This is a genomic window from Micromonospora sp. KLBMP9576 (assembly GCF_050941805.1).
GTDB lineage: Bacteria > Actinomycetota > Actinomycetes > Mycobacteriales > Micromonosporaceae > Micromonospora.
In genome coordinates this window covers 2,480,001-2,537,671 of the sequence record NZ_CP194567.1, presented here as the reverse complement: position 1 = coordinate 2,537,671, position 57,671 = coordinate 2,480,001, and the positions used below count along the sequence as shown (strand labels likewise).

Genomic DNA, 57,671 nt, shown 5'->3' with positions numbered 1-57,671 from the left:
GGACTCCGCCGATGACGTGGACGAACCAGTCCACGGCGGGTCGTCCGTCGATCTGAGTCCTGCTGATCTGGTGCTCGCCGAATTTCCTGAGCAGGTCGGCGTAGATCGCTTGGCTGGTGGAGTGGCGGCCGTCCTGCCGCCCCTGCATTTGGCCGTGGTTCCAGCCGGCGACGACACCTGCGGCGATGGGGCTCAGGTCGGGGTAGTCGGTGCGGGCGGCCGCGTGGGCGCTCTCGCGGGCACGGCCGGGGGTGTTCTGAGGGCCGGTCCGGCCGATGACGGTGGCGGCTTCTGCCACCGCCCACAGGAGGTTGCGGGCGTCGGGGTCGTCGGTTCCGGTGCGAGTGAGTCGGGACATGGCGTCAAAGGCAGCGTTCTGGAAACCTTCCACGGCTCGCCGGTGGCCGGCTTCCGCGCCGCTCCGGTAGCCGGGCTTCCACGCGGCGTCGACGACGGCGCGTTCGCCGGCCGGTGACGTGGGCACCCGTCCGGTCAGCGCTTGGCTGATGGGTACGGCCAGCCGATCCATGGACATCCCGGGCATGCGGGACTGCAGGTGTAACAGCATCGTCCAGGCTTTGATCTGGTCCATTGGTCTCCAGTCACAGGAGGTGGGGGTCAGAAACGGATGCCTAGGTCAGCCATGACGGCTGCCGGGTCCTGGGCCGTCTGGTTGTTGATCGGCGGCGCGTTTCGGTGGATCTGGTAGTGCAGGTGTGGCCCGCTGGAGTGGCCGGTGGAACCGACGCGGCCAATCTCCTGGCCGACGTCGACGGCCTGCCCGGGGGCGACACTTAGGGAGACCAGGTGGCAGTAGGTGGTGCCCATCCCGCCGGCGTGCTGGATCTCGACGGTCAGCCCACAGCCGGGTAGGTCTGGGTTGCCGGGGCGGTCGCAGTAGGCGCTGGTGCATTCGGCGGAGGTGACGGTGCCGGCGGCGGCCGCCAGGACCGGTGTGCCGGTGGGGGCGATCAGGTCGATCCCGCTGTGAGCGCGGTTCCCCCGCGGGGCGCCCCATCCGTCACCGACGCTGTAGCTGCCCTCGGGCAGGGGCACCCGCCACTCGCCGGTCGCGCCCCCACTGCAGCTAATACCCAACTGCCCTCGGACGAGCTGCGCCAGGCGCTGGGCCTCGCTCTGCCACTTCGCGTACGCGTCCGGGTACCTGGAGACCTGCACCGCCTGGGCGGCCTCGGCTAGGGACATGTGCTCCCAGCCGTTGACCTTGACGAGAGCGTCGTAGAACTTCCCGGCTGCGTAGTCGGGGGTCATGCGCTGCGCGACGGTGCCCCACCCGGGCCGCTGCTGGAACAGGCCCACGGAGTCGTGGTCGCGTCCGACGCCCTCGTTGGGGATGTTCAGGGATTCCGGCACCGTCGAGTTGGCGAGGTTCCGCAGTGTCGACTCCTGCATCGCCGTCGCTACGGCAACCGTCCACCCCTTCGACGGCACGTTCTTCTCGGCGCCGACCCGCACGATGGTGGCGACGTGGCCGACCTGCGCCGGGTTCCAGGAGACGTCCGCCGCGCTTTCGGCAGGGTTAGCTGAGGGTGACGGCAGGACGACGGTGCACTGGTACGTGGGCAACGCCACCACCGCCACACCGCCGACCATGACCAGCGTGAGCGGTACGAGGAACGCGACGGCCAGGGCGGCTGCGCCCCACTTCCACGCCGTGCTGCCGTTCATTGCCGCACCGGCTGGACGTCGTAGTGCGCCACCCGCCATCCGGGCTGGCCGCTGTCTCCGGCGCGCAGGGTGCAGAACACGACACTGTGCTCGGTCCAGCCGCGCCACCCGCCGTCGCCGACCGGTGTCGCGGTGAGCCGGACGGCCCGGTGCGCCGAGATGGTGCTGTCGTGCTGCGGGTGCATATCCGGCTGTGGACGTACCTGGACATCGACTCGTACGCGGTGCGCAGCCCACGTCTCCCATCGGCCGTCGCGGTCCGCAGCGGCGCTCTGACCCGCCAGTGCCCCGGTGGCGTAGGCCGACGCGCGGGCGAAGGCGTCGCCGGGCCCGGCGTCGCGTGTGGTGTCGACCCGGTACAGGGCGGTGACGAACGCCTGGCATACGTGCGCCGGATCGGTGTAGTCGGCCCTCGGGTCACGTGGCGGCACCACGGGAGGCGCGACCGAGGGCGCGGCGGCGGTCGGCTGAGCGGCAGTGTTCTGTCGGCTGGGGGCGGCGGGGCGGGTCGCACAGCCAGCCACGGCTGCCACCAGCATCGCGGCGCCGAGCGCGCCGGCACCCGGCGGCGTGATCTTCATGGGGAACATGGCGTGACGCTGCCGCCCGGGTAGCGCCGTTACCGCTGCCACCGCAGGTCACGAGGGGTGGTAACGCTGCCGGCTACTCCAGCGGCAACGGTCCCGTCAGCGCCACAGAGCCAAGGTCATCGGCAGACGCACCACCCGGTGCGACACCCCGACGAGGCTGAGGAGACAACAGTGCTCGCTACCTTGCTCGCGTTCGCGGCCGACAACACCCAGGGGGCGGTCGACGTCCTGGCCGCGGCGCCCTCTCCGAGTGGCGCGCCCAAGCCGGTCGAGGTGCCCAATCCGGCCCCGGTCGCACCCGAGGGCCTGGACACCTTCGGCGACATGTTCCTGGGCTGGATGAAGTGGGTCCTCATGATCGGCGGGGTCGCTGGCCTGTTCGCCTCAGGGATCATGATGACCGTCGGTCGGCGCAATCGGTCCTCGCTGGCCGCCGACGGCGCGGCCGGCATCCCGTGGGTCCTCGGCGGTCTCACCCTCGGCTCCATGGGTGCCCTGGTTGTCAGCGCGGTGTTGCGGTAGTGACCTACGACGTCATCGACCGCGCCCGGCGCCGCACCCGCCGCTGGGCCGCCGCCGTCACCCTGGCGGCCGCAGCGGCGACTGCGCTCGGTGTCGCGGCCGTCGCCGTCATGCGCGACGGACCCACCGCCGCTGGACAGCAGGCGGGCGCCACTACCGCTACTCACGTTCCCGAGGCCGCCGCCCGAGCCGTGGTACTGCCTGCCGACCTCAAGTGGATGCCGGTCGCCGGAATCTCTCTGCCGGTGTCCGGGCAGGCCGGTCCGCTCGACACCAACGGCGGTGCAGCCCGCCGCTTCAGTCACGACGAGGCCGGCGCGGTTCTCGCCGCGGTGCACATCACGGTGCGCTGCGCCCCACAGCTCGGGCCGGGCGTGTTCGACCAGACCCTGCAGACGCAGGTCGTCGGCGCGGACGCGCCGGCGATGCGGTCGAAGGTCGGGCAGGACTACGTCCAGTTGCGCGCTAACGCCAACGTCCCGTACGGGCAGCCGGTCGGCCGCCTGGAGGCGGTACTGCGCGGATACCAGCTGACCAACTACAGCCAGCAGGCGGCGTCGGTGCGGCTCCTCACCGAGGCCCGTGACGCGCAGGGCAATCCCCTGCTGGCCGCCACGACCGTGCAGGTGCGGTGGACCGGCACGGACTGGGCGCTGCTCGCTCCGGCCGGCGGTGACTTCAGCACGGTGGTGTCGCGAGCGGGCAGCCCGGACGGCTTCCATCCCTTCATCCCTGGACGGTGATCATGTGTAACCCGTTTATGCCCGTGAGCTGCGCGGGCGTCTTCGCCGGTGCGGAAAGCAGCGTCAGCGAGAGGATCGGCGGCTCGGTCACCGACATGTTCCTCGGCGGGCTCGCGGGCTCGATGAACGACGCCATCAAGTGGGTCATCACCGTCATGGCGTCCTGGATCTTGGTGCCCTCCACGGATCTGTGCGCCGGTGACCCGAACCCTGCGGGCTGGCTCGCTGACTGCAACGCCGCTGGCGGCCCCGCTCAGCAGTTGCGGGGGTTTTTCCTGCCGATCACGGTCCTGGTCATGGTCGGTGGCCTGATCTGGCAGGGCATCACCATGGTCATCACCCGCAAGGGCGAGCCGATGCTGCAAGCCGTACGCGGGGTGTGGACCAGCGCGCTGTGGGGCGCCATCGGCATCGGTGGAACCCACCTCGCACTCAAGGCCTCGGATTCATACTCCCTGTGGATCTTGGACAGAGCCATCATCAACGGCTCCAACCGGCCGCCCCTCGACGCGCTCAGCGCGGCCCTGGGTTCCATGCTCCTACCGGCTGCCGGCGTGACACCCCTGGTGACGATCTTCATCGGCGGCCTGGTCTTCTTCCTCTCCGCTGTCCAGGCCATCCTGATGATCTTCCGCGAGGGCTCGGTGGTGATCCTCGCCGGCACTCTGCAGCTGGCGGCCACCGGCTCGATCATGCGCGGCACCAGCCGGTGGCTGGCGAAGGTCACCGGCTGGGGAATCGCGCTGATCGCGTTCAAGCCGGTCGCCATGACCGTGTATGCGACGGGCTACATCCTCACCGGCGGCAACGGGCGCAGCTTCCTCATGGGTCTCGCGGTGCTGGTGCTCTCCGTGGTCGCGCTCCCGACGATGATGAAGTTCTTCACCTGGACGACCGGCGCGATCGCCTCCGGCGGGGGCAGCGCCGGGATGGCCGCCGCCGGCGCTGCAGCGGGTTTGCACGCCGCGTCGTCGCTGCGCAGCGCCGGCGGGTCCAGCGCCGGCGAGCACGCCCGCTACCTCGACACGAGCCTGGGCGGTACGTCCAGCGGCGGACCGACCGGCACCGTCCCCGTCACGCCGACGGCAATGCCCCGTGCTGGGGCGTCAAGCGCCGCCGGCGCCGCTCCCGTCGGCGGCGCCGCAGGTGGCACTGCCGCCGCGGGCGGCGTTGCCGGGGGCGGCACGACGGCAGCCGCAGGAGCCGGCGCGGCCGCGACAGGGCCCGCGGCTCCCGTCGTCATGGGCGTCGTCATGGCAGCCCAAGCCGCTGGCAGCGCCGCCAAGTCCGCCGCCAACGCGGCCGCCTCCACTACCCAGGACAACAGGTGACCACCATGACCACTGACCAGCAGATCCGCACCTACGGTGGCTGGCGGCGCAGCCGCGGCATGGGCCTACTCGGCCTCGGCCCGGCACAGACCCTCACCGTGTTCGCGGCGATCACCTCGCTGCTGATCGCCGCGTCGATCAGCATGACCGCATTGGCGTGGGTAGCGGCTCCCGCCGTCGCCACCATCGCCCTGCTACTGCTGCGCTGGGACGGCGTACCGCTGGCCACCGGCATCATCCGGCGCGTCCGGTGGCTGATCGGCACCACCCGCGGCTACACCTCCTACCGGTCCGGGGTGATGGCCGTCGGTGAGAGCGCCTGGCAGCTGCCCGGTGTCCTCGCTCCGACCACCGTGCTCACGGTCGCCGACGAGGCCGGTGGCAACTACGGCGTCGTCTACAACCGACGGCTGGGCAGCATGACGGTGACGTTGCGCTGCGCCGCCACCTCCACCTGGCTCGCCGACCCGGACGCCACCGCGTCGTGGGTCGCGAACTGGGGAGGTTGGCTTGCCAACCTCGGCTACCTACCCACGGTCCAGCACATCGCGGTAACCGTCGACACCGCACCCGACCCTGGCTCCCGGTTGTCCGACTACGTCTCCGGCCGAATCATGCCGCACGGTCCCGCCGCCGCGAGGCGGATCCTGCAGCGCCTGGTGGAGGTGTCCCCCGCTGCCGCTGCCGACGTCGGAACCCGTGTCAGCATCACCTTCAATCCGGCGGCGTCTCCGACGAAACCGAAGGGCGTCGAGGAGGCACTGGCGGAGATCAGCCGCTCCCTGACCGGGCTGCAGGACTCGCTGGGCAGTTGCGGGCTGACGGTCCTTGGTCGGGCCACCGCCGACCAGGTCACCGCGATCGTGCGCACCGCCTACGATCCCGTCATCCGCGGTGACGTCGCTCGCCTGGGCGCGCGCGGCGGCGATCTGGCCCGGTGGTTGGACTGGGACTCCGCCGGCCCGGTCGCCGCCGAGGAACACGTCGACCGCTACGTCCATGACTCCGGCACATCGGTGACCTGGTCGATGCACGAGGCACCGCGGCAGTCGGTACACGCCGACGTTCTCGCGCGGCTGCTGGCGCCCGGCCCGTATCCGAAGCGGGTGAGCCTGATCTATCGGCCGCTGCCCGCTGGCGATGCGGCCCGTGTCGTGGAGGCGGAGGTCAACGCCGCGCAGTTCCGGCAGGCCTACCACCGGGCGCAGAAGCGGGACGAGTCCGCCCGCGACCTCGCCGACCGGGAACGCGCCAACCAGACCGCCCGCGAGGAGGCGGTGGGCGCCGGGGTCGGGCTGATGTCGCTGTTCTGCACCGTCACCGTCCTCAACCCCGAGGACCTCGGCAAGGCCGTCGCCGACGTCGAGTCACGCGCCGACATCGCGAAGATCAGATTCCGCCGGATGTGGGCGAGCCAGGCGGCGGGTTTCGCCACCACGCTGCCATGCGGTGTCTGTCCCCCGCAGCTGTCCCGCCACTGGCCCCGCTGACCACCGCCCCCACTGGAGGAAATCCCGATGGCACCCACCACCGCCGGTCTTGCCCCCGCATGGGGAGTACGCGCCCCGGGCGCCGGCCGCGCCAGCCACGTCGATCCCGGCATGGAATACCAGGGCACCACCGTCCAGATGGCTGGGCTGTATCCGTTCGTCGCCGGCTCCGGAGCACCGGCCCTCGGCACCCCGATCGGCCGACACATGCTGTGGGGCGAGGTCGTCTGCCTCGACCCCCTCGAATGGCTCCGCGCCGGCCTCATCACCAACCCCGGCATGTTCGTGCTCGGCCAGCCCGGCGTCGGCAAGAGCACCATCGTCAAGCGGCTGATCACCGGCATGACCGCCACCGGCACGCAGGCGCTCATCCTCGGCGACACCAAACCTGACTACACCCGCCTGGTCGAGCACCTCGGCGGGCAGGTCATTCGCATCGGCCGCGGTCTCGACCGCCTCAACCCCCTCGACTCCGGTCCCTTGGGTACGGCGATGAAGCGCATGGGCGCCGCGGAGGCCCGACAGCTGCGCCTGGAGATCCGCGGCCGCCGCATGTCGCTGCTGCTGGCCCTGTGCGCCCTCGTGCGGGGCAGGCAGATCGACAACCCGGAGGAGGTCGTCCTCGGGCGGGCGATCGACGTGCTCGCCGAACGGTCCGAAGCCGATCCGACCGTGCCTGACGTGCTTGCCCTCATCGAGGCCGGCAGTGACGAGCTGCGCACTGCGGCACGGGCCCGCAACGACGGGGAGTACCGCCGCCGCGTCGACGCGCTCGTGCCGACCCTCGCGCTGCTGTGCGAGGGCAGCCTCCGCGGCGTGTTCGACGGGCCTACCACCCGGCCCCTGGACCTGGACGCTCCGGCGGTCAGCGTCGACATCTCCCGTGTCGCCGCCGCCGGCGACCAGCTCGTCGCGGCCGCGATGCTGTGCGTGTGGGGCTACGGCTTCGGGATGGTGGATGCGGCCGCCGTGCTCGCCGAGCAGGGTCTCGCCCCGCGCCGGCAGTACCTCGGGGTGATGGACGAGCTGTGGCGGGCCCTACGCGGTGCGTCCGGGCTGGTCGAGCACGCTGACGCGCTGACCCGTCTGAACCGGCAGCGTGGGATGGCCTCGGTCATGGTCACCCACTCGCTGGCAGACCTCGACGCCCTGCCCACAGAGGAGGACCGCGCCAAGGCGCAGGGCTTCATCGAACGGTCCGCCATCAAGATCCTGGCCGGGCTGCCGCCCCGGGAACTGGCCCGGGTCAACGAGGTCATCCGCCTGTCCGGGCCGGAGCGGGATCTGGTGTCGTCGTGGGCGGCGCCGGAAGCGTGGTTCGCCGGCAGCGTGCACCCTGGCCGTGGCAAGTATCTGGTCAAGACCGGTGAACGGCCCGGCCTCCCGGTGGCGCTGTCGCTGGTCGGTGAGGAGTGGGAGCTCTACGACACCGACAGCGCGATCCGGCAGGCGCAGCCGTGAGCACCCAGCCCGTCGAACCGCGCGGCAACGCCGGAGGGCTACAGACCCCGTTCATGGTGCTCGGCCTGGCTTGGGGGGCCATCGTCTTGGTGTGGCTGTCTTGGCTCGCTGGGCGGATCGCCGCAACGGTTACCGGTAACGCGGCCGGGCCACGCTTCGGCGGTCCGTTCGTGCAGGCGCTGTTCGCAGCCGATTGGGCCACCTTGTTCCCGGGCGTGCCGCCGCCGCTGGTAGCGGTGATCTACGCCGTCATCCTGGCGGTCACGGTGGCTGCGGTAACGGCAGGTTGGCTGTGGTGGCAGGGCCGCCGGCCGCCGGCGGACGACCCGCTGCCGTCGCTGGCTACCCCGTCGGAGGTGCGCCCGATGACGTTGCCGGAGGTCGCCCAGCGGGCGCGTCGGCTGCGCCCCAGCCTCGCCCACGTGCCGGCGAAGGCGATCGAACCGGGCTCGGCGGGGCTGATGTTGGGCGGGCACCGACGTCGACGTGGCAGCGGCGCGATCCTGTATGCCTCCTGGGAGGACGTCCTGGTGGCGCTGATGGCGCCCCGGGCCGGCAAGACCACTGCGCTGGCGGTCCCGGCGGTGATCAACGCGCCAGGTCCGGTCGTCGCTACCAGCAACAAAGCGGATCTGTGGGCAGTCACCGCCGCGCACCGCGCCGAGCACGGCAGGGTCTGGGTGTTCGACCCACAGGCCATCACCCACGAACAACAGAGTTGGTGGTGGAACCCGCTGGAAGCCGTCGGCGGGGTCGAGGACGCTCAACGACTGGCCGACCACTTCGTTCAGCAGATTCGCAACGGCCGCGGCGGCGACGACTTCTGGATCCTCGGCGCCTTGGACCTGCTGACCTCCCTGATCCTGGCGGCCGCGCTCGACGGGGGCACGCTCACGTCGGTGCAACGGTGGCTGTCGGACTCCACCGCGCGGGAGCCCGGCGAGATCCTCCAGACCCACGGGTACGCCGCGTCCGCGCGGGCCCTGGCGGGCCGGCAGGCCGGCGCGCCGGAGACCCGCGAAGGCCTGTACGAGACGGCACGGACCGCAGCCGCCTGCTTGGCCAACCCGCAGATCATGGCCTGGGTCACCCCGCCACAGCATCGGGTGTTGCCGGTCCTCGACGTGCGGACGTTCCCCGGCAGCGCAGACACCATGTACCTGCTCAGCAAGGACGGCGCCGGTAACGCTGCCCCGCTCGTCGCCGGGCTGGCCGACCAGCTGCTCCGTGAGGCGGTGCGCACCGCCGAGCTGCGCGGCGGCCGACTCGACCCGCCCCTGGTCGCGGTGCTGGACGAGGCCGCGAACATCTGCAAGATCCGCGACCTCCCTGACCTGTACTCGCACCTGGGCAGCCGGGGAGTGATCCCGCTGACGATCCTGCAGTCATACCGGCAGGGCGCCCGAGTCTGGGGCGACAAGGGCATGGACACCCTCTGGTCGGCGGCCACAGCGAAACTCGTGGGCGCAGGCATCGACGACGCGAAGTTCGCCGAGGACCTGTCCCGTCTCGTCGGCGACCATGACATCACCGTGGCCTCCCGCACCCGCGACGGTCGGGGCGGCACCTCCTGGCAGACGTCGGTACGGCGCCAGCGCATCCTCGACGCCGCCCAAATTCGCGCCATGCCCAAGGGCACCGCGCTACTGCTGGCCACCGGCATCCGGGCCGTCATGCTGGACTTGCGGCCCTGGTACACCGGGCCACTGGCCGCAGAGCTCAACGCAGCGGCAACCGCCGCCGAGGCACGGATCACCGCCAACGCCAACCGGAACCACCACGGGATGACGCGTCCTGAGGAGGCGACCACGTCGTGATGGCCTCCCCTGACCCAGTCCGAGCGGGCAACACCGGCCGGGAGCACGACCTCCGGTGACTCCTTGCCGCCAACGAAGCCGCGGTGGCCTGGTTCCGCGGCCAGCTCGCCGCCACCGAGGAGCCGCGCCGCTACCTGACCAGCCGCGCCCTGGGCACCCTGGTCGACAGGGAATGGCCCTGGCGGGTTGGCTACGCGCCACGGACCTGGACGGCCTTGACCGATCACCTGAGGGGAATGGACTTCTCTCCCGAGGACCTTGTGGTCGCGGGGCTATCCAAACCCACCCGCGACAGCCCGGACCGGTTGATCGATGTGTTCCGGGATCGGATCGTCTTTCCCATCCGCGATCCCGACGGACACGTCGTGGCGTTCATCGGCCGTGCCAGCAACCGATCCCTCGCCGCCGACCCGCAGCTTCCCAAGTACCTCAACACTCATGAGTCGCCCCTCTACCGCAAGGACAAGCTGCTCTTCGGCGAGGCTGAGCAGCAGGACCGCATCTGGGCCGGCTGGCGGCCGGTACTCGTCGAAGGGCCCGCGGACACGATCGCCATCTGGCTCTCGTACTCTCGCTCCGGCTTTCCCGGGGCGGTCGCGGTCGCACCGTGCGGCACGGCCTTCGGCGCGGCCCAGGCCGCCATCCTCCGTTCGATGCCTGGATGCCGCGACGCGATCGTGGTGGCCTTCGATGGCGACCCGGCCGGACGCAGGGCCGCCGATGCCGCGTTCGCACTGCTACGACGCCCGGGCGGGCAGGGCAGGCTGCTCGCCGCCGAGTTCGCGGCCGGCGCTGACCCGGCCGACCTGCTCGCCCGGCCCAACGGTCGCGCGCAGCTGCGCGCGGCGCTGCGACACCAGACCCGGCCGCTGGCCTTCGCCGTCGTCGACCACCACCTCGACCGCCTGCTCGGCCGCAGCCCGCAGCTGCTCGACGACATTGGGGGTCGCTACGAGGCGGCGCGGATCCTCTCACCCCGAGTGCTCGACACGGCAGACCCTGGTGAGGGGTACCGGCTGGCGCAGCACATCGTCGAGAGGACCCGGATCGCCGAGCGGTCCCACGACGGTATCGGCACGGTGATGACCTACGCCGCGGACGGTCTACTGCACCGGATCGGTGACTTCCCCGCAGGACTCGAAAGCGGTCCTGCTGCCTCAAACGCTGGTCGCCCCCCGCCCGCTGAAGGGTTTCCGGTGCTGCGATCCGTACCCGCCGCTCCTCGGACGCCTGCCGGCCCCTCTCGGCCTGGACCGCCGTATGTTAGTCAGCGCGGCCCACGTCAGCGGCACGGCTGAGCAGGCATAAGGGGGCGAGACGCGATTCCGCTCGCCCCCTTTCCGATCCTGCCAGCGGCCGCTACCGCGCAGATCGCCGCGTAAAGGGACGGCGCCTCGATGAAGGGGCTAAGGTCCGGTACCGCCCCGCGCCACCCCGCCGCTTCGAAGTGCGGCCCCAGTGTAGGGAGCACACCACGTGTCCAGACCCCGCTACGTGCTCGGCTTACGCTGGGGGCGTGACTAGGAACGCCACGGTCGGGTCGGCGTCGTCAGCCCACGCAAGTGTGGGAAGGTCAGCTCCCGTTAGGCCGCCGAGTTCAAGCGCTGCCTGGCCTGACAGGTGGGCTGAGTTGATCGACTGGCCGTTGGCGACGGCAGCATAGAACTGTGCAGCGTAGGTGATGGCATCGCCGTCGTCGATTTCGTCTGCCATGCCGATTGCAAAAGGAGCGACCCGAGCAACCAAGTCGTCGATTTGAGAAGCTGAGTGGCAGGAGTTGAGTACCACAAGCAATGGGGGGTCGTCGGTTGCTCTAACTGCAGCGGCGAAGGCATTGGCGGTAACGATGACGCCTTCGTGGTGTTCGTCTCGCTCGTCCTCAAACACGATCAGGTTATGGTGGCTGTGGCCTGAGAAGTGCACGACGTGTGGTCGGAACCTTGTGATGCCGTCAAGCAGGTCGGCGGTGGTGGCAGCCGGTCGGACATCGAGTTCGACCAGATCACGATGCAACGCCGACTCCACGGCTGCTCGGATGCGCTTCTGCTCGCGCCCGACGCGGAGGTCCCCCTCGGACGCAGCACCGAGGATCAGGACGCGCAGCCTCTCCGGCTTGGGGGGTCGCATCTGGCGGGCAGTTGCCGCCACAGCAAGTTCGGTTTCGCTCATCCGACGCTCCAGTCCAGCGCGGTCAGCGGCAGCCCTGCGCTCGGCCTGCTGCTGCTCGCGCCTGCGACGACGTTCAGCAGCATCCGCTTCGGATTTCTCCGCCCGGGCGATTTGGCCTTGCAACGCGAGCTCTTCCCTTGCATACCGGGACGCCTTGTCGTGCCACCGGCCGGCCTCCTTGCCGGCAGCAGCGGCCTCACTCTCACGGCGTTCCGCCTCGCGGAGCTTACTCTGAACCATACTGATGCTCTTGGTCCTAGCCGCCGCCGCGCGAGCCCTCGCCGCCTCAGTCCGCTTCTGTGTCTCCTTGCTGCGATACTCGCCGGCCTTCTTCTCGGCCTCGATCCGCTGCTTGCGCTTGCGGTCCAACTGTCCTCGGTACTGGCTGGAACTCACAGCCGGCCTCCTTGTGCCGCTTCCTTATCTGGCGACGGTACGGCATAGCACCGACAAGGCGGCATGTTGTAGGCAGAGGATGACGTGTCCACTTAATCGCACGGTTGACAAACATACTTCTTCCGAATCCGCAGTCGGGGCAGGTCGAGGGCTGCTGCGCCGGAATGACTCTCGCTGCCCACCCTTGCGCCGACTTCAATGCTTCCTATTGTCTAGCGGCACCGCCTCAGCGTGGTTCCACTACGATCGCAATCGACGCTCAACTTTTCTCTGCCCCCGCGATCCGTCTGAGCGCTACATCGAGCGCCTCCGCCGACCACCAGGCATCGCTTCTCGAGTTCATTCCTGACGAACTCCGCATTTGGTTACCCTCAAAGAACTTTCTCCATGCGGCGAGGCGGTCCTCGAGCAGCATGTGCTCCATTAGTGATTGCCAGGTCAACGTATGGGAGACGCTAGCGTCAAAAGTCAGTTCAGGGTAATCGATCCATTGCTCCAGCTTTTTTACAAGAAACTCTGCTAGCTCTGGTTGTGTAGTTGCGAAATCATGACCGTCGCGGAGCAGGGCTCGGGCATAGCAAGCAAGCGTTGCCAAATCCTTTGTCCGACGCAGCCGGTTTAGGTGTGGTCCTCGATACTCGCCGGCTGGTGTGACATACAGGGCTCCCTGCCTGTTGAGCAGGAGCAACTCTGAAGAGGCCTTGGTGTTCAGCGCCTCGTTCGCGGAACTGACTCGATCAACGAGATCATTTGTAAGAAAGCTGGAGTCCTTTGCGCCTATCAACAAGGCAGTGAGATCTGGCCTCAAGGAGTCGATTGTCTGATCAAAATCTTCCGGGCGTTGAGGTAGACGAATTGCCATGACGAAATATGGATCGTAGCGGCCGTGATCGGCCGAATGTTTTCGGTCTCCTGACGCAAGATTGCGAACTTTGCGGACCAAGCCATCCACCGCCGACACGCTCTTGGCCGTTCGCAGCGCAGCAATTTTCCTCAGGAAAGATCGTAGGTCTGCCCGGAACGGGGAGGCTGCCCGTGCGGCAATGTGTGTGATGAGCACATCGCCAGGGAATAGGTCGGCCGACACAGAGGTGACGCTGCCGCTAATGCCCTCCACCAAGTCGATTTCGGGGTACGGAGTGCGTGCAACCTCATTAGGGAGAATTTCTCGGGAAGCTAGCTGATGGAAGCCGTCGCGCGGTCTTATCGCATGCGGGACGATCCACAGCTTTTCCGGCAGGTCATATTGACGGAGTAGGGCGACGTGGGGTTGGACTGAGAAGTATCGCCTCAGGGCAGGGTCGCTACTCCGCAAGCCCGGCACTGGCTGCACGGCCAGCCAATGGACTTCTACGGTGATGATCTCACTCAAGTGGCGCGACGAGGGCTCGCACCCCGCCCACAGCCCATGGCCAAGAGCCACGAGTGCAGTCACCTACGTGATCACGCCGTGCAGGTTCCTAGACTAACGCACGCTACGGCCATAGTGGAGGGCAAGGACGCCCCCCACTGAACCGCCGACAGCGAGAGTTCCGATGCTGCAACCGGGAGCCTGCGGCACCGAGCCTGGCGGGCGTGGCGGCGTCGACCAGGACTTTCGTCTGCAAAAGACTGCCCATGTCGCCGAGGGTGGCTCGACTGCCGGCGCCGATGCGGATCCGCGCCCTTTGGGTAGCGGGCGTCTGCCCGGGAGGGACGTGGTTGGCCAGGATGTCGCATGCGGTTGCCAGCTGCAGCGCCGCGGTGGCCAGGTGCTGCCCGGTCCTCCCTGCCGTCCGCTGTAGGACGTCAGGAACGCTGCCGGATGAGGCGATAGCAACGCGCATCCCTTGGAGTATGCGTGCGCCAGTCGTTGCCTTGCCGTCGGGTCAGCGCCGCTGCGGCCACTCCGGAGTGCACGGTGTAGTCGCCGCGCGGGAGGTGGAGCAGCCTGGTTGGCCTGATCATCTGCCGGTAGACGCGGCTCCGCTCAACGAGCGCGCCGAGGATGTCGTCGGCGCCGGGCCGGCGGCACGTCGAGCACCATCAGTGCTGCTTCCGGGTACAGCCGCTCGCTGACGTCGAGAGCGGTCAGTGCCACGGCGCTCCAGCCTGGCCCGGGCCGCCAACTCGGCGGCTATTTCGCCGACCAGGAGCAGTGCTGCATGGTCGGCGAGATTCTCAGCGAGAGTTGCGCTTCGGACGTCAGTGGTGGCGGTGTGAAGGGTCGCGATGAAATCCGTGTCGGAAAGATTCACGCTGCACTCCTCTCTGTCGAGCCCGCGGGGCAAGTTTCAGATTTCGTGCCTACTCGGTATCCCACCAGTCCCACCACTGCTCTGGCGCTTGCTCGAGGGGGGCAACAGTGGGCGCCTTGTGTCGGGCAGTGCTGCCGTCGATGCCGGGGGCGCAGGAGCGGAATGGCCCGTCGGGGCCGAGCAGCATCGGCAGGTGGTGGTCCAGTTCGCGTAGCCAGCCGAGCATGCCGGTCATTTCCAGCCGGGCGTGTTCCCAGCCGTACCACAAGGCGGTCAGCCGGGTGACGGCTTCGTCGTGGCGCCACCACTGCTCGCACCAGTGCCACCGCACCAGCCCGACCTCGCCGACCGGTCGGGGATATCCCGGTAGGAGGTAGTCGCGGACCCACTCCTCGACGGTCGCGTACAGCGGTGGTTGTCCCTCCCCGCCGCTGGCCGCGCGGTCGGCGACAACCTGCTGAAGTTCGGCGACCTGCCTGGTCAACAGCGCTACCTGGGCTATGAGGTCCTCTGGCGCCCCGTCCACCTCGTCGAAGGAGAGCCTTGAGGTTTCCTCGGGGGTCATCGGGTCACCGCACGGGCCCGCTTCGGTACCACGGTCGCCGGTCGCTTGGCGGCCACGACGGGGTCCACCTTTCCGCCGACGACCAGCGGGGCGAAAGTCCTGCCCAGGCGACGCTGCTGCGCGCCGGCCTCGTCGTGGCTGGCCAAGCCATAGTGCTCTGCAGCCACAACTTGTCCCTCGTTGTGCTCGTCGCCTGCGGTGCGCGGGTGGTCCGGCGTCCCGGCGACGGCGCGGCCCTGCGCCCGATCCTCGTCCGCGCGTGCCAGCAGGTCGCGTTTGATGGCATCGGCGACCACCGGCGTCAGTACGCCTGCCTTGCGGGCCTCACTCACGTACTGGCGTGCCAGTCCGAGGCTGTCCGCCGCTGGCGCCCGGCCGCTGGCGCGCAGGTCACGCTGTAGTCGATCCAGCGCCTCGGGGCTGACGTCGGCGAGCAGCCGTCCTGCTTCAGCGCGTACGGCGGCGTCCAGGTCGTTGAGGGCCTGCCCACCAGCGGGTAGCGCCTTCCCGTTTGCGCCGGCGCGCAGCTTCGGGCCCTCGGGGCCACCGTGCGGTCGCGCCGGCCTGCCGCTGGCGCCGGCCCTCGTCGCTTCGCTCTCCCAGACCTCGTGGGCTGCGGCGCGGGCGGCGTCGGGGGCGGACTTTCCAGCTGCCCGCTGCCGGTCGTACGCGGCCCGCCACTGCGGGTGCAGCTCGCCCAGGCGGTCCAGTGCGAGCCCCGCGAGCTTCTGCGCGACAGGGTCACCAGCGGCGGCGTGCACCGTCGCGGTACGCCATAGCTGGGTCACCTCGGTGAGGGTGGCGTCTTTCAGCCACGCGCCGTCGACTCGGCGGGCGAGTCGCTCCCGGTCGGCGCGGACGGAGTCGCCGAGCCGGTCGGCCTCGCGGCTGGCCGCTTCGGCGGCCCGCTCCCGGCCGGCGGCGCGTTCCTCCTCGGCGGCCTTGCGCTGGATGCCCACTGCGGCGAAGCGGGCGACGGCTTCGCTGAGGGTGGAAACGACGCCGAAGAACTGTATCGCCTTCTGTCTGGCCTCGTCGACCGGGTCATCGTGCTGCGGTTGCATCGTTTTGGGCTCCTTCCGTTACCGAGCCCGCGGGGCGTGGCGGGCATTGTCCACTGTTGGGCTGGGCGTTGCCGCCACCGTGAGCGGCGTCGTTACCGGCGGCTGTCCGCCGGCGGCGAAGGCCCGGAGTTGCTGGGCTGCGTCCCGGGCTGCCTTCGCCTGGTGCAGCCGTTGCTGAGCGGTGCGGAGGTACTCAAGCGCGTCGGCAAGCCGGGCCATATCGAGCACCAGCGCCATCGCGGCGACCGAGTCCTCGTCTCCGGCGATACGGCCCATGAGCGCCACCTGCCGCGACATCGCTCGTAGCTCGTACGAGCGGAACGTCGTGCGCGCGGTCCGTGCGTACATGTCGCGCGCGGCGCGGTCGAACACCTCCGCCGCCCGGTGCAACGGCCCACGCAGGCTGCCTTCCCTCGCGTACGCCAGGCTGGTGAGCACGTCGGCTGCGGCGGTAGCGGTGGCCTGGGCGGTCGCGGGGTCCTCGCGGGCGCTGCGGCGGATCTCTTCCGCCGCCGCCTGGGTGACGCTGGCGGCGTCGCGTAGGGCTTGGGCGCGGGCCGTGACCCGACCTCCCGACGGTGGGCCGACGGCCGGCGGCGGGTCGCCCCACCGGCGGCGCAGCTTCGGCAGGGTCAGGTCCGGAGCGAGGCGCCCACCGGAGAACCACACCGGTTGCCCGTCACCGGTGCCCGCGCCAGGCAGGGCGACGGCGTAGCCGGTGATCTCATCGGCGTTGACGGTGCTGCAACGCACTCTGATCAGCACCCCTGCCTCCCGCAGCCGGTCGAGGAACTCCAGCTCGCTGCCGGCGACGGCGACGGCGGTGCGGACCCGCCGTCGCAACTCGTCGCGAGGGGTGTCGCTCCAGCCCTTGCGGCGGGCCTTGTTGACCTCCACCGGGTGTGGCCTCCGGTGTGCGGTTCGGTCGGCCGGGGGTACCTGCCTGCGCAGGCCGTAGCGGCGGGCGACGTTGTATGTGGCCTTCACGCACTTGGGGTAGTCGTTGCGGGCCCAGTTCGTGCGGCCGTCTTCGCGCACGAGAGTGGCGACGATATGGACGTGGTCGTCGTTGTGCCGCACCACCACCCACCGCAGGCCCGGGTCATCCGCTTGCGTGGCGAGCCCCGCTTCGGTGAGCATCTCCCGGGCCATACGCCCCCAGATGCCGTCGGTAAGCACCCGATCGCGGTCCTCCGGCGCCAGGCGCATCGAGCAATGCCACACGGGCTTCGCCGGCGCACGGATCCCCGCGCGCACCGGCTCCTCCAGGAGAGCGGTCAACCTCCGGAAGTCCCGCTTACCCGAGGCGGTGATCTCCGGCTCCAGATCGGCCAGCTCCCCGGCACCGTCCCACGCCGCGACCAACCGAGGGTTGACGTGCTCCTCCTGCTTCCCGGGCCCGTAGAGGTAGCGCAGCAACCCACCGACGCGGCAGCCGCGACGGTGGACGCGCGAAATCACCGCAACCGCCGGTCAATCAGTGCCGTCACCTGGTCGAGGCGGACGACGGCGTGCACGCACAACTGCACCGCCTCGACAGCCCAGCCGGGCAAATCCCCGGTCGCATTCGCGGCCGCCGCAGCCTGGTTGACGTTGGAGCCGAACATGTTCACCGCACGGCGGGCAGCGAACAGTTCTCGCTGCAACTCCCGCAGGTCACCGAACAGGCCCGTGGCCGGCTCTTCTGCGCGCGCTGCGCCGACCACCACCTGCGCCGTGTATCCCGCTGGCGTAAGACCGGCTCGCCGGGCCGCCTCAGCGACCAGAGCGCTCTCCTTGTCCGAAAGCCGAGGATAGATCCGGTGGGGCCGGCCGGGGCTGAGGTGCTCCCGGTGCCGGGCCTGGCCAGAGGCGCTGACATTGCCTTCGGTGCTCACGGCAACGAGCCTTACGCCTGGCCGTTAACGCCCCGGTGAGCGGAACCGTTACCGGCGCTGGCCAGCGGCCGGACCTTGGGACCCGGGCGGCCTGATGGCTGCAGCACCGGGCGGCGATAGCCGCATGGACGACGCGGTCGACGACATAGGCGGGCGGGGAAGGCGGATCCGGCGTGCTGGTCGGCGTCCGGGGTGCAGGCACCGAACAGGTCGAGGGTGAGTTGGCGTGGCTGCTGCAGCGCGTGCATGACCTTTCCCGCCACACGAGGGGCGTAGCGCAGGCAGTTGTTGCAGGGCCCCGCGTGCTGGCAGCCGGGCAGCCGGACCTGTCGGCTCGCGCCCCATAGCTCCAGGCCAATGATCAGGGCGTTGACCAGCGGCTCGCAAAGTAGTTCCGGACGGTGCGAGCTGCGATCGTCCGGAACTACTTTGCGGTTTCCTGGCTCAGCTGACTCAAGGCCGACGGTCCCCACCCGGTCGGGTCGTCGCCAGGCGGCACCATCGCCAGGGCCTGCCAGAGCAGGAGGATGTTCAACCAGCCCGCCTCGGCCGGGGTCAGCGGACGCTCGGACTGGTAGCCAGTAAGGAATTCTGCGCGGACTTCGGCCGACACTGGCCCCCAGTTGTGGTAACGGGTGCCGAGCAGGACCGCCGCGCGGGCTAGCTCGACGATTCGGTGATCATGCTGGGCCTCCTCGAAGTCGAGGATCGCGACGACCTCGCCGCGGGCCCACAAGATGTTGGCGGAGCGGATATCGAAATGGACGAGTTGGTGAGGAAGCCGGTCGGGCGGTGCGCTGGTGACCAGCCCGCGCAGCGTGTCACGAGCGGCCATCGGCAGATGGTCGGCGCGGGAGTCGAGCCAGTCGGTGATCCGGGCCGTCAACGGCTTGAACGAAACGGCGGAGGCGAGAAGGTGATCGGCGTCCGGGTATGCGGCCAGCGCGTCCTGCAATTGGGCGAGTATGAGTCCGGCCGCCCGCACCTGGTTGAGATCAGCGGTGTCGAGGAGGTCGCCCACGATCTCGCGCTGCAGGCCCATCGAGACACGGTCGACCTCGACCTGGAGGCGGCCTTCTCGTGCGGGAACCGGCGGCGAAACCGGTAGCCCTCGGCCGTCGAGCCAGCTCGTGAGACGCGCCGTCTCCATCAAACGCGGAAAACGCTCGGGCACTACCGACCATTTCGCGAGCAGTCGGCCGGACGGCGTGCCGACCCAAGCTATCGCGTTGCCCCCGCTCATGACGATTCGCTCGCAGGAGTCGATGCGAACGCCCCAGTGCTCCTTCAGCATCGCGGCGACCCAGCGGCCGGCCGACTCTGAATCGCCGAAGCCGAACCGTTCGTCGAGCGCGTGGCGAGGGTCGCGCGGCTCCCACAGCATCTCCAACATCGGCGCCTGCGATTCGATCATGCGCCGTATCCCATCACAGGGCCGGCGGATGCCGCTCGCCCGGCGCCGTCAGGCGACCACTCGAGTAACCATCCAGGTGGCGGGCTGCGCGGGCGGCATACGCGTGCCAGTAGATGCCGATCTTCTATCGTCCGGGGCGGGCAGAGTCGAAATCATCCCCGGCGCGCGGTGTCGATGGTGAGGTCGGCGCGATCGCGGGTGCCGTCGGTTCTGAAGAAGTCGTCTTCCTCGATCATCCACGTCCGCCAGAGTTGCTCGGCAACGGCGAAGGAACGTGTCCCGTCCGGCGGAAAGTGGCACTGGTGTCGGTGCCTGAGCTGCGGTTGTGCCAGGTCCGCGCGGACAAGATCAGGTTAGTCGTCCGGATCTACTTGGCACTGTGGGCGATGAGTGCGTCCAGCAGCTGCGACAGGCTGAGGCGTGGGTGGTGTTCGGGCTCGGGTTGGTAGTCGAGCGGCAGGTCGTGGTTGGTGGGCCGGTCGGCGTAGTTCGGTAGCGCCCAGCTCGGAACATGGCGGTGCTTGTTGAACTCCTTGTTGGCTTTCTTGGCGAGGGTCTCGTCGGAGGTGGCGTGGTTGACCGGGACGCCGTCGAAGGTGACCCGGCGGGTCTGCGGGAACGTGCGGTTGGGCACGACGACATCCGGCAGGCCGGCCATCGCCCGCAGCCAACGGTCCGTTTCGTACCCGGTCCACTCCTGGGTGACGGGCCAGTTATGGGGGACGGGCTCAGGTCCGATCTGCCGGCTGATGTCGGCGGTGATGGTGAGCCGGTGCTCCGCGGAGGTCAGCGCCCGGCGGGCAACGGCCCGCCACGTAGGCGAGCAGAACAGCCGCGCAAGGTTGACGATCTCGGGGTAGAACGCGGCGAGGAACACCGAGGTGTTGAACCGGGTGCGGGTAGGGATGAGCAGGTCGATGCGTTCCTGCCAACTGCGGCGTCCGGGAACGTCGATACGTTGCTGAAACCGCCGGTCGACGCAGACGGCGATGGAGACGTCGAACGCGTTGAAGACGTGCCGCCAGCCTCGGCGGCGCAGCAGCCGGGTGTGCCGTCGCTGCGCGGTGACGAGTTCGGGGACCAGCCGCGCGAGCTGTCGAGGACGCAGGTCCGGGATGGTGGGGACCGGCGGGCCGATCCAGTAGCCGTGGCGGGTGCAGACGAACTCGTGGTGGGCGAAGAACCGGACGACCGGCCCGCCCGGGTGCCGTGCGGTGCAGACGGGGCAGGCCCGTTGGGGAAGGTGACGCAACTCCCGCCAGCGCGCGGACGTGCCACCTCAACCCGGACGTGTACTGGGTTCGGGGCGGAACGCGGGCAGACTTTAGAGTGGCGCCGTGAGCAACCAGCCGGTCCGCGACGCCTACTCGCACATGTCCGAGCAGTACATCGCCCTGTTCGATGGTGACTGGCAGGCCCACGTGGATGACACGGCCCTTGTCCGAGACCACCTCGTCGGCTTGGACGGCGCCGTGCTCGATCTCGGTTGCGGCCCCGGGCATTGGAGCGCCTACCTGCATTCGCTCGGCGCCAACGTGACCGGCGTCGACTTGGTACCTGAGTTCATCGGCTACGCCCGGACCCACTTTCCCGGGCCGGCGTTCCAGCTCGGATCAATGACGGACCTGGACCTTCCCGACCACTCGGTGGCCGGCATCCTCTCCTGGTACTCGACCATCCACCTACCGCCATCGGAGCTGGATGCGGTACTCGCCGAGTTCCGCCGGATGCTGCCTCCTTCCGGGAACCTGGTGATCGGCTTCTTCGACAGCGACGACGATGTGGCCGCGTTCGACCACAAGGTCCACACGGCATACCGCTGGCCCGTAGACACATTCTCTGCCCGCCTGGCAAAGGCTGGTTTCACCGAACTTCAGCGCTTGCAGCAGCAGTCCCCGGACCGCCCGGACCGCAAGTACGCGGCCATTGCCGCAACAGTCGCCGCGCCGTAGTGCCCGATCGGCACACAGCTGACTGCCGGTCGAGACCAAATACACGCACACTCATCGGGAAGCCTGTCAACTCGCCGAGAACCCGCTAACCTCGCTGAGACCGGACAGCACCGTACCGGACGTGCCACCTCAACCCGGACAGTGCCAACCTCGTGCCAAGTCATACCGGACGGTGCCAACTCAACGCGGACGGGACAGAACGGTCGCGAAGACTGCATCGGATGAAACCCGCCACGGTCGGAGCAAGATATGGCCATTGGCCGCCAATCTCGACCGGGCGCGGTCGAGGGCACCCGGCGGGGTGGTGGTTGGCCCACGCGGAGCTGGACGCGGTACGCGCCATCAAGCGCAGCGGCGAGGTCGAGGACACCGTCGAGCCGTCCGTCGCTGGCGCCGGGGACGCACAGCCGATACGCGAGGTGCGGGTCGAGCCGTTCCTAGTCGCCCGGCACCCGCTGACAGTGGCGCAGGTCCGGTATTGGCTGCCCGAGCACGAGGACCCGTACGCCCAGGCGGACACTTGCACGGCGCGGCTCGAAGACGACCTGCTCAAGCTGTTGCCGTTCCGGCTGCCCAGCGAGGCGCAGTGGGATACGAGGCTCGGGCCGGCACCACCACGCTGACCTTCCGCGGTGACGGGAACCCGGCGAGGACTATCTGCTCGACGACTTTGGCGACGAGACGCGGACGGCCGCCGGGGAGAACGCGTTCGGGCTGGCGGCGATGGGATCGGCGAACGAGCTCTGCGCCGACGTGCGGATCCGCGGGTTGGCAGACGCACGGCCACGGCCCGGTGACGGGCCCCGGACCGTACGTGGCGGAGCCGCCAACGTCTACCCATGGCAGGGCTGCGACGAGTGGCTGCTGCTCTCCGCCACCCGGTACGAGCACGCCCAGTTCACGACGGTTCGTCCGGTCGCACCGCTGCCACTCGGTTGAAAGCCGTCTCAACACGGATCCCGAGGTGCTCAAGGATCAGTTCTTCCTGTTCACCGCCGCCCGCAGGCTCCGTGGCATCGACGGGCAGCGCTGAGGGTTGATCGTGCCACGACAGCAGCGCTGGCTGACCGGCCCCTCGCTGTCCCTATGGCAGAGGCTGCGCGGCCATGATTAGCGAGTCGGTGCCGTGGCGGCGGTCGCGATGCCGACGAGCCGAGGCGGAGCCAATGACCGACCGCCGTTGATGGGCGTCCCGGTTTGCATCGGCAGCATCCCGCCTTTACCCGTTCGAGGCGCTACCCTCGACGCATGGGCGCCACTTCGACCCGTTCCGCCCGGCGGTATCAAGCCCGGCCGGGACGTTCCGCCGTGGTCGTAGACGATCTTGCCGCCCTGCACGGGCCGACCAGCGGTGTCGTGGAGCTGCCACACCGGCTGCTCTGGCGGCCAGACCGCAGCGTCAACCTGGACCAGGAATGGGCGCGCAACGCCCTGTACGAGGTCGTGCTGACCGAAGCGGTGCGGGTTGATGAACTCTGCGCCTGGCTCGACGGTCCGACCCTGATCCGGGTCTGGAACGACCTCTACCTGCCGCGGGGTGTGCGCCACGCATGGGAGGACCGGCATGCGGTGCTGCGCCAGATCTCGGCCGCAGCCTGATGCCTCACCCTGACCCAGAACACGTCGAGGTCGCGCGGGTCGCGCTCTCCGTAGCCAAGCAGCACGGACTTGCCCTCGGCGGTGGACTGGCCTTGCTCCTGCACGGAGTCGTCGACCGGCCGACCGAAGACGTCGACGCCTTCACCGACCGCGCCGACGGAGTCGCCCCAGCGACCGAGGCCGTGGAGACGGCATTGCTCGAAGCTGGTTTCCAGGTAACACGGGTCGCCGACGACAGCGAGCTGTCGGCAATGATCTACGGCATTGACGACCACATGACGGAATGGGAGATCCAACGGGGCAACAAGGTGGTCCGGCTGAGCCTGTCCTGTCAGGCGCGACTCCATGCTCCGGTGGTGATGGATGTCGGCCCGGTCATGGACCTGGCCGACCTGCTCGCCTGGAAAGTCACCGCGCTCGTGGGACGCGCCCGCGAGCGTGACTACGTCGATGTGGCCGCAGTGCTTGACCAGTACACACCGGCCCAGCTGCTGGCCATGGCCCGCCGCGTTGACCCCGGACTTGAGGCAGAGGACGTTCCAGTGGTAGGTCGGCGCCTGGACAGGATGCCCGACGAGGCATTTGTGCCGTACCAGCTCACTCGCGCCGACGTGGTACAGCTACGGCGACGCTTCGCAGCCTGGCCCCGCTGATCGATCGGGCTCACCAAGGGGCAGGAGCTCATCGGCGCTGCCCCAGCGCTCTAGACCGTAACGACTCACACGGCTGACCGACGGCGCGCCGGCTCACACCGTGCGCACCGTCGGTCCTTTGTTTTGTCGGCGCACCAGCCCGGTCGGTCCCGGGCTTCCCTGTCTCAGGCTCTGAGCCTGGCTAGCGGCAGGTCGGCTACTCGATGGCAAGCAGCTTGAGGATCGCCGGTACGGGCACGAGGTACCGCCGGCCAACGCGCAGAAGGCGTACCGGGAATTCATTGGTCCTGGCCAGCTCGTAGGCCTTGGTGCGCCCGATTCCCAGGATCGCTCCAGCGGTCTCCACGTCGGTGGTGACGCCGAGCTCCCGCACCGTCTCGATCGTCCAGACCTGGTTTAGCGCCTGGCCCGGCTTGCGTCCGCCAGTTGTGGTCGTTGACATCGTCCGCCGCCCTCCCCTGAGGTCGTGAGCACGCCGATACCGGCGTCAGCCCTCACGATGCGATCATCCGGTTACTCGGCGCGTTGCCGAGTGAGAGCAACCGCCACGGGTAACGGCAACGGCCACAGCCGCTGGCTACCGTGCCGATGCCCGAGCTGACGGTCGGACATCGGGCTCCCTCACCGGCAACCTCCGCAGCCAGAAGTACTGCGGTCGGGCGTGACCCAGCGTCTTCGGTCTAGCTATTCCGCGGCGACCAGGTCGCTGCGTCGCCGAGTACTGCCTCCATGAGCTCCGCGGCCTTCCGTTCGCTCTCCGGCAGTACGTGGGTGTAGACCTCACGCGTCGTCCGGCTGTCAGCGTGACCAAGCCGCCGCTGCATCACGTGCTCGGGAACACCGGCGTCAGCGCCGGTGGTAGCGGAGGTGTGCCGCGCGTCGTGCAACGCGATCACGGGCACCCCAGCATCCGCGCACGCCTTCGCCCACTGGTCGGTGAAGTACTTCGGGTAGTACGGCTCCCCGTCCTCGCGGCAGAATAGGTAACCGCCGTCGTGGTACAGGACCCCAGCTTCGGTCTTTTCCACGGCCTGACGCTCCCGGTGGGCGAGCAGTTCCGCTACCAGGGCCGGCCCGAGCGCTACCGCCCTCTTACTCTTGCCCTTGGGCGCCTTCTCCACCACCCCGTTGCTGGTCGTCGTGCGTTGCCAGTGCAGCAGCAGCACGCCGCGATCAAGATCGACGCGCGGCCATTTGAGACCAGCCAGCTCCCCACGCCTGGCACCGACGACGATCGCCAGCACCCACGCGGCACGCAGCCGGTGGTCGGCGTGGTACTTGAGGAACTTCGCCGACTGCGCCGGCGTCCAGACGCCCTTGCGCCCCATCGTCTCCCGCTCGGCCTGCCGGGGCTGCCGTACGCCCTCGACGTTGACCCCGAGGTCGGCCAGCGCCTTCATCATGATCCGGTGCACGATGCGGACGGTGGTCGGCGACAGCGGCCCGCCGTTCTTGCCGCCGCTCTTCAGCAGCTTCTTGTAGAGGTCGTGAAGGACACGCTTGTCGAGAGCGTAGAGCTGCCGACCGCCGATGTGCGGGACCACGTAGCAGCGGATGACGTCCCGGTAGTTGCTGAGGGTCGTCTCTTGGACGTCCAGCTCGCGCTCGTTGAGCCAGCTCTCCAGCTCGGCGGCGACGCTGCCGTCCGCGCCGAGGTCCGCTCCGCCGTACGCGGCACGTGCCTGTTCCTCCGCCTTGAGGGCAGCGGACTGGTTGGGGAACCCCTGCCGCTTGTGCTGGCGGCGGCGCCCGTTGGTGTCGGGCGGGAGGTCGATGATGAAGAACCAGCGGGTCTGGCCGTTGGCGAGGCGGTAGCTGTAGACAGCCACGGGGCTGCACCTCCGCAGTAACGGGATCGGGGGATGCAGCCCACGTTAAGCGATCTCCGTTACCGCCAGCGTTACCGCAAGATCACATATGATCTTCTATATCCGCTGGTGAACACCAGTCGGGACGGCCGGATTCGAACCGACGACCCCTTGACCCCCAGTCAAGTGCGCTACCAAGCTGCGCCACGTCCCGATGCTTCCGCATGACTCTCCCTGCGGCAGCCGGTACAGCTTAACGCAGGATCTTGCCGGCGTGCGCACCGCCCCTCCCCGGGCCCGGGGTCGTGCCGTCCGGCTCACTCCCCCTAAAGCGTCCTAGGAGGGTGGGGTGGGGGCGACGGGAAGAGCCGGGGTGGAAGCAGGTCCACCCCGGCTCCTTCCGTCCGACGGTCAGCCGTGCGCCTTGCCCCGGCCGCCCGGGCCGAGCTTCTTGCGGGGGCGTACGGAGATCTCGATGGGGCTGCCCTCGAAGCCGAACTCCTCGCGCAGCTTGCGCTCGACGAACCGCTGGTAGCCGGCGTCCAGCGGGGCCGTCGTGAACAGCACGAAGCGCGGCGGGGCCACGCCCGCCTGGGTGGCGAAGAGGATCTTCGGCGCCCGCCCACCCCGCACCGGGTGCGGGGTGGCCTGTACCAGGGCGGTCAGCCACGCGTTGAGCTGCGCGGTCGGCACGCGGGTCTCCCAGCTTGCCAGGGCCTTGCGCAGCGCCGGCGCGAGCTTGTCGACGGCCCGGCCGGTCTGCGCCGACAGGTTGAGCCGCAGCGCCCACGGGATCCGGCGCAGCTCGCGATCGATCTCCTTGTCCAGGTAGTACCGGCGGTCGGCGTCGACCAGGTCCCACTTGTTGAAGGCGATCACCAGGGCCCGGCCGGTCTCGGTGACCATGGACAGGATCCGCTGGTCCTGTTCGCTGATCGGCTCGCTGGAGTCCAGCAGCACCACGGCGACCTCGGCGGCCTCGATGGCGGCGGCGGTACGCAGGCTGGCGTAGTACTCGGTGCCGCTGGCCTGTCCCACCCGCTTACGCAGGCCCGCCGTGTCGACCAGTTGCCAGGTCTCCCCGCCGATCTGGACCAGGCTGTCGACCGGGTCCACCGTCGTGCCGGCGACCGCGTCGACGACCGCCCGCTCCTCGCCGGAGAAGCGGTTGAGCAGGCTGGACTTGCCGACGTTCGGTCGACCGACGAGGGCCACCCGGCGCGGGCCGCGCGGGCGGTTCTCGACGATCTTCGGGGCCTCCGGCATCGCCTTCATGATGGCGTCGAGCAGGTCGCCGGAACCGCGCCCGTGCAGCGCCGACACCGGATACGGCTCGCCCAGCCCCAGCGACCACAGCGAGGTCGCCTCCATCTCGATGGCGGTGTTGTCGGCCTTGTTGGCGACCAGGATCACCGGTTTGGCGCTGCGGCGCAGCATCCGCACGGCCGCCTCGTCGACGTCCGTCGAGCCGACCATGGCGTCGACCACGAAGAGCACGACGTCGGCGGTGGCGACCGCCACCTCGGCCTGCGCCGCGATCGCCGCCGCGCGGTCCTTGGCGTCGGGCTCCCACCCGCCGGTGTCCACCACGGTGAACTGCCGGCCGGCCCACTGCGCGTCGTACGGGACGCGGTCCCGGGTCACCCCGGGGACGTCCTCGACGACCGCCTGGCGACGACCGATGATCCGGTTGACCAGTGTCGATTTGCCCACGTTGGGACGCCCGACCACGGCCACGATCGGCTGCGGGCCGGTCGGCTCCTCGGTCTCAACCTCCGGTTCCCGCAACTCCACCCACCCGTCGGCGTCGGTCATGCCACTCCCCGTCCGGTCAGCAGGTCACGCAGCCGCGCGACTACCTCGTCGATGCCCAACCCGGTGGTGTCCAGCTCCACGGCGTCGGCGGCCCGCGTCAGCGGGTCCGCCCTGCGGGTCGAGTCGAGCCGGTCGCGCCGCGCCAGGTCGGCGGCGGTCGCCGCCACGTCGGTGGCGTCCTCGGCGCTGCGGCGGGCGGCCCGGGCCGCCTCGGAGGCGGTGAGGTAGACCTTCAGGTCCGCCTCCGGGGCCACCACGGACCCGATGTCGCGGCCCTCGACCACGATCCGGCCGGCGTTCGCGATCATCTCGCGCTGCCGGGCGACCAGCAGCGCGCGCACCGCCGGCACGGCGGCCACGGCGGAGACCGCCGCGGTCACCTGCGGCCCGCGGATCTCGGCGTCGACGCTCACGCCGTCGACGCTGACGCCGTACCCCTGGGGGTCGGTGCCGACACGCAGCTCGACCTCGCCGGCGACCTTTGCCACCGACCCGGCGTCGGCCAGGTCGACCCCCGAGCGCAGCACCGCCCAGGTGATGGCCCGGTACATCGCGCCGGTGTCCAGGTAGCGGGCACCGAGGCCGACGGCGAGCCGCCGCGAGACGGTGGACTTACCCGAACCGGACGGCCCGTCCACAGCGACCACACATGGCCTGGCCCGTTCGTTTTCCTCCACCGTTGTCCTCCTCAGCCCGTACCTCACGACACGCCCATCGCGTACCGCAAGCGGTTAGTCCCAAACGTTCTCAATGATGCCCGGCGTCGCACCACCCGACGGGTGGCCGCCGGCGCCGGGCCGCCACGGAGCCTACCGGCAGCCGTACCCCGAACTCCGGGGTCAGTCACCCACGACCTTGAACAGGGCGGCGACCTCCGCGTTGGTCAGCCGCCGCGTCCGCCCCGAGCGCAGATCGCCGAGCCGGATCGGCCCGATCGCGGTACGCACCAGCCGGCTCACCGGGTGGCCCACCTCGCCGAGCAGCCGGCGCACGATGTGCTTGCGCCCCTCGTGCAGGCTGAGCTCCACCTGGGCGCTTCGTCCCAGCGTGTCCACCACCCGGAAGGCGTCGACCTTCGCCGGACCGTCCTCCAGTTCCACGCCCGCCATCAGCTTCTTGCCGAGGTTGCGCGGGACCGGCCCCGACACCTCACACAGGTAGGTCTTCTGCACGCCGAACGACGGGTGCATCAGCTTGTGCGCGAGGGTGCCGTCGTTGGTCAGCAGCAGCAGGCCCTCGCTGTCCGCGTCGAGCCGCCCCACGTGGTAGACCCGCTGCTCCACCCGGTTGCCGAGGAAGTCGGCGAGCGCGGTGCGCCCCTTCTCGTCGGCCATGGTGGAGACCACCCCACGGGGCTTGTTCATGGCCAGGTACACCAACCGGGTGTCACCGACGAGGCGCTCGCCGTCGACGTGGATCACGGCGGTGGCGGGGTCGACCTTGTCGCCGAGGTGGGCGACCCGGCCGTCGACGGTGACCCGGCGGCGGAAAATCAGGTCCTCGCAGGCGCGCCGGGAGCCCACACCGGCGGCGGCCAGCACCTTCTGCAGGCGCTCGGCCCCCTCGAAGGTGGGCGCGTCGGGGCGGGGCGTGCGGTCATCGCGTGGCATCGGCAAGCTCTTCTACGTCGTCGGGAAGGAAAGGGGCCAGCGGCGGGAGGTCGTCGACGCTGTTCAGCCCGAGCTTCTCCAGGAACATCGTGGTGGTCCGGTAGAGGAACGCCCCACTGTCCGGTTCGGCGCCGCACTCCTCGACCAACCCGCGGGAGACCAGCGTACGGATCACCCCATCGCAGTTGACACCCCGGATGGCGGAGATCCGCGACCGGGTCACGGGCTGCTTGTAGGCGATCACCGCCAGTGTCTCCAGCGCGGCCTGGGTCAGCCGTGCCGACTGCCCATCCAGTACGAACCGTTCCACGTAGGTGGCGTATTCCGGCCTCGTGTAGAGACGCCAGCCACCCGCGGCCCGGCGCAGCTCGAAGCCGTGCCCGGTGGCGGTGTAGCCCGCGGCGATGTCGTCCAGCATCGGCCCGATCCGCTCGGCGGGCTGCTCCAGCACCTGGGCGAGCACCAGCTCGCTGACCGGCTCGTCGACGACCAGCAGGATCGCCTCCAACGCCCCGCGCAGCTCCGCGTCGTCGAGCTCCGGCGCGGGCGGCTCCGGGGCCGCGCGCCGCCGGCCCGGCCGCCTCGACACCCCCGCCCCGTCGCCAGCAGCCCCCGCCTCGGCCCCGACCGCCGCGAACCCACCCGCCACCGGCCCACCCGACACCACCGGCTCGGCCGACACCACCGGCTCGGCCGACACCACCGGCTCAGTCGACACCTGGATCTTGGTGGGAAATGACCCCTGGGGGGGCCGTTTCCCACCAAGATCCGCGGCGGGGCCGGCGGCACCCTCGCCCTCGGCAGAGCCGGGAGCAGCGCCACCCTCAACAGGGCCGGAAGCCCTCTCGCCCTCAACAGGGTCGGAAGCAGCGGCACGGTCCGCAGAGCCGGGAGCAGCGGCACGGTCCGCAGGGCCGGCGGCAGCCTCGTGCTCGGCAGAGCCCGGGGTGGCGGAGCCAGAAGGGGGTGGGGCCTCCTCGGGCGGGGATGCGGTGGTGGGACGTTGCCAGGGTGGCACCCAGGCCGCCGCCTGGTCGGCCAGGGAGTCCCGGCGCTCCTCGTCGCTCATCCGGCTCGCTCCTCCGTCGTTCCCGTTCCGTCCCCGTCCGGCACCGACGGGTCCGCCGACACCCCACCGACACCCCCCGGCACCGACGGGACCGGCGCCACCGCCCCACTCACACCACCCGACACTGCGCCGCCGACACCGTCCGGCGGTGGCGCCGGTGGTGACTGGGCCGGGACGCTACCCGGCGGAGTGAGCGCATCGGCCGCGGGCGGGGCCGGTTCGGGCGGGGTGCCCGCGTACTCGTCGACGTGCAGGTCGGTGCCGCCGTCGGCGGGGCCGGTCCAGCGTACGGTCAGCTCCTCCAGGGCCTGCTCCTGCACGAACGCGACCAGGCCCTCCCGGTAGAGCTCCAGCAGGGCCAGGAACCGGGCCACCACCTCCAGGGTCGCCTCGCAGTCGGCGCAGAGCAGCGAGAAGGTGGCGGTACCGGCGCGGCGCAGCCGCTCGGCGAGGATGGCCGCGTGTTCCCGGACGCTGACCCGGACCATGTGCACGTGGGCGATGGAGACCTCGGGCACCGGCTTCGGCGTCATCGCCCTGATCGCGAGCTTCAGCAGCCGCTCCGGGCCGATGCCGAGCACCAGGTCGGGCAGCGCCTCGGCGTAGCGGGGCTCCAGGGTGACCGCGCGGGGGTAGCGCCGGCCGCCGACCTCCTCCAGCGCGGCGATGTGCGCCGCCGCCTCCTTGTACGCCTTGTACTGCAGCAGCCGGGCGAAGAGCAGGTCCCGCGCCTCCAGCAGGGCGAGGTCCTCCTCGTCCTCGACCTCGGCGGAGGGCAGCAGCCGGGCCGCCTTCAGATCGAGCAGGGTCGCGGCGATGAGCAGGAACTCGCTGGCCTCGTCCAGGTCCCACTCGTCGCCCATCGCGCGGATGTAGGCGATGAACTCGTCGGTGACCTGGTGCAGCGCGACCTCGGTCACGTCCAGCTTGTGCTTACCGATCAGCTGGAGCAGCAGGTCGAACGGGCCGGTGAAGTTCGCCAACCGGACGGTGAACCCGCTGCCTTCCGCGGCCGGCAGCCCACTGGTCGGCTCCGTCCCGGGCGTACCCGCCGGGTCCGTGGGCGCCTCGGCGGCCGGCGCCGGCGGGTCGAGGGGTGGTGCGGTCACCGGGAGACCGTAGTCCACGCCACGCGCAACGCGGGGCGAAGGTGCATTCCCGGCCTACCGCTCGGACTGGGCGGCGATCACCTCGCGGGCCAGCTGGCGGTAGTTGCGGGCGCCCGACGAGGCCGGGTCGAGCGTGGTGATCGGGGCACCCGCGACGGTGGACTCGGGGAACTTGACGGTCTTGGTGATCACCGTCTGGTAGACCTTGTCGCCGAACGCCTCCACCACCCGCTGGAGGACCTGCCGGCAGTGGGTGGTGCGGCTGTCGTACATGGTGGCGAGGATGCCCTCGAGCTCCAGGTCGAAGTTGAGCCGCTCGCGCACCTTGTCGATGGTGTCGAGCAGCAGGGCCACCCCGCGCAGGCTGAAGAACTCGCACTCCAGCGGGATGAGCACGCCGTGTGCCACGGTCAGCGCGTTGATCGCCAGCAGACCCAGCGAGGGCTGGCAGTCGATCAGGATGTAGTCGTATTCCTTGCGGACCGACCGGAGCACCCGGGCCAGCGCCATCTCCCGGGCGACCTCGTTGACCAGTTGGATCTCGGCCGCGGAGAGGTCGATGTTGGCCGGCAGCAGGTGCAGCCCCGCCACGTCGGTCTTGATCAGGACGTCCTCGGCGGTGACGTCGTCCTGCATGAGCAGGTTGTAGACCGACAGGTCGAGGTTGTGCGGGTTGACCCCCAACCCGACCGAGAGTGCGCCCTGCGGGTCGAAGTCGACGAGCAGCACCTTGCGGCCGTACTCGGCGAGCGCGGCGCCCAGGTTGATGGTCGTGGTCGTCTTACCCACGCCGCCCTTCTGGTTGGCCATCGCGATGATCCGGGCCGGGCCGTGCCGGTCCGTCGGCATCGGCTCGGGAATCGGCCTGCGCATCGTGTATGCCGCCGGATCCGCCGGACCGAGATCCGCGCCGAGCGTGGCCTGCTGCTCGCGGAGCTCCGTCGTCCAGGTCTCGGCACGGTCACCGTTGCCAGCCATGTGCTCGTTGCCCCCTCCCGACGACCACCCGGCGTCGGAGCCGTCCGACGTCCCTCGCGGCGCCGCTGCGCACCCCGGTCTGCATCACCATTGCCCCAGGAGGTCCGCGCCGATGCCGACTGTACGCCACCGCCCCGCGGCCCGGTCGCACCCGCTCGGCGTGTCGCCGTCCCGCCGACCAGGCCGGGCGGGTGGGCACGCGGCCCGAGCCGTCGGTGGTCAGCCGCGCGCCCGGGGGTGGGCGGTGGCGTACACCTCGCGCAGCCGCTCAACGGTGACCAGGGTGTAGACCTGGGTGGTGGTCACGGAGGCGTGCCCGAGCAGTTCCTGCACCACCCGCACGTCCGCGCCGCCGTCGAGCAGGTGGGTGGCGTAGGAGTGGCGCAGGGTGTGCGGGGAGACCGCCTCCGGCCCGTCGACCGGCAGCCCGGCCCGGCGGGCGGCGCGGCGCAGGATGGTCCAGGCGCCCTGCCGCGACAGCGCGCCGCCGCGGGCGTTGAGGAAGACGGCCGGGGTGCCCCGGCCCGCGGCGGCCAGCGCGGGCCGGGCCCGGACCAGCCAGGACCGCACCGCCTCGACCGCGTACCCGCCGATCGGAACCAGCCGGGTGCGCCCGCCCTTGCCGCGCAGCAGCGCGGTGCCCTCCTCGACGTCGAGGTCGTCCACGGCGGCGCCGACCGCCTCGGAGATCCGCGCTCCGGTGCCGTACAGGAACTCCAGCAGCGCCCGGTCGCGCAGCGCGAGCGGCGCCTGGTCGCCGGCGGCGGTCACCGCGCCGGCGGTCTCCAGCAGCCGTATCACGGCGTCGACCGGCAGCGCGCGGGGCAGCCGGCGTGGTGGCGTGGGCGGGCGGAGGTCCCGGCTGGGGTCGGCACCGGCCAGCCCCTCGCGCAGCGCGAAGCGGTGCAGGCCGCGCACCGCGCTGGCCGCCCGCGCGGCGGAGGAGACCGCGAGCGGCGGGTGCTCCTCGTCGCCGGCGCGCAGCCGGCCCAGGTGCGCCTCGACCTGCCCGGGGCCGACGGCCGCCAGGTCCGCCACGCCGGCCGCCGCCAGGGTCGTCAGGTAGCGCTCCAGGTCCCGCCGGTACGACGAGAGCGTGTTCGCCGACAGTCCCCGCTCGACGGTCAGGTGGTCGAGGTAGCCGCGCACGGCACGGCGCAGGGCCGGCGCGGGCTCCGTGCCCGCGCCGGCCCCGTCCGCGGTGCCGGTCAGCCTGCCACCCCTCAGGCCAGCGCGTCGGCCAGCGCGAGGGTCGGCATGCCGTGCGCCTCGGCGACCGGGCCGTAGGTGACCTGGCCGTCGTGGGTGTTCAGGCCCAGCGCCAGCGCCGGGTCGCGGCGCAGCGCCTCGCGCCAGCCGTGGTTGGCCAGCTCCAGCGCGTACGGCAGGGTGACGTTGGTCAGTGCGTAGGTGCTGGTGTGCGGCACCGCGCCCGGCATGTTCGCCACGCAGTAGAAGATCGAGTCGTGCACCTGGTAGGTCGGCTCGGCGTGCGTGGTGGGACGCGAGTCCTCGAAGCAGCCGCCCTGGTCGATGGAGATGTCGACAAGCACGCTGCCCGGCTTCATCCGGGACACCAGCTCGTTGGAGATCAGGGTCGGCGCCTTCGCGCCGGGCACCAGCACCGCGCCGATGACCAGGTCGGCGTCCAGCACGGCCCGCTCGATCTCGTACGCGTTGGAGGCCACCGTCTGCAGGTGGCCGCGGTAGATGGCGTCGGCCTGGCGCAGCCGGGCGACGTTCTTGTCCAGCAGCAGCACCTCGGCCTGCAGGCCGAGCGCGATCGCGGCGGCGTTCATGCCAGAGACCCCGGCGCCGATGACCACGGTCTTCGCGGCGTACACGCCGGAGACGCCGCCCATCAGGATGCCGCGCCCGCCGCCCTGCCGCTGCAGGTGGTAGGCGCCCACCTGCGGGGCGAGCCGACCGGCCACCTCGGACATCGGGGCGAGCAGCGGCAGCGACCGGTCGGGCAGCTCGACGGTCTCGTACGCGATCCCGGTGACCTTGCGGTCGAGCAGCGCGTCGGTGCACCCCTTCGAGGCGGCCAGGTGCAGGTAGGTGAAGAGCACCTGCCCCGCACGCATCCGGTGGTACTCCTCGGCGATCGGCTCCTTGACCTTGAGCACCAGCTCGGCGGTCTCCCACACCTCGTCGGCGGTGGCCAGGATCGTGGCCCCGGCGGCGGTGAACTCGTCGTCACCGATGCTGGAGCCCACCCCGGCGCCGGCCTCGACGAAGACCTGATGACCACTGCGGACGAACTCGTTGACGCCCGCCGGCGTGATCGCCACGCGATACTCGTGGTTCTTGACCTCGCGGGGGATTCCGACCTTCACGATGCAGACACCTCTCCTCGGGGCTGCGCTCCCCCGACTGCGCGGTGCCACGGTGGCCCCTTTGCCACCGCGGTCCACCGGTCCCGCCGGCGGCAGTCTAGGCGGGTGACCGCCTCCGGTGAGGCAGCACAGTGGCAATCGGTGCCCGTACGCCCTGACGATGTGTCAGGCGTAAACCGGGCCGATGGCCCAACGGCCACCTCATCCTTCAGGACAGTTTTCCTTCCCTATCGTCCCGTTCTTCGGTTTTCTGCGGACGGGAGGCCAGTTGATCACTAGGGTGTCGCCTCATGACCACTCCTCCTTACCAGCCCGGCTACCCGGCCGGCGTCTCCGACAAAAGCAAGGTCGTCGCGGGCCTCCTCGGCATCCTGCTCGGCACCTTCGGTGCCGGTCGGTTCTACACGGGCCACACCAAGCTCGGTGTCCTGCAGCTCGTGGTGAGCCTCGTGACCTGCGGCGCCGGCGGCCTCTGGGGCCTCATCGACGGGATCCTGATCCTGGTCAACGGCGGCACCGACGCGCAGGGGCGCCCGCTGCGCGACTGACACCGACAACCGAACGACGCGAGGGGCCGTGCGGACGTACCGCACGGCCCCTCGCGTCACACCCCCCGCACGGAAGGTGACCAGCTCACTCAGCCCGGCACGGGCGCGTCGGCGCGGCGCAGCGCCGACCAGCCGCTGTCGCGGGCCCGGGCGGCGGCGAGCAGCCCGGCCACGCACGAGGCGTTGCTGATCTCGCCGGCGAGGACCATGCCGACCGCCTCGTCCAGGTCCACGCGGAGCACCTGGAGCTCGGCCTCCTCCTCCCGACGCTCGTGCCGCCGCTGCGCCGGCACCTCCGTCAGGTCCCGGGCCAGGAACACCCGGACGAGCTCGTTGGTGAAGCCCGGCGAGCTGTGCAGGTCCACCAGGAGGTCGATCCGCCCCGCCGCGAGGTCCACCTCCTCGGCCAACTCCCGCAGCGCCGCCGCGGGCAGGTCCTCGCCGGAGACGTCGGTCAGCCCGGCCGGCAGCTCCCACAGGTGCCGCCCGACCGGATGCCGGTACTGGCGGATCAGCACCACCTGGCCGGCCGCGTCTAGCGCCACCACGGCGACCGCGCCGACGTGCCGGACGAAGTCACGGACCCCCGTCCCGCCGCCCGGCATGGTCACCTCCTCGCTGACCACGTCGAAGATGCGACCCCGGTAGCGTTCGGTGCGCGAGCGCACCTCGTAGCGGTGCCCGCCGGCGCTCACGCCCGCCGCCCCGCTCGCCCGGCCGTGCCGCCGTCCTGCTCACCGCGCCCGCTCACGACGCCGACGTCGCCTTCGCGGCGGAGCCGCCGTTGCGGGTGGCCTTCTTCGCCGCCGCCGTCTCGGCCGCGGCCAGGTCGACCGGAAGCTGGTCGGCCTCGGAGTAGGTCACCGCCGCCTTCACGAAGGAGGCGAACAGCGGGTGCGGCCGGGTCGGCCGGCTCTTCAGCTCCGGGTGCGCCTGGGTGGCGACGAAGAACGGGTGCAGGTTCCGCTCCAGCTCGACGAACTCGACCAGCCGGCCGTCCGGCGAGGTGCCGGAGACGCGCAGCCCGGCCTCGGTCAACGCGTCGCGGTAGGCGTTGTTCACCTCGTACCGGTGCCGGTGGCGCTCACTGACCTCCGTGCCGGCGTACGCCTCGGCGACCAGCGAGCCCTCGGCGAGCGTCGCCGGGTACGCCCCCAGCCGCATCGTGCCGCCCAGGTCGCCCCGGCCGGCCACGATGTCCTCCTGGTCGGCCATGGTGGCGATGACCGGGTGCGCGGCCTGCTCGTCGAACTCCAGCGAGTTGGCGCCCTCGAGGCCCGCCAGGTGCCGGGCCACGTCGATGGTCATGCACTGCAGCCCGAGACAGAGGCCGAGCAGCGGGATGCCGTTCTCCCGGGCGTAGCGGGCGGTGCCGATCTTGCCCTCGATGCCGCGTACCCCGAACCCGCCCGGGATGACGATGCCGTCCACCCCGGCCAGGGCGGCCGCCGCGCCCGACGGCGTGACGCACTCGTCGCTGGGCACCCAGCGCAGCCGCACCCGGGCCCGGTGGCCGAAGCCGGCGGCCCGGATCGCCTCGCTGACCGACAGGTACGCGTCGGGCAGGTCGACGTACTTGCCGACCACGGCGACGGTGACGGTGTGCCGGGGCTGGTGCACCCGGTCCAGCAGGTCGTCCCAGCTCGCCCAGTCGACGTCCCGGAAGGAGAGGCCGAGCCGGCGCACCACGTACGCGTCGAGGCCCTCCCGGTGCAGCACCTTCGGGATGTCGTAGATGCTCGGCGCGTCCGGCGCGGCGACGACCGCCTCGCGGTCCACGTCGCAGTAGAGCGACAGCTTCTCCTTGAGCTTCTCCGGGATCTCCCGGTCACAGCGCAACACGATCGCGTCCGGCTGGATGCCGATGTTGCGCAGCTGGGCCACCGAGTGCTGGGTCGGCTTCGTCTTCAACTCCCCCGACGGGGCCAGGTACGGCACCAGCGAGACGTGCAGGTAGAAGCAGTTGTCCCGGCCCAGGTCGTGCCGTACCTGGCGGATCGACTCCAGGAACGGCAGCGACTCGATGTCGCCGACCGTGCCGCCGACCTCGGTGATCACCACGTCCGGCACCTGGCCGTCGTCGTCCGGATCGGCCATCGCCAGGATCCGCGACTTGATCTCGTTGGTGATGTGCGGGATGACCTGGACCGTGTCGCCGAGGTATTCGCCGCGCCGCTCCTTGGCGATCACCTCGGAGTAGATCTGGCCGGTGGTGACGTTCGCCTTGCCGGAGAGCGCCCGGTCCAGGAATCGCTCGTAGTGCCCGACGTCGAGGTCGGTCTCGGCGCCGTCCTCGGTCACGAAGACCTCGCCGTGCTGGAACGGATTCATCGTTCCCGGGTCGACGTTGAGGTAGGGGTCGAGCTTCTGCATCACCACGCGCAGGCCGCGCGAGGTGAGCAGGTTGCCGAGGCTGGAGGCGGTGAGGCCCTTACCCAGCGAGGAGGCGACTCCCCCGGTGACGAAAATGTGCCTGGTCGTCCGTGCTGAAGGGGCCAAGGCCTGCTCCCGTGTCGTCCGTCGCGGTCGTGCAGACCGCCGTGCCGATCAGCCAAGTGATCACGCGATCCACGGGATTCCACGGTAACACCTCTGCCGGCCCGCCCGTCGGGCACACCCGAGTCGGGGCGGGCCGTGACCCGCCCCGACTCAGGCGCTGGTGACCTCGGTCGATGCTCGCCCGGTCGCCGGGCGAGCGCCGGCGACGGTCGCGGCCGGCGGGCCGTCGGGCCCGCCGGCCGGGCCGGGGGCGCGCGGGGCCGGCGGCGCCGCCGCGGCGGCCCGGCCCGCGCCAGGATCCGGCGTACGGACGGCTTGCGCCCCCGCGCCGGACGGTGCCGGCCGGTCGGGGCCGTCGCCGTCCCGCCCGCCGCCGCCGGCGTCGCCGTCCGAACCGCCGCCCGCCCGCCCACCGGGCCCGTCGTCGCGCTGACGACCCGCGTCGGGCAGGGTGCGGTCGGTGGAGTGGTCGAGCACCCGCAGCGCGGCCAGCGCCGCCATCGGCACCACCAGGGCGGCGGCGGCCCCCGCCACGTCCAGGGCGTCACCGCCCAGCACCCCGCCGGTCACCGCGGCGACGGCGGTGCCGGCCATCGCCGCCCGCATCGCCGGGTAGATGCCGAACAACCGCTTCAGCCCACCCCACGGCTGGAGCAGGGCGAACCAGACCAGCAGGGCGCCGGCCAGGGCCAGCACGGTCAACGGGCTGTTGACGAGCGTCTCGAAGTTGGCCGTGCTGGAACGGTGCACGGTGAGCCCGCCGGTGCCGTCGCCGACGGCGGCCAGGAACCGGCCGAGGCTGCCCCGCTCGACCGCCGGCCGGCGCAGGTCCAGCACCGCGAAACCGATGGTCAACGCCAGACCCGCCATGACGGCCCAGGCCAGCCGGCTGACCGTCAGCCAGCCACCGGCGCTGATCGCCGCGGCGACGCTCAACCCGGCCGTCAGCGCGATCGCGCCGATCGGATCGGCACCCAGGTACGGGCTGCCGACGACAAGCACGGCGGCGCCACCGACGGCCACCATCACGGGCGGACGCCAGGATCGGCGCACCCGCTGGGCCAGCCACCCGGCGCTCAGCAGCGCACCGGCCAGGAACGCCCCGAGCCCGACGGTGCCCAGGCCCGCATACCTGCCGCCCTCCAGCGCCGAATAGCCGACCACCCCGTTGAACTGCAGGCGGGCGCCCGTGAGCACGTCCACCCCCACCGTCAACGTCGTCAGGCCGGCCACCGCACCCAGCGGACCGAGGGTGCCCGCGTACCCGGGGGCGAACCGGACCACGGCGGTCGCCGCGGCCAGCAGCACCACGGTCACCCCGGCGAAGTACCCGCCGGCATGCTCACCGCGCCACCAGGGCACCACGTCGGCGAGCAGGGCGGCCGGAATGGCGAGGGCCGCCGCGACCAGCAGCAACTCCACGACCGCCACCACCCGCCGCGACACCGGCTCCGGGCCGTACGGGCCGGCGTGCCGGCGGGCCCGGCGCAGCAGCGGCAGCACCGCCACGGCCAGCAGCACCTGCGCGCCGGCCAGCAGGGTGAAGAACCAGTCGGCCACCCGGCGCTGGGCGGCCGACTCCCGGTCGGCGTCCGCGGGCTCGGCGATCGCCGCGGCGAGATCCGCCGACCGCCCGCCGACCGAGTCGGCGGGCCGGCCGACGAAGAGCCGCTCCGGCATCGGCCGGCCCAACGCGGTCAGCGCCGTCGGCGCGAGGTCGACCAGTTGCAGGTAGCCCTCCCGGCCGGTGCTGGCCGACGTGAGCCACCCGCGTTCCCAGCCCGGCCCGTCGGCGACGGCGACGTGCAACCGGGACGGGGCGGCGGTGTCGGACACCCCGGCGACGAGCACCAGCGAGCGCGGCGGCCGGGCGGCCAGCACCCGCGCGAGGCGGGTGTCCGCCGCCCGCGCAGCCGCGGCCCGGGCCGCCGGATCCTCACCGGCCACCGCGCCGAGGTCGACGATGCTCAGCACGCAGGAGCCGAGCAGGCCGGTCGGGTCGGCGGGCAGCGCCGGCGCGTACCGGTCGACGCGGCCGAAAGGTCGGGCGGCGGCCACTGCCGCGCCGGGCCCGACCGCCACCGAGCAGCGCACCGACTCAGACAACGCGCCGGGCACCGTGCCCCAGGGCAGCCGCTCCTGGTTGTGCAGGACGACGCTCTCCTGGTCGGGCAGGTTCGCGCCGATGCCGTCGGGCTGCTCCACCGTCACCGCCGCCGGTGGACAGGCCCCGGCCTCCCGGCTGCCGTTCCAGGCGGCGTAGCTGCCGGCGCCCAGGGTCAGCCACCCGTCCACGGGGCAGGTCGGCCGGTGTGCGGAGCGGACCGACAGGGAGCCGATCGAGCCGTCCTGGGCCATCCGCCACAACGTCGGGGTGCCCTGCGGGTCGACGTCCTCCCACCGCAGCCCGGCCACCCCGACCAGCACCACGAAGTCGGCGGTGCGCCCGGGCGCCTCCCGTTCGGGGCGGGCGGTCAGCGCGGTGATGCCCAGCACCACCACGACCAGGGTCAGCAGGATCGGGGCGATTCTGCGCCGCATCACCGGCGTCCCGTCGACGGAGTCTCGGCGCCCGGAGCCGCCGGTCCCGCGTCCTGCGGGGCCAGCTCGGCGTAGAGCGCCGCCAGTTGGGCCAGGGTGTCCGCCTCGGTGGGCCAGGTGGCGGCCCGCTCGGCGCCGCGCCGCCCCAGCGCCGCCCGTCCGGGCGGGTCGTCGAGCAGGGCGCGCACGGCCGCGTCGACGGCGTCCACGTCTCCCGACGCCACCAGCACCGCGGCGTCACCGACCAGCTCCGGCAGGCCGCCGACCGCGGTCGCCACCAGCGGTACGCCGGCCCGCATCGCCTCCTGCGCGAAGAGCTGGCGGGCCTCCCAGTCGCTGGTCACCACCGCCAGGTCGGCCCCGCCGAGCAGGTCGGCGACGTCGGTGCGATGCCCCAACAGGGTCACCGGCGCGCGGGCGGCGGAGATCCGGGCGGCCAACGGCAGGTAGGCGGGGCCGCTGCCGGCAATCACCACGACCGGCGCCGGGCGGCGGGTACGCCACCGGGCGGCGGCGTCGACGAGCACGTCGTAGCGCTTCTGCGGGTGCAGCCGGCCGACGGAGACGATCAGCGGCTGCTCCGGCCCGACGCCGAACTCGGCGCGCACCGCGGCCCGGCGGCGCCGTGGCGTGGGCAGCGCCGGCGCGGCGACGGGAGCGAGCCGGGCGTCGGTGGCGCCCAGCGCGGCGGCCCGCTCGACCAGGTCGGCGGAGGCGCCGAGCGCCACCCGGGCGCCCCGGGCGACGACCCGCTCGACGAGTCGGGACACACCGCCACGCAGGCCACCCGCGAGCACGGCGTTGTGCCAGGTGACCACGACCGGCACCCCGGGGCGGGCGAGCACGGCAACCAGCCCGGCGCGCAGGCCGTGGGCGTGCAGCACGTCGACCCCCTCGGCGGCGAGGGCGCGGCGCAGCGCGGTGACCGCGCGGGCGTCGGCGGGGGTCGGGCTGGCCGGGATCTCCACCGGCAGGAAACGGGCGCCGGCCCCGGTGAAGTCGAACTGCTCCTGCGTGGCGGCGGGCCCGCAGACCAGCACGGCGGCGCCCCCGGCGGTCAGGCCCCGGGCCAGCGAGCGGACGTGCTGCCCGACGCCGCCGGTGCTGGAGGCGAGCAGCAGGGCGACTGTGCCACGCCAGCCGGATACCGGTGCCGGTCCTGTCACCGTGGGCACCCCCGCTCGTCGGTCGCCGTCGGCCGGTCACCCGTCCTGCACCCGCTCACCGGGACACCGTCTCCTTCCCGCCACCCCGTTCCGGGGGGATGTCGCCCTCGCCCGTCGCGTCGGCGGGCGCCGGTGGCCCGCGCCGGCCCGCCCGGCCCAGCCGCCGCAGCACCCCGGCGAGCAGCGGCGTCACGTCCCGCCGGTCGGCCAGCCACACGACGGCGAGGAACACGACGCCGACCAGGACTCCGGACAGCATGCCCTGCACGAGCGCGCCCGGTGTCGTCGGGGTGCCGCCGGTGGCCGTGTCCAGCAGGTGGGCGCCGGCCGCCCCGGCGAGCGCGGCCAGGGCCCCGGCGAGCAGTCCGGCGGCACCAGCCCGGGCCGCGCCGGTGAGCGCGGCCCGCCCGGCCGCCCGCCGTACGGCGACCAGCAGCAGTCCGCCGAGCAGCACCATCCCGACCGAGTTGGCCAGGGCCACCGCGAGCACCCGGTCCCGCAGCGGCAGGAGAACGCCCAGGATCAGGGCCGTGGCCGGCACCGCCAGGAACCCGACGGCGGTGGCGACGGTGGCGACCCGGGTCTCCCCCCGGGCGTAGAGGGCCCGGCTCAGCAGCGCGTAGAGCCCGTAGCCGAGCAGGCCCGGCGCGAACCCGGCGATCGCACCGGCAGCCGCCTCCGCCGCGGACGGCGCGAAGAAGAGACGACCGACGGGGATGGCGGTCCCGGCCAGCGCGGCGGCGCCCAGGCAACTGAACAGCAGCACGCCGCGCACGGCCGGCGCCAGGGTGCCCCGGTAGCCTTCCTCGTCACCGGCGGCGTGGGCCGCCGCCAACGCCGGGTACGCGGCGACGGCCAGCGGCACCGCCAGCACCGCCCACGGCAGCAGGTAGACGGTCTGGGCCAGGTTGTAGACACCCGGGCTGTCGGCGGCGCCGTACGTGACCTGGTTGAGGCTCACCATCAGGGCGACCTGCTGGGCGGTGACCGTCACCGCGCCGGCCGCCACCAGCCCGCCCACCCGGGAGCGGGCGTCCGCCGGGAACCCGAACCCCGGCCGCGCTCCCAGTCGCAGCCGGCGGACCGGGACCAGCAGCGACAGGGAGAGCACGACGACGCCGAGCGTGGTCCCGGCCGAGAGCAGCAGTTCCGCGCCGACGCTCACGTCAGCCACCGTGGCCAGCGGCCCCTCGGCCGCGGTGAAGCCAAGGTAGACCACGATGACGGTGAGGCTGGACAGCAGCGGCGCGAGCACCGGCCACGCGAACCGGCGGTGCGCCTGGAGCACCCCGGTGAGGACGATGCCCACGCCGTACAGCGGCAGTTGCGGGGCGAAGATCCGCAGCATGCGCTCGCCGCTGTCCTGCTGGGCGGCGGTCAGTCCGTCGCCCAGGAGCGCGACCGCCGGCCCGGCGAGCACCGCCACCAGCACGGCGAGCGGGACGAGGAGACTCACCGTCCAGGTGAGCAACGCGCCGGTGGTGCGGGCCACCGCCGCCCGGTCCCCCGCCGCGACGGGCCCGGCCAGCAGCGGAACGACCAGGCTCGCCAGCGCGCCACCGGCGACGATCTCGAAGATGAAGTTCGGCACCGCGTTGGCGACCACGTAGGTGCCGCCAAGGTCCGTCGGCGCCAACGTCCAGGTGAAGACGGCGGTACGGCCGAAGCCGACGAGCCGGCTGACGACGGTGAGGACGGCGATGAGCGCGGCTGCTCCGGCGACGCGGCCGGCGCTGGCGAGGGGTGCCGGGGTCGTCACGTCAGTCGGCGCGGCGGCCCAGCGCGTCGAGTTCACGCAGCCCCGGGGTGCGCTGGATGACCTGGGTGAAGCTCACCTTCTCGCTGGCGGCGGTGAGGCCGGCGAGCACGGCGAACAGCCCGGCCCGCCCGACGGGCCCGGTACGCGCGGCCAGCGCCACGCCGAGCAGCGCGCCGAGCGCGTTCGCGCCGCTGTCACCGAGCATCACGTCCTCGCCGAGGTCGGCGGGGAGCAGCCCGGCGGCGGCGCCGACGGCACCGGCGGCGATCCCGCCGTGCGGGCCGCCGGTGAGCGGCGCGCCGAGCAGCAGACCGGACTTCAGCGCCCGGCCGGGACGCAGGTCGAGCAGGTTGAGCAGGTTGGCGGTGCCGGCGATGACGCCGGCGCCGAGCAGCACGTCGACGCCCTGCACCAGGGCACCCTGCCGCTGGCGGCGGGGGTGCCCGGCGACCCGGGGATCGGTGGCGAGCAGGGCGGCGGCGCCGAGACCGGCGGCGCCCACCCCGACGACCTTCACCAACCCGGCGGTGACCCGGCCCTCGCGCAGCGCGGCCAGGTGCCCGGCGAAGCCCTTGGCGGCCTTCTGCTCCGGTCGCGTGCCGACCACGTCGTCGTAGAGCCCGACCGCCCCGGCGCCCGCGCCGGCGACGAGGGCCGCGGCGCCCGTGGCGACGCTGGACGCGCCGAATGCGCCCGCCGCGGTCGCGCCGGCCGCGAGCGCGGGCCCGGCGGCCAGGGTCACGGTGCGGCCCCGGAAGTTGGTCCGCTCGAGCGCGGGCCCGGCCGGCGAGGTACGCACCTCACGCAGCGCGTACCGGGCGGCGGCGGCGCCGGCACCGGCGAGGAGCAGTCGACCGAGCAGGCTCACGCGGGCACCTTCCGTCGGGCGTCGGTGAAGCGGGATCCGGACACCGGGCTACGTCGTGGCATCACTGGGGCAGTCTAGGCAGCAGGGTGGCGTTGTCGGCGACACCGTACTGCCCGGCCTTCTTCCCGGTCACCTGTTCCACCAGCGCGAGGGCGGTGACGAGCTGACCCTGGACGGTGTTGGCGTTGTCGACGGTGGAGATGCTCTGCACCAGCACCGGGTCGCTGCGGACGGCGGCCACCACGTTGCCGCCGGCCGACCCGTTTCCGCCGACGACGATCGTCCCGGCCCGGTCGAACTGCTCGGCGGCCATCAGCACCGACTCGTCCTTCTTGGCCGAGTCCTTGTCCACGTACGGCTGCCCGCTGACCAGGACGACCGCCTCCGCGGCGGTGGTGACCGGCTTCGCGGTGGTCAGGTAGTTGGCGTTGATGTAGGCGGCGAGCACCGCCCGCCGGTCGGCCTCGCTGACGGGGGTGGCGCCGGGCGCCCGGTCGAGCAGCACGCTCGCCAGCAGCGCGCTGGACGTCTCCACCCCGTTGCCGTTGCCCGGCAGGTCGGTGGTCGGCGCGCCGGTGGGGCGCGCGGCGGTGACCGCCAACTCCAGCAGGTTGTTGTTGTTGTCGGGCTCGATGAACTTGTCCTGGAGGTCGACGCGGCCCACCTGGGCCCCGGCGAGCTGGAGCATTCTGACCACGCCCTCGGTGTGGTCGCGTCCGGCGGGCAGGCTCACCACCACCACGCGCTTGTTGGTCAGCGTGCCCGGCAGGACGACCTCGGCCATCTGGGCCGCGAAGTCCTCCTCCAGGTCCAGCTCACGCTGCATGCTCTGGACCGCCTGGCGCATCTGCTGGTTGTCCTTGCGCAGCCCGTTGACGGTCTCCTTGAGCGAGTCGGCCACCGGGCCGTTCAGTGCGGCGGTGCCGACCACCAGACCGATCGCCAGGGCGAGGAAGACCGCGGTCAGGGACACCACGTGGTACCGGAAGTTGATCACACCTGCAGCCTCTTGATCGGTCGGACGCTAGAAAAGCTGTTCAAGCTGGAACACGAAATTGTTCCACCACTCGGAGACCACACCCAAATACGCCTTGCCGACGGTGGAGACCGCCACGGCCGAGGCCATCGCCGCGATCGCGGAGAGCACCAGCAGCAGCAGCGACGACCCGGAGATGCTCTGCCGGTAGAGCCGGCTCACGCCCTTGGCGTCGACCAGCTTGCCGCCGACCTTGAGCCGGGTCAGGAACGTGGAGGCCATCCCGCCGCGGCCCTTGTCGAGGAACTCGACAAGGGTGGCGTGGGTGCCGACGGCGACCAGCAACGAGGCGCCCTTCTCGTCGGCCAGCAGCATGGCGAGGTCCTCGCTGGTCGCCGCCGCCGGGAAGGTCACCGCCGGGACGCCGAGGCCGTTGACGCGGGCCAGGCCGGGCGCCCGGCCGTCCGGGTAGGCGTGCACGATCACCTCGGCGCCGCAGCGCAGCACGTCGTCGGTGACCGAATCCATGTCCCCGATGATCACGTCCGGCGTGTAGCCGGCCTCCACCAGCGCGTCCGCGCCGCCGTCGACGCCGATCAGGACGGGCTTGTACTCGCGGATGTAGGGACGCAGCACGTCCAGGTCGGCCTTGTAGTCGTAGCCGCGAACCACGATCAGGCAGTGCCGCCCCTGCATCGCGGTCTCGATGTCCGGCACACCGACCCCGTCGAGGAGCAGGTCGCGCTCCTGGCGGAGGTAGTCCATCGTGTTGGCGGCGAAGGCCTCCAACTGCACCGAGAGCCCCTCCCGGGCGTCGGCCATCGACTTCGCCACCGTCTCGGCGTCCTGGAGGCTGCCGTGCGCCACCGGCTCGTCGCCGACGAAGACGGTGTTGCCCTCGAGCCGGACGGTGTCGCCCTCGCGGATCCCCTCGAACACCCCCTCCCCCAGGTCGTCTAGGAGTGGGATGCCGGCCGCGACCAGCACCTCGGGCCCGAGGTTCGGATAGCGGCCGGAGACCGACGGCTTGGCGTTGAGCACGGCACCGACACCGACGGCGACGAGCGAGTCGGCGGCGACCCGGTCGAGGTCGACGTGGTCGATGACCGCGATGTCGCCCGGGCGGAGCCGGCCGACCAGGCGTTTTGTCCGGCGGTCAAGGCGCGCGGTGCCGAGGATCCTGCCCGGTTCCGCATTCCGGGTCCGGCGCAACGTGGGTAGACGCATCGTGACCATCCTGGCATGTGAGGCAGGCAAATCTGTCGCGACATGCCTGAGCAGGGCCGCCTACCCAGGGAAGCACACCGACGCGCGAGACGGTGTGTCTGTGCTCACAATCGTCGACCTCACGGACGCCTTTCCCGGGCCGCCACCGCGAGCAGCTCCTCGGCGTGTGCGATGCCCAGGTCGGAATCGGGCAGACCGGCGAGCATCCGGGCCAACTCCCGGGCGCGCTCCGTGTCCTCCACCACCCGCACCCCGCTCGTGGTGACGGCCCCGCCCGTGTCCTTCGCCACCACCAGGTGCCGGTCGGCGAACGCGGCGACCTGCGGCAGGTGCGTGACGACCAACACCTGGTGGCTGCGGGCCAACCGGGCCAGCCGCCGGCCGATCTCCACCGCGGCCTGGCCGCCGACCCCCGCGTCGACCTCGTCGAAGACCAGCGTGGGCGGCCCGCCGGAGCCGGCGAAGACCACCTCGATGGCAAGCATCACCCGCGACAGCTCACCGCCGGACGCCCCCCGCTGCAACGGCAGCGAGGGCGCACCCGGGTGGGCCAGCAGACGCAGCTCGACCTCGTCGCCGCCGTCCGGACCGACGCCGACCGGCGTGCCGTTGACCGGCAGGACCGGCTCGGCCCGGCCGGCCGCGCGGGGCAGCACCGCCACCTCGATGCGGGCGTGCGGCATGGCCAGCCCGGCCAGCTCGACGGTGACCTGCTCGGCGAAGCGGCCCGCCGCCTCCAGCCGCGACGTCGACACCCGCCCGGCCAGGTCGGTCACCTCGGCGGCCAGCCGGGTGGCCTCCCGGTCCAGCTCGTCCAGCAGGTCGTCGGAGGTGTCCAGGTCGGACAGGCGGATGCGGGCCCGCTCGGCCCAGGCGATCACGCCGTCGACGTCGTCGGCGTACTTGCGGGTGAGCGCGCGCAACGCCGCCCGCCGCTCGTAGACGGTCTGCAACCGGGCCGGATCGGCGTCCAACGCGGCGAGATAGGTCGACAGCTCCGCGGAGACGTCCGTCACCAGGGTCGCCGCCTCCTCCAGCCGCCCCGCCAGCTCGCCCAGCGCCGGATCCGTGCCGGCCTGCGCCTCCAGGGTGCGCCGGGCGGTGCCGAGCAGCGTCGCCGCGTCCGGTGTCTCGTCGGCCGCCTCCACCCCGCCGGCCACGCACTGCTGGGCCACCTGCGCCGCCGTACGCAGCCCCTCGGCGTGCTCCAGTCGCTGCGCCTCCGCCTTCAGCTCGCCGTCCTCACCGGGCTGCGGGTCGACCCGGGTGATCTCGTCCAGGCCCAGGCGCAGCAGATCCGCCTCCTGGTTGCGCTCGCGGGCGTTGCGTCGCCGGTCGGTCAGGTCGTCGACCACCGCCCGCCAGCGCGCGTACGCCTCACGCAGCGCGTCGAGCAGCTTCTCGTGCTCCGGGCCGGCGAAGCGGTCCAGCGCGGCCCGCTGCTCGGCCGGCCGCAGCAGGCGCAGCTGGTCGGACTGGCCGTGCACGGCGACCGCCTGCTCGCCGACCTCGCCGAGCATCGACACCGGCATGCTGCGCCCGCCCAGGTGCGCCCGGGAGCGACCCTCCACCGTCACGGTGCGGCTCAACAGCACCGAGCCGTCCTCGTCGGGCTCGCCGCCGGCGTCGATGATCCGCGCGTGCACGGTCGCGGCGACCCGGCCGGCGAGGCGCAACCGGCCCTCGACCATCGCCCGGCCCGGCTGGGCCCGGACCCGCCCGGCGTCGGCCCGCCCCCCGAAGAGCAGGCCGAGGCCGGTGACCACCATCGTCTTGCCCGCACCGGTCTCGCCGGTGATGACGTTCATGCCGCCGGCCAGCGGCAGCGTGGTGTCCTCGATGACGCCCAGTCCGGTGATGCGCAGCTCTTCCAGCACAGCAACCGACAGTAGACGCGGTGCCCGACAGTTGACCAGCCGGCGACGCCGCGTCGTGGACGGTTCGACGAGGTCGTACAGTTCAGCCCGGTGTTGGACGTGATCGGCCTGGCCCCGGACGAGGAAGAGCTGTACCGCTGTCGTCCAGCTCACCGGTCATCGGCCGCAGCCAACTGCTGGACGCGCTGCTCGGGCTCTTCGAAAGCCACTGGCGGGTGGCCACACCGCTGCGGGCGACGACCGCAGCGGGGCGGGACGACCGGTCCGGCCGTCCCGCCCCGCACCCGCTCAGCGCAGGCCGTACGCGTCGATCCCGGTCTGGTCGACGGTGTTGGCGGCGCGGTCGCTGCCGGTGCGCCCGCAGCGACACCGCGCCCCGACCGGCGGGCACCAGCGCCGTGTACCGGGGCGCCCACCCCCAGCACCGGCACCCGGCCCGCCGCACCGGCGACATGTCGCCAGGTGGACACGCCGGTCAGCGGCGCGAGCCCCGCCAGCCGTGCACGGGCAGGTCGAACTTCGCCACCAGCCGGTCGGTGAACGGGCGGTCGCGCAGCCGCACCACGCGTACGGGCAGCGCGCCGCGCCGCACCGTGACCCGGGCGCCGGGGGGCAGGTCGTAGACCCGCCGGCCGTCGCAGGACAGCACCGCGAGGGTGGTGAACGGGTCGACGGTGATGACGAATGTGGACGTGGGCGCGGTGACCAACGGCCGGCTGAACAGCGCGTGCGCGCTGATCGGCACCAGCAGCAGCGCCTCCACCTCCGGCCAGACCACCGGCCCGCCCCCGGAGAACGCGTACGCCGTCGAGCCGGTGGGGGTGGCGCAGACCACGCCGTCGCAGCCGTAGCGGGACAGCGGGCGGCCGTCGACGTCGACGAGCAGCTCCAGCATCTGGGCGCGCTCGCCCTTCTCGATGCTGATCTCGTTGAGCGCCCAGGAGTCGATGGTCGGCCCGCCGTCGAACTCGGCGGTCACGTCGAGGGTGAGCCGTTCGTCGACGGTGTAGTTGTGCCCGACGACGTCGCGTACCGCGCTGTCCAGGTCGTCGAGTTCGGCCTCGGCGAGGAAGCCGACCTTGCCGAGGTTGATGCCGAGCAGCGGCACCTTCGCCGGTCGGGCCAGCTCCGCCGCGCGCAGGAAGGTGCCGTCCCCGCCGAGCGCGAAGACGATCTCCGCGCCCTCGGCGGCCTCGGGGCCGGTCACCGGCACCGCCCCGGGCAGGTCGAGGTCGTCGGCCTCCTCGGCGACGACCCGCACCTCGAAGCCGGCCGCGATGAGGTCGGCGGCGACGGCCCGGGCGTGCTCGGTGCTGCGCCGGCGGCCGGTGTGCGTCACCAGCAGGGCCGTGCGGCTCACCGCGACAACCGTTCCGTCGCGTCCGCCCGGTTTGCGCGCCCCACGCCCGTGACCGCGGGGCTCGCCAGCTCGCTCATCCGGCCACCTCCTTCGTCGCCGTGTCCGGCTGGTCGCCGGACGGCGCCGGGCCACCCGGCCCGGCGCTCACCACCGCGTGCACCCGCTTCGGGTCCGCCGGCGGCGCGTCCCGGCGTAACCATACGAAGAACTCCACGTTGCCGCTGGGCCCCGGCAGCGGGCTGGCGGCCACCCCCGCCAGGCCGAGGCCGAGCCCGGCCGCCGTGTCGGCCACGTCGAGCACGGCCTCCGCCCGCAGCGACGGGTCGCGCACGACCCCGCCGGCACCGACCCGTTCCTTACCGACCTCGAACTGCGGCTTCACCATCAGCGCCAGGTCGCCGTCCGGCCGGGTGCAGCCGGCCAGCGCCGGCAGCACCAGCCGCAACGAGATGAACGACAGGTCGGCGACCGTGAGGTCGACCGGCCCGTCGATGACCTCCGGCGTGAGCGTACGGACGTTGGTGCGCTCGAGGACCCGGACCCGCGGGTCGGTGCGCAGCGGCCAGGCGAGCTGCCCGTAGCCGACGTCGACCGCGACCACCTGCGCCGCGTCGGCACGCAGCAGCACGTCGGTGAAGCCACCGGTGGAGGCGCCCGCGTCCAGGCACCGCCGGGCGGCCACCGTCAGCCCGTCCGGGGCGAAGGCGGCCAGCGCGCCGGCCAGCTTGTGCCCGCCCCGGGAGACGTACTCCGTGCCGGGGTCCTCGCCGGTGACCAGGAGCGGGTCGGCGGGATCGACCATCGCGGCGGGCTTGCGGGCCGGTACGCCACGCAACTGGACCCGGCCGGCCTCCACCAGCGCGGCGGCCTGTTCCCGGGACCGGGCCAGGCCACGGCGGACGAGTTCGGCGTCCAGCCGGTTACGACGTGCCATGCGTGCTTCTTCTCCGGTCGGTCAGGCCTGGTCGATGGTGGCGAGGGTCTCCCGCAGGGTCGCGTACGCGGCCTCGTACTGCGCGATCTGGTCGGCGGGGGCGAGCGTCGCGGCGTTTGCCATCGCCCGCACGGCGGCATCCACGGCCGGGTGCCGGCCCTCGTCGAGGTCGTCGGCGGGCTCCGGCAGCGCGGGCGTAGCGGGATGCGCCGGCCCGGGCCGGACACCGAGTGGCGGACCGGGGCGCGAGGAGCCGGCTGAGGAGCGGTGGCCGGCACCCGGTCCGGGCCGGGCGCCGGGCGGGGGGCCGGGCCGCATCGGGCCGGTCACCGCGCGCTCCCGGCCGGGGCCGGGCGGGTCACGCCTCGTCCTGCGGGGGCCGCTTGCGCGCCGGCGCCTTCTTCACCGGCCGGGCCGCCCGCGCGGCGTCGCCCTCGACCGGGGTGAGGTCAGCCGGCGCCCGCCTGGCCACTGCCTTCTTCGCGACGGCCTTCTTCGCGACGGCCTTCTTGGCGACGGCCGGCCGCACGACCGGGGCGGGGGGCGCCGACGTGGGCACGGCCGGCTCGGCGGCGCCGGGACCGGCCGACGACCCGGCACCGGCGGGCACCGGCAGCACCGGCCCGGGGGCGCCGGCGGGCGGCGGGTCGCCACGGTGGGACTTGGCGTCGCGGAGCTGACGTTCCAGCTCGTGTACCCGTCGGGTCAGCTCGGCGACCTCGTCGGCGGTGGCGAGCCCCACCGCGCCGAGGGTCCGGTCCACCTCGAAGCGCACCAGCTTGGTCAGCGCCTCACGGTTGGCCACGCCGGTGGAGACCAGTTCCTCGGCGAGGGTCTGCAGTTGGGCCGCGGTCGCCCCGCCCGTGCCGACGAGCCGGCGAACCGTGTCCTGGGCCTTCTTCCGGGGCGCCTCCGTCAGGCCCATGGCCAGCTCAAGGTAGGCGCGCCACGCGTCCTGCATGCCTGATTCCTTCCACGGGGCGGGGGTGTGCAGGTGTCACGCTACCGGGCACCCCACGACGGCCTGTGCGGTACGGTGCCGGGGACGGCGTGGCGAGCAGCGAGGGGGCGATCGTGGCCAGCGTGGACGAGTGCCGGCAGGCGTTACGGGATCTGGCCGCCCGGCTGGACCACAACGCGGAGACCGTGCGGGAGAAGGTCGATTTCGACAGGTCACTGGCCTGCCGCATCACCGACCTGGAAACCGCCTTCCACGGCCGGCTCTCCGGCGGCCGGCTCGTCGACCTGGCCGACGGCGACGACCCCAAGGCCAAGATCGCACTGAGCACCAGCAGCGACGACCTGCTCGCGCTGGTCCGCGGTGACCTCGACATCACCCGCGCGGTCACCTCCCGGCGGGTGTCGATCAAGGCGAATCCGCTCGACCTGATGAAGCTGCGCAAGCTGCTCTGAGCGCCGCGGCCCGGGACGGGCCGAACGGGCCACGCTCAGCCGGACAGCCCGAGTGCGGCCAGCGCCGTCCGCGCCTGCGTCGATCCGGCACGGATCCGCGCGGATCGCACCGACCAGGCGGCCCCGCAGAGCACCGCCAGGGCATCCAGCGGCCGACCGGATCCGGACAGCTCCAGCGTCCCGTCCCGCTCGGCCACCGACCATCCGCCGGCCTCGCCCGGGACCCGCACCACGGCCGCCGGGTCGAAGAGCCCCGACAGATCCATCGAGACGTACGTCGGCCTGCGGTGCGGCGCGGCGGCGAGCAGTTCGGCCGCGTCGCTCACGCCGGTGAGCACCAGCAGGCTGTCCAGGCCGGCCCGTCGGGCACCCTCGATGTCGGTGTCCAGGCGGTCGCCGACCAGCAGCGCACGGCCGTGCCCGGCCCGGCGGGCGGCCGTGGTGAACAGCGCCGGTTCAGGTTTGCCGACCACCACATCGGGGTCGCGCCCGAGCGCGGTCCGTAGCACGGCGACCAGGGCACCGTTGCCCGGCAGCGGTCCCCGACCGCTCGGCAGGGCCGGGTCGGTGTTCGTGGCGACCCAGATCGCGCCGCCGCGTACGGCCACCGAGGCCTCGGCCAGATCCGCCCAGCAGACCTGCGGACCGAACCCCTGCACCACCGCGAGCGGCGACTCGTCCGCCCGCGACACCGGGTTGAGCCCCACCGCACGCAGCTCGGCCCGCAACGCCTCGGTGCCGACGACCAGCACCGCGGCGCCGGCGGGGAGCCGATCGCGGAGCAGCTCGGCGGCAGCCGCCGCGGAGGTGAGCACCTCTTCGGCCCGGGCGGGCACGCCCATCCCGGTGAGCAGGTCGGCCACCTCACTGGAGCGGCGCGAGGCGTTGTTGGTCGCGTACGCCACCGGCCGGCCCTCGGCGTGCAGCCGGCCGACCGCCTCGACCGCGCCGGGGATCGGCCGGTCGATCAGGTAGATCACGCCGTCCAGGTCGAAAACGACCAGGGCGTACCCGTCGACCAGCCGGTCCCCGACGTCCGTCGTCATCGCCGCGCGGTCTCCGAACCACCGGTGGTGGACTCGCCATCACCGGAGGCGTTCCCGGTGTCGCCGCCAGCCGCACGCGGCTCGGCGTCGTCCGTCGGCGCCGCAGCGGCCCCGTCCTGCCGTCCGGCGTCGGTCGGCTCGACGTCGTCGTCGTTCTGCCGCTCAGCGTCGACAGATCCGGCGTCGGTCGGCTCGACGTCGTCGTGCCGCCCGGCGTCGGTCGGGGCGTCGTTCTGCCGCCCGGCGTCGGTCGGCTCAGCGTCGGTCGGCTCGGCATCGCCGCTGCCGAGGTCGGCGTCCGGCCGTGCCGGCACGGCGCCCGGGGCGCCGGGGCCGGAGGCGATCGCCTCGGCGGACTCCTCGTCCTCCTCGTCGCCCTCGATCACCACACCGTCGAGCTCCAGCAGTCGCTCGGCGGCGTCGGTCTCGTCCTCGGTGTCGACGTCGGCCGCCCGCGAGAACCACTCACGGGCCTCGTCGCGACGACCGACCGCGAGCAGCGCGTCGGCGTACGCGTACCGCAGCCGGGCCGTCCACGGCTCGGCCGTCTCGCTGGTCAGCTCGGGAACCTGGAGCATCGCCACGGCCGCGTCCTTCTGGCCCAGGTCGCCACGCGCCCCGGCTGCCACGATCAGCAGCTCGGTCGCCACGGCCTGGTCCAGCTTCTCGCGGTCCGCGCCACGGAACAGGTCGATCGCCCGCTCCGGCCGGCCCAGCGCCCGCTCGCAGTCCGCGAGCACCGCCAGGTGGCTCTGCAACCCGCTCATCCGGTGGTACGTGCGCAGTTCCGCGATGGCGCTCTGCCACTCGCCCGCGTGGTACGCGGCCAGACCCACCGCCTCGCGGACGGCGGAGATCCGGGACGCCAGCCGCCGGGCGGCCAGCGCGTGCGCCAGCGCCTCGGCCGGGTCCTCGTCGATCAGCTGACCCGTCGCCACCAGGTGCCGGGCGACCGTCTCGGCGACTGGCTTCGCCAGCGACAGCAGTTCGGCCCGGACGTCCTTGTCGAGGTCGGTCGCGGCGATCTCGTCGGGCAGCGCGGGGGCCGACGTACGCTCCCCCGCCGCCGCCTCCGGACGGTCGCGGCGCTCTCCGCCCTGGAAGCCACCGTCGCGGCGCTCTCCGCCCCGGAAGCTCTCCTGGCGGTCCCCGCCCCGGTAGCCACCACCCGGACGGTCCCCGCCCTCACGGCGGTCCCCACCACGGAAACCACCCTGGCGGTCACCGCCCTCACGCGGCGGACCCGAACGGAAACCACCCTCACGGCGGTCCCCACCACGGAAACCGCCCTCGCGGTCACCACCACGGAACCCGCCCGGCCGGTCGCCACCACGGAACCCGCCCGTACGGTCGCCACCGTCACGCGGCGGACCGGAACGGAAACCACCCTCACGGCGGTCACCACCACGGAAACCGCCATCGCGGTCACCAGCCGGCCGGTCGCCACCACGGAAACCGCCCGTACGGTCGCCACCGTCACGCGGCGGACCGGAACGGAAACCACCCTCACGGCGGTCACCACCACGGAAACCGCCATCGCGGTCACCAGCCGGCCGGTCGCCACCACGGAAACCGCCCGTACGGTCGCCACCGTCACGCGGCGGACCGGAACGGAAACCACCCTCACGACGGTCACCACCACGGAAACCACCATCGCGATCACCGCCACGGAACCCGCCTTGCCGGTCGCCGCCCTCACGACGGTCGCCACCACGGAAACCACCCTCACGCGGCGGGCCCGAACGGAAACCACCCTCACGCGGCGGGCCCGAACGGAAACCACCCTCACGACGGTCACCACCACGGAAACCACCATCGCGGTCGCCAGCCGGCCGGTCGCCACCACGGAAACCACCCTGGCGGTCGCCACCCTCACGCGGCGGACCTGAACGGAAACCACCCTCGCGGCGGTCACCACCGCGGAAACCGCCATCGCGGTCACCAGCCGGCCGGTCGCCACCACGGAAACCACCCTGGCGGTCGCCACCCTCGCGACGGTCACCACCGCGGAAACCACCCTCGCGGTCGCCGCCACGGAACCCGCCCTGCCGGTCGCCACCCTCACGCGGCGGACCGGAGCGGAACCCGCTCGGACGGTCGCCACCCTCGCGACGGTCACCACCGCGGAAACCACCCTCGCGGTCGCCGCCACGGAACCCGCCCTGCCGGTCGCCGCCCTCACGCGGCGGACCGGAGCGGAACCCGCTCGGACGGTCACCACCCTCACGACGGTCACCACCGCGGAAACCACCCTGACGGTCGCCACCCTCGCGACGGTCACCACCGCGGAAACCACCCTCGCGGTCGCCGCCACGGAACCCGCCCTGCCGGTCGCCGCCCTCACGCGGCGGACCGGAGCGGAACCCGCTCGGACGGTCACCACCCTCACGACGGTCACCACCGCGGAAACCACCCTCGCGGTCACCACCACGGAACCCGCCCTGCCGGTCGCCACCCTCACGCGGCGGACCCGAACGGAAACCACCCTCACGACGGTCACCACCACGGAAACCACCCTGGCGGTCGCCACCCTCACGACGGTCACCACCACGGAAGCCACCCTCACGCGGGGGGCCCGAACGGAAACCGCCCTCGCGACGGTCGCCGCCGCCGGAGCCCTCGCGGTCGTTACGGAAGCCGCCCGGCCGGTCGCCATCACGGCGCGGGGCGTCGGCGCCACGGGGGCCGCCATCACGCGAACCCGACCGGAAGCCTCCCTCACGGCGGTCACCGCCGCGGGAGCCGCTGTCTCGGCGGTCGCCGCCGCCAGCCTGTCCGCCCCGGTCATCCCGGTACGGGGGTCGGTCGTCGCGGCGCGGCGCTCCCTCGCGTCCGCCCGAACGGTCTTCGTAGCGACGGGGACGATCTCCGCCCTGCGATCCTGAACTCACAGGTACATCCTTCCTCATTGCGTCACCAACGACGCTACGCAGTCGAGGGCCGACCCGGATGGGGCGGCCCTCGACTGGAAAAGTTGTCCGGCGGTGTCCTACTCTCCCACACCCTCCCGAGTGCAGTACCATCGGCGCTGGAGGGCTTAGCTTCCGGGTTCGGAATGTTACCGGGCGTTTCCCCTCCGCCATGACCGCCGTAACTCTATAGACATATCAAACAACACCACACACAGGGGTGTGTTGTTCGTTTGTCTAGAGTTGCACAGTGGACGCGTAGCAGCTTAGTAGTCAAGTCCTCGGCCTATTAGTACCGGTCAACTGAACCCGTTACCGGGCTTACATTTCCGGCCTATCAACCCAGTCGTCTAGCTGGGGGCCTTACCCCACAAAGTGGGTGGGATACCTCATCTTGAAGCAAGCTTCCCGCTTAGATGCTTTCAGCGGTTATCCCTTCCGAACGTAGCTAACCAGCCGTGCCCCTGGCGGGACAACTGGCACACCAGAGGTTCGTCCGTCCCGGTCCTCTCGTACTAGGGACAGCCCTTCTCAAGTATCCTACGCGCACGGCGGATAGGGACCGAACTGTCTCACGACGTTCTAAACCCAGCTCGCGTACCGCTTTAATGGGCGAACAGCCCAACCCTTGGGACCTGCTACAGCCCCAGGATGCGACGAGCCGACATCGAGGTGCCAAACCATCCCGTCGATATGGACTCTTGGGGAAGATCAGCCTGTTATCCCCGGGGTACCTTTTATCCGTTGAGCGACACCGCTTCCACTCGCAAGTGCCGGATCACTAGTCCCGACTTTCGTCCCTGCTCGACCTGTCAGTCTCACAGTCAAGCTCCCTTGTGTACTTGCACTCAACACCTGATTGCCAACCAGGCTGAGGGAACCTTTGGGCGCCTCCGTTACCTTTTAGGAGGCAACCGCCCCAGTTAAACTACCCACCAGACACTGTCCCTGAACCGGATAACGGTCCGAAGTTAGATACCCAAATCAACCAGAGTGGTATTTCAAGATTGCCTCCACCCATACTGGCGTATGGACTTCACCGGCTCCCACCTATCCTACACAAACTAATTCGGATACCAATGTCAAGCTATAGTAAAGGTCCCGGGGTCTTTCCGTCCTGCCGCGCGTAACGAGCATCTTTACTCGTAATGCAATTTCGCCGGGCCTGTGGTTGAGACAGTGGGGAAGTCGTTACGCCATTCGTGCAGGTCGGAACTTACCCGACAAGGAATTTCGCTACCTTAGGATGGTTATAGTTACCACCGCCGTTTACTGGCGCTTAAGTTCTCCGCTTCGCCCCGAAGAGCTAACAGGTCCCCTTAACGTTCCAGCACCGGGCAGGCGTCAGTCCATATACATCGAATTACTTCTTCGCATGGACCTGTGTTTTTAGTAAACAGTCGCTTCCCCCTGCTCTCTGCGGCCATACAACGCTCCACCCGCATGGGGCTTCACGTCTCCGGCCCCCCTTCTCCCTAAGTTACGGGGGCAATTTGCCGAGTTCCTTAACCACAGTTCGCCCGATCGCCTCGGTATTCTCTACCTGACCACCTGTGTCGGTTTGGGGTACGGGCCGCTAAGAACTCGCTAGAGGCTTTTCTCGGCAGCATAGGATCACTGACTTCACCTGAATCGGCTCGGCATCACGTCTCAGCCTCATGCACCACGGATTTGCCTATGGTACGGCCTACACGCTTACCCCGGCACAACCACCGGCCGGGCTCAGCTACCTTCCTGCGTCACCCCATCGCTTGACTACTACCCGCCAGGTTCCCACGCTCCCCAACCTCAACCCGAAGGCCGAAACTGGTTTGGGTGGTTAGCACAACGAGATTCATCAGGGACGCTCTTTCGCGGGTACGGGAATATCAACCCGTTGTCCATCGACTACGCCTCTCGGCCTCGCCTTAGGTCCCGACTCACCAGGGCGGATTAGCCTGGCCCTGGAACCCTTGGTCATCCGGCGGAAGGGTTTCTCACCCTTCTTTCGCTACTCATGCCTGCATTCTCACTCGTGCCGCGTCCACAACTGGGTCACCCCGCTGCTTCACCCCCGGCACGACGCTCCCCTACCCATCCACACTCCTGCACAAGGAATCAAGTCCAAGCAAGGATAAAATGTGAATGCCACAGCTTCGGCGGTGTGCTTGAGCCCCGCTACATTGTCGGCGCGGAACCACTTGACCAGTGAGCTATTACGCACTCTTTAAAGGGTGGCTGCTTCTAAGCCAACCTCCTGGTTGTCTATGCG

General features: G+C 71.5%; 51 protein-coding genes, 1 tRNA gene and 2 rRNA genes (2 of these 54 cut by a window edge). 14 read left to right on the top strand and 40 right to left on the bottom strand.

Features of this window, described 5'->3' with window-relative positions:
- The 3 genes in view from ACQ452_RS11395 to ACQ452_RS11385 are tightly spaced (at most 26 nt apart) and all read right to left on the bottom strand, a layout consistent with a single transcriptional unit that may run on beyond the window.
- Positions 1-592, bottom strand: the 5' portion of a protein-coding gene (locus ACQ452_RS11395) for a hypothetical protein (protein ID WP_433392958.1). Its footprint begins 158 nt before the window's first position; 592 of the gene's 750 nt are visible here — the first part of the coding sequence; the start codon lies at positions 590-592; the stop codon falls past the left edge of the window.
- A 26-nt stretch (positions 593-618) separates the two neighbouring features.
- Positions 619-1,689: a M23 family metallopeptidase gene (locus ACQ452_RS11390; protein ID WP_433392956.1), complete on the bottom strand. Its 1,071-nt coding sequence runs from the start codon at positions 1,687-1,689 to the stop codon at positions 619-621.
- Positions 1,686-2,279 (bottom strand): hypothetical protein, encoded by a 594-nt coding sequence (locus ACQ452_RS11385; RefSeq protein ID WP_433392954.1) that lies wholly within the window; start codon positions 2,277-2,279, stop codon positions 1,686-1,688. Before ACQ452_RS11385 ends, ACQ452_RS11390 begins: the two co-directional genes overlap by 4 nt.
- Before the next feature lie 171 nt (positions 2,280-2,450).
- Between ACQ452_RS11385 and ACQ452_RS11380 the strand changes: the two genes are divergently transcribed.
- The 7 genes from ACQ452_RS11380 (at position 2,451) to ACQ452_RS11350 (ending at position 10,941) form a co-directional block, all read left to right on the top strand.
- Positions 2,451-2,801, top strand: coding sequence for a hypothetical protein (locus ACQ452_RS11380; RefSeq protein ID WP_433392953.1), 351 nt, complete (start codon positions 2,451-2,453; stop codon positions 2,799-2,801).
- Positions 2,801-3,544 (top strand): hypothetical protein, encoded by a 744-nt coding sequence (locus ACQ452_RS11375; RefSeq protein WP_433392951.1) that lies wholly within the window; start codon positions 2,801-2,803, stop codon positions 3,542-3,544. Before ACQ452_RS11380 ends, ACQ452_RS11375 begins: the two co-directional genes overlap by 1 nt.
- Positions 3,541-4,875, top strand: a complete 1,335-nt coding sequence (locus tag ACQ452_RS11370; protein WP_433392949.1) for a hypothetical protein — start codon at positions 3,541-3,543, stop codon at positions 4,873-4,875. The genes ACQ452_RS11375 and ACQ452_RS11370 overlap by 4 nt, the downstream gene beginning before the upstream one ends.
- Before the next feature lie 5 nt (positions 4,876-4,880).
- The gene (locus ACQ452_RS11365; RefSeq protein WP_433392948.1) at positions 4,881-6,365 is read left to right on the top strand and encodes an SCO6880 family protein; all 1,485 of its coding nucleotides are present in this window, start codon (positions 4,881-4,883) and stop codon (positions 6,363-6,365) included.
- A gap of 27 nt (positions 6,366-6,392) precedes the next feature.
- Complete coding sequence (locus ACQ452_RS11360) at positions 6,393-7,826, top strand: hypothetical protein (RefSeq protein ID WP_433392946.1); 1,434 nt, start codon at positions 6,393-6,395, stop codon at positions 7,824-7,826.
- Between the two features lie 53 nt (positions 7,827-7,879).
- Complete coding sequence (locus tag ACQ452_RS11355; protein WP_433392944.1) at positions 7,880-9,643, top strand: type IV secretory system conjugative DNA transfer family protein; 1,764 nt, start codon at positions 7,880-7,882, stop codon at positions 9,641-9,643.
- 83 nt (positions 9,644-9,726) lie between these two features.
- On the top strand, positions 9,727-10,941 hold the full coding sequence (locus ACQ452_RS11350) for a toprim domain-containing protein (protein ID WP_433392942.1): 1,215 nt from the start codon (positions 9,727-9,729) through the stop codon (positions 10,939-10,941).
- 205 nt (positions 10,942-11,146) lie between these two features.
- Here the strand turns inward: ACQ452_RS11350 and ACQ452_RS11345 are convergent, their stop codons facing one another.
- The 8 genes from ACQ452_RS11345 to ACQ452_RS11310 all read right to left on the bottom strand — a co-directional run bounded on the left by ACQ452_RS11345 (position 11,147) and on the right by ACQ452_RS11310 (position 20,617).
- Positions 11,147-12,208: a hypothetical protein gene (locus ACQ452_RS11345; RefSeq protein WP_433392940.1), complete on the bottom strand. Its 1,062-nt coding sequence runs from the start codon at positions 12,206-12,208 to the stop codon at positions 11,147-11,149.
- A gap of 259 nt (positions 12,209-12,467) precedes the next feature.
- Positions 12,468-13,580 (bottom strand): hypothetical protein, encoded by a 1,113-nt coding sequence (locus ACQ452_RS11340; protein ID WP_433392939.1) that lies wholly within the window; start codon positions 13,578-13,580, stop codon positions 12,468-12,470.
- A 914-nt stretch (positions 13,581-14,494) separates the two neighbouring features.
- The gene (locus tag ACQ452_RS11335; protein ID WP_433392937.1) at positions 14,495-15,010 is read right to left on the bottom strand and encodes a DUF4913 domain-containing protein; all 516 of its coding nucleotides are present in this window, start codon (positions 15,008-15,010) and stop codon (positions 14,495-14,497) included.
- Positions 15,007-16,074 carry a hypothetical protein gene (locus ACQ452_RS11330; protein ID WP_433392935.1) on the bottom strand — a complete coding sequence of 356 codons (1,068 nt, stop codon included), beginning with the start codon at positions 16,072-16,074 and terminating at the stop codon, positions 15,007-15,009. The genes ACQ452_RS11335 and ACQ452_RS11330 overlap by 4 nt, the downstream gene beginning before the upstream one ends.
- An 18-nt stretch (positions 16,075-16,092) precedes the next feature.
- Positions 16,093-17,535 carry a relaxase/mobilization nuclease domain-containing protein gene (locus tag ACQ452_RS11325; RefSeq protein WP_433392933.1) on the bottom strand — a complete coding sequence of 481 codons (1,443 nt, stop codon included), beginning with the start codon at positions 17,533-17,535 and terminating at the stop codon, positions 16,093-16,095.
- Positions 17,532-17,951: a hypothetical protein gene (locus ACQ452_RS11320; protein WP_433392931.1), complete on the bottom strand. Its 420-nt coding sequence runs from the start codon at positions 17,949-17,951 to the stop codon at positions 17,532-17,534. Before ACQ452_RS11320 ends, ACQ452_RS11325 begins: the two co-directional genes overlap by 4 nt.
- 424 nt (positions 17,952-18,375) lie before the next feature.
- Positions 18,376-19,365 (bottom strand): phosphotransferase, encoded by a 990-nt coding sequence (locus ACQ452_RS11315; protein ID WP_433392929.1) that lies wholly within the window; start codon positions 19,363-19,365, stop codon positions 18,376-18,378.
- A gap of 367 nt (positions 19,366-19,732) precedes the next feature.
- Positions 19,733-20,617: a hypothetical protein gene (locus ACQ452_RS11310; RefSeq protein WP_433392927.1), complete on the bottom strand. Its 885-nt coding sequence runs from the start codon at positions 20,615-20,617 to the stop codon at positions 19,733-19,735.
- Between the two features lie 121 nt (positions 20,618-20,738).
- On the opposite strand from ACQ452_RS11310, the gene ACQ452_RS11305 reads away from it, so the two are divergent.
- The 5 genes from ACQ452_RS11305 to ACQ452_RS11285 all read left to right on the top strand — a co-directional run bounded on the left by ACQ452_RS11305 (position 20,739) and on the right by ACQ452_RS11285 (position 23,569).
- Positions 20,739-21,317 carry a class I SAM-dependent methyltransferase gene (locus tag ACQ452_RS11305; protein WP_077938073.1) on the top strand — a complete coding sequence of 193 codons (579 nt, stop codon included), beginning with the start codon at positions 20,739-20,741 and terminating at the stop codon, positions 21,315-21,317.
- Positions 21,318-21,625: 308 nt separating this feature from the next.
- Positions 21,626-21,940, top strand: coding sequence for a hypothetical protein (locus ACQ452_RS11300; RefSeq protein WP_425857791.1), 315 nt, complete (start codon positions 21,626-21,628; stop codon positions 21,938-21,940).
- A 100-nt stretch (positions 21,941-22,040) separates the two neighbouring features.
- A complete protein-coding gene (locus ACQ452_RS11295; protein ID WP_433392925.1) occupies positions 22,041-22,256 on the top strand; it encodes a hypothetical protein in 216 nt (71 codons plus the stop codon).
- Positions 22,257-22,565: 309 nt separating this feature from the next.
- Entirely contained in the window at positions 22,566-22,916 is a 351-nt protein-coding gene (locus ACQ452_RS11290; protein WP_101409304.1) for a hypothetical protein, read from the top strand.
- Positions 22,916-23,569: a nucleotidyl transferase AbiEii/AbiGii toxin family protein gene (locus ACQ452_RS11285; RefSeq protein WP_433392923.1), complete on the top strand. Its 654-nt coding sequence runs from the start codon at positions 22,916-22,918 to the stop codon at positions 23,567-23,569. The genes ACQ452_RS11290 and ACQ452_RS11285 overlap by 1 nt, the downstream gene beginning before the upstream one ends.
- A gap of 196 nt (positions 23,570-23,765) precedes the next feature.
- Here the strand turns inward: ACQ452_RS11285 and ACQ452_RS11280 are convergent, their stop codons facing one another.
- The 11 genes from ACQ452_RS11280 to ald all read right to left on the bottom strand — a co-directional run bounded on the left by ACQ452_RS11280 (position 23,766) and on the right by ald (position 34,297).
- Positions 23,766-24,011 carry a helix-turn-helix domain-containing protein gene (locus ACQ452_RS11280; RefSeq protein ID WP_433392921.1) on the bottom strand — a complete coding sequence of 82 codons (246 nt, stop codon included), beginning with the start codon at positions 24,009-24,011 and terminating at the stop codon, positions 23,766-23,768.
- A 238-nt stretch (positions 24,012-24,249) separates the two neighbouring features.
- Positions 24,250-25,398 carry a tyrosine-type recombinase/integrase gene (locus tag ACQ452_RS11275; protein WP_433392919.1) on the bottom strand — a complete coding sequence of 383 codons (1,149 nt, stop codon included), beginning with the start codon at positions 25,396-25,398 and terminating at the stop codon, positions 24,250-24,252.
- 119 nt (positions 25,399-25,517) lie between these two features.
- A tRNA-Pro gene (locus ACQ452_RS11270) sits at positions 25,518-25,591 on the bottom strand.
- Positions 25,592-25,788: 197 nt separating this feature from the next.
- Positions 25,789-27,192 carry a ribosome biogenesis GTPase Der gene (gene der / locus ACQ452_RS11265; RefSeq protein WP_433392917.1) on the bottom strand — a complete coding sequence of 468 codons (1,404 nt, stop codon included), beginning with the start codon at positions 27,190-27,192 and terminating at the stop codon, positions 25,789-25,791.
- Positions 27,189-27,869 carry a (d)CMP kinase gene (cmk, locus tag ACQ452_RS11260; protein ID WP_433392916.1) on the bottom strand — a complete coding sequence of 227 codons (681 nt, stop codon included), beginning with the start codon at positions 27,867-27,869 and terminating at the stop codon, positions 27,189-27,191. The genes der and cmk overlap by 4 nt, the downstream gene beginning before the upstream one ends.
- Positions 27,870-28,031: 162 nt before the next feature.
- A complete protein-coding gene (locus ACQ452_RS11255) occupies positions 28,032-28,802 on the bottom strand; it encodes a pseudouridine synthase (protein WP_433392914.1) in 771 nt (256 codons plus the stop codon).
- Positions 28,789-29,871 (bottom strand): SMC-Scp complex subunit ScpB, encoded by a 1,083-nt coding sequence (scpB, locus tag ACQ452_RS11250; protein ID WP_433392912.1) that lies wholly within the window; start codon positions 29,869-29,871, stop codon positions 28,789-28,791. Before scpB ends, ACQ452_RS11255 begins: the two co-directional genes overlap by 14 nt.
- Positions 29,868-30,980 (bottom strand): segregation and condensation protein A, encoded by a 1,113-nt coding sequence (locus tag ACQ452_RS11245; RefSeq protein WP_433392910.1) that lies wholly within the window; start codon positions 30,978-30,980, stop codon positions 29,868-29,870. The genes scpB and ACQ452_RS11245 overlap by 4 nt, the downstream gene beginning before the upstream one ends.
- A gap of 54 nt (positions 30,981-31,034) precedes the next feature.
- Positions 31,035-31,958: a ParA family protein gene (locus ACQ452_RS11240; protein ID WP_433392908.1), complete on the bottom strand. Its 924-nt coding sequence runs from the start codon at positions 31,956-31,958 to the stop codon at positions 31,035-31,037.
- Between the two features lie 219 nt (positions 31,959-32,177).
- Positions 32,178-33,185 carry a site-specific tyrosine recombinase XerD gene (locus ACQ452_RS11235; RefSeq protein ID WP_433394102.1) on the bottom strand — a complete coding sequence of 336 codons (1,008 nt, stop codon included), beginning with the start codon at positions 33,183-33,185 and terminating at the stop codon, positions 32,178-32,180.
- The gene (gene ald, locus ACQ452_RS11230; RefSeq protein WP_433392906.1) at positions 33,182-34,297 is read right to left on the bottom strand and encodes an alanine dehydrogenase; all 1,116 of its coding nucleotides are present in this window, start codon (positions 34,295-34,297) and stop codon (positions 33,182-33,184) included. The genes ACQ452_RS11235 and ald overlap by 4 nt, the downstream gene beginning before the upstream one ends.
- 290 nt (positions 34,298-34,587) lie before the next feature.
- Here ald and ACQ452_RS11225 point away from each other — a divergent pair, with 290 nt between their 5' ends.
- The gene (locus ACQ452_RS11225; protein WP_433392904.1) at positions 34,588-34,845 is read left to right on the top strand and encodes a TM2 domain-containing protein; all 258 of its coding nucleotides are present in this window, start codon (positions 34,588-34,590) and stop codon (positions 34,843-34,845) included.
- A gap of 89 nt (positions 34,846-34,934) precedes the next feature.
- Here ACQ452_RS11225 and ACQ452_RS11220 read toward each other — a convergent pair whose 3' ends face one another.
- The 13 genes from ACQ452_RS11220 to ACQ452_RS11160 all read right to left on the bottom strand — a co-directional run bounded on the left by ACQ452_RS11220 (position 34,935) and on the right by ACQ452_RS11160 (position 51,013).
- Positions 34,935-35,540 (bottom strand): NUDIX domain-containing protein, encoded by a 606-nt coding sequence (locus tag ACQ452_RS11220; protein WP_433392902.1) that lies wholly within the window; start codon positions 35,538-35,540, stop codon positions 34,935-34,937.
- A gap of 52 nt (positions 35,541-35,592) precedes the next feature.
- Positions 35,593-37,344, bottom strand: coding sequence for a CTP synthase (locus tag ACQ452_RS11215; protein ID WP_433392900.1), 1,752 nt, complete (start codon positions 37,342-37,344; stop codon positions 35,593-35,595).
- A gap of 150 nt (positions 37,345-37,494) precedes the next feature.
- Positions 37,495-39,885, bottom strand: coding sequence for a hypothetical protein (locus tag ACQ452_RS11210; RefSeq protein WP_433392899.1), 2,391 nt, complete (start codon positions 39,883-39,885; stop codon positions 37,495-37,497).
- Positions 39,885-41,051 carry a glycosyltransferase family 4 protein gene (locus ACQ452_RS11205; protein ID WP_433392897.1) on the bottom strand — a complete coding sequence of 389 codons (1,167 nt, stop codon included), beginning with the start codon at positions 41,049-41,051 and terminating at the stop codon, positions 39,885-39,887. Before ACQ452_RS11205 ends, ACQ452_RS11210 begins: the two co-directional genes overlap by 1 nt.
- Before the next feature lie 55 nt (positions 41,052-41,106).
- A complete protein-coding gene (gene murJ / locus ACQ452_RS11200) occupies positions 41,107-42,810 on the bottom strand; it encodes a murein biosynthesis integral membrane protein MurJ (RefSeq protein WP_433394100.1) in 1,704 nt (567 codons plus the stop codon).
- A 1-nt stretch (position 42,811) separates the two neighbouring features.
- The gene (locus ACQ452_RS11195) at positions 42,812-43,678 is read right to left on the bottom strand and encodes a hypothetical protein (RefSeq protein WP_433392895.1); all 867 of its coding nucleotides are present in this window, start codon (positions 43,676-43,678) and stop codon (positions 42,812-42,814) included.
- A 61-nt stretch (positions 43,679-43,739) separates the two neighbouring features.
- On the bottom strand, positions 43,740-44,675 hold the full coding sequence (locus ACQ452_RS11190; protein ID WP_433392894.1) for a copper transporter: 936 nt from the start codon (positions 44,673-44,675) through the stop codon (positions 43,740-43,742).
- Positions 44,676-44,702: 27 nt separating this feature from the next.
- Positions 44,703-45,881 carry a putative cytokinetic ring protein SteA gene (steA, locus tag ACQ452_RS11185; RefSeq protein ID WP_433392892.1) on the bottom strand — a complete coding sequence of 393 codons (1,179 nt, stop codon included), beginning with the start codon at positions 45,879-45,881 and terminating at the stop codon, positions 44,703-44,705.
- A gap of 119 nt (positions 45,882-46,000) precedes the next feature.
- Entirely contained in the window at positions 46,001-47,758 is a 1,758-nt protein-coding gene (recN, locus tag ACQ452_RS11180) for a DNA repair protein RecN (RefSeq protein ID WP_433392890.1), read from the bottom strand.
- 475 nt (positions 47,759-48,233) lie between these two features.
- Positions 48,234-49,118 (bottom strand): NAD kinase, encoded by an 885-nt coding sequence (locus ACQ452_RS11175; RefSeq protein ID WP_433392888.1) that lies wholly within the window; start codon positions 49,116-49,118, stop codon positions 48,234-48,236.
- 73 nt (positions 49,119-49,191) lie between these two features.
- Positions 49,192-50,052, bottom strand: a complete 861-nt coding sequence (locus tag ACQ452_RS11170; protein ID WP_433392886.1) for a TlyA family RNA methyltransferase — start codon at positions 50,050-50,052, stop codon at positions 49,192-49,194.
- A 21-nt stretch (positions 50,053-50,073) separates the two neighbouring features.
- Positions 50,074-50,370, bottom strand: coding sequence for a hypothetical protein (locus ACQ452_RS11165; RefSeq protein ID WP_433394098.1), 297 nt, complete (start codon positions 50,368-50,370; stop codon positions 50,074-50,076).
- A 40-nt stretch (positions 50,371-50,410) separates the two neighbouring features.
- Positions 50,411-51,013, bottom strand: a complete 603-nt coding sequence (locus ACQ452_RS11160) for a phasin family protein (protein ID WP_433392884.1) — start codon at positions 51,011-51,013, stop codon at positions 50,411-50,413.
- A 113-nt stretch (positions 51,014-51,126) separates the two neighbouring features.
- On the opposite strand from ACQ452_RS11160, the gene ACQ452_RS11155 reads away from it, so the two are divergent.
- The gene (locus ACQ452_RS11155) at positions 51,127-51,465 is read left to right on the top strand and encodes an SCP2 sterol-binding domain-containing protein (protein ID WP_433394097.1); all 339 of its coding nucleotides are present in this window, start codon (positions 51,127-51,129) and stop codon (positions 51,463-51,465) included.
- Positions 51,466-51,500: 35 nt separating this feature from the next.
- Here ACQ452_RS11155 and ACQ452_RS11150 read toward each other — a convergent pair whose 3' ends face one another.
- The 5 genes from ACQ452_RS11150 to ACQ452_RS11130 all read right to left on the bottom strand — a co-directional run.
- Complete coding sequence (locus tag ACQ452_RS11150) at positions 51,501-52,511, bottom strand: HAD-IIA family hydrolase (protein ID WP_433392882.1); 1,011 nt, start codon at positions 52,509-52,511, stop codon at positions 51,501-51,503.
- On the bottom strand, positions 52,508-53,494 hold the full coding sequence (locus tag ACQ452_RS11145; protein ID WP_433394095.1) for a Replicase polyprotein 1ab: 987 nt from the start codon (positions 53,492-53,494) through the stop codon (positions 52,508-52,510). Before ACQ452_RS11145 ends, ACQ452_RS11150 begins: the two co-directional genes overlap by 4 nt.
- A complete protein-coding gene (locus tag ACQ452_RS11140) occupies positions 53,431-55,299 on the bottom strand; it encodes a hypothetical protein (RefSeq protein WP_433394504.1) in 1,869 nt (622 codons plus the stop codon). Before ACQ452_RS11140 ends, ACQ452_RS11145 begins: the two co-directional genes overlap by 64 nt.
- Before the next feature lie 188 nt (positions 55,300-55,487).
- Positions 55,488-55,604: ribosomal RNA gene (rrf, locus tag ACQ452_RS11135) — 5S ribosomal RNA — on the bottom strand.
- A gap of 85 nt (positions 55,605-55,689) precedes the next feature.
- Positions 55,690-57,671, bottom strand: a 23S ribosomal RNA gene (locus ACQ452_RS11130) (it continues 1,124 nt past the right edge of the window).

What these genes read in the sequence shown, in the direction of transcription:
- ACQ452_RS11390 (WP_433392956.1), bottom strand. Translation starts at nt 1,689, where the DNA reads ATGAACGGCAGCACGGCGTGGAAGTGGGGCGCAGCCGCCCTGGCCGTC.
- ACQ452_RS11385 (WP_433392954.1), bottom strand. Translation starts at nt 2,279, where the DNA reads ATGTTCCCCATGAAGATCACGCCGCCGGGTGCCGGCGCGCTCGGCGCC.
- ACQ452_RS11365 (WP_433392948.1), top strand. Translation starts at nt 4,881, where the DNA reads ATGACCACTGACCAGCAGATCCGCACCTACGGTGGCTGGCGGCGCAGC.
- ACQ452_RS11360 (WP_433392946.1), top strand. Translation starts at nt 6,393, where the DNA reads ATGGCACCCACCACCGCCGGTCTTGCCCCCGCATGGGGAGTACGCGCC.
- ACQ452_RS11355 (WP_433392944.1), top strand. Translation starts at nt 7,880, where the DNA reads ATGGTGCTCGGCCTGGCTTGGGGGGCCATCGTCTTGGTGTGGCTGTCT.
- ACQ452_RS11335 (WP_433392937.1), bottom strand. Translation starts at nt 15,010, where the DNA reads ATGACCCCCGAGGAAACCTCAAGGCTCTCCTTCGACGAGGTGGACGGG.
- ACQ452_RS11330 (WP_433392935.1), bottom strand. Translation starts at nt 16,074, where the DNA reads ATGCAACCGCAGCACGATGACCCGGTCGACGAGGCCAGACAGAAGGCG.
- ACQ452_RS11315 (WP_433392929.1), bottom strand. Translation starts at nt 19,365, where the DNA reads ATGATCGAATCGCAGGCGCCGATGTTGGAGATGCTGTGGGAGCCGCGC.
- ACQ452_RS11305 (WP_077938073.1), top strand. Translation starts at nt 20,739, where the DNA reads ATGTCCGAGCAGTACATCGCCCTGTTCGATGGTGACTGGCAGGCCCAC.
- ACQ452_RS11295 (WP_433392925.1), top strand. Translation starts at nt 22,041, where the DNA reads ATGGGATCGGCGAACGAGCTCTGCGCCGACGTGCGGATCCGCGGGTTG.
- ACQ452_RS11290 (WP_101409304.1), top strand. Translation starts at nt 22,566, where the DNA reads ATGGGCGCCACTTCGACCCGTTCCGCCCGGCGGTATCAAGCCCGGCCG.
- ACQ452_RS11285 (WP_433392923.1), top strand. Translation starts at nt 22,916, where the DNA reads ATGCCTCACCCTGACCCAGAACACGTCGAGGTCGCGCGGGTCGCGCTC.
- ACQ452_RS11280 (WP_433392921.1), bottom strand. Translation starts at nt 24,011, where the DNA reads ATGTCAACGACCACAACTGGCGGACGCAAGCCGGGCCAGGCGCTAAAC.
- der (WP_433392917.1), bottom strand. Translation starts at nt 27,192, where the DNA reads ATGACCGACGCCGACGGGTGGGTGGAGTTGCGGGAACCGGAGGTTGAG.
- ACQ452_RS11255 (WP_433392914.1), bottom strand. Translation starts at nt 28,802, where the DNA reads ATGCCACGCGATGACCGCACGCCCCGCCCCGACGCGCCCACCTTCGAG.
- scpB (WP_433392912.1), bottom strand. Translation starts at nt 29,871, where the DNA reads ATGAGCGACGAGGAGCGCCGGGACTCCCTGGCCGACCAGGCGGCGGCC.
- ACQ452_RS11240 (WP_433392908.1), bottom strand. Translation starts at nt 31,958, where the DNA reads ATGGCTGGCAACGGTGACCGTGCCGAGACCTGGACGACGGAGCTCCGC.
- ACQ452_RS11225 (WP_433392904.1), top strand. Translation starts at nt 34,588, where the DNA reads ATGACCACTCCTCCTTACCAGCCCGGCTACCCGGCCGGCGTCTCCGAC.
- ACQ452_RS11210 (WP_433392899.1), bottom strand. Translation starts at nt 39,885, where the DNA reads ATGCGGCGCAGAATCGCCCCGATCCTGCTGACCCTGGTCGTGGTGGTG.
- steA (WP_433392892.1), bottom strand. Translation starts at nt 45,881, where the DNA reads ATGCGTCTACCCACGTTGCGCCGGACCCGGAATGCGGAACCGGGCAGG.
- ACQ452_RS11170 (WP_433392886.1), bottom strand. Translation starts at nt 50,052, where the DNA reads ATGGCACGTCGTAACCGGCTGGACGCCGAACTCGTCCGCCGTGGCCTG.
- ACQ452_RS11165 (WP_433394098.1), bottom strand. Translation starts at nt 50,370, where the DNA reads ATGCGGCCCGGCCCCCCGCCCGGCGCCCGGCCCGGACCGGGTGCCGGC.
- ACQ452_RS11160 (WP_433392884.1), bottom strand. Translation starts at nt 51,013, where the DNA reads ATGCAGGACGCGTGGCGCGCCTACCTTGAGCTGGCCATGGGCCTGACG.
- ACQ452_RS11150 (WP_433392882.1), bottom strand. Translation starts at nt 52,511, where the DNA reads ATGACGACGGACGTCGGGGACCGGCTGGTCGACGGGTACGCCCTGGTC.
- ACQ452_RS11140 (WP_433394504.1), bottom strand. Translation starts at nt 55,299, where the DNA reads ATGACCGGGGCGGACAGGCTGGCGGCGGCGACCGCCGAGACAGCGGCT.